Source organism: Kineococcus vitellinus (assembly GCF_009906315.1).
Taxonomy (GTDB): domain Bacteria; phylum Actinomycetota; class Actinomycetes; order Actinomycetales; family Kineococcaceae; genus Kineococcus; species Kineococcus vitellinus.
Genome location: NZ_JAAALL010000004.1, coordinates 1 through 42,953, shown reverse-complemented (window position 1 = coordinate 42,953; position 42,953 = coordinate 1). Strand labels below are relative to the sequence as shown.

Below are 42,953 nucleotides of genomic sequence, written 5' to 3'. Positions count from 1 at the left end.
GCCCCGGCCTGACCGGCCAGCCCGCCCGCCGGAAGACCCCGGTCGTCCCGCGCCGCGAACCGACGCCCGCGCTCGCGGACGTCACCCTCGACGTGGCCGCCGGCTCCACCGTCGCGGTCGTCGGCAGCACCGGCGCGGGCAAGTCGACGCTGGCGGGGATGCTCGTGCGCCTGGTGGACCCGACGAGCGGGGAGGTCCTCCTCGACGGGGTGGACGTGCGCGAGCTCGCGGAGGGGCAGGTCGCCGCGGCGGCCGCGCTGGTGCCGCAGTCGACGTTCGTCTTCGACGACACGATCCGCGGCAACATCGCCCTGGGCCTGGACAACGAGAGCGTGCCGGCGGGGCGCCGGGTCGGTGACGACGACGTGTGGGCCGCGCTGCGGCTGGCTCGCGCGGAGAACTTCGTGAAGGCGCTGCCCGGCGGTCTCGACGAGCTCGTCGGCGAGCGCGGCTCCACCCTCTCCGGCGGGCAGCGCCAGCGCCTCGCGCTGGCCCGGGCGCTGGTGCGCAAGCCCCGGCTGCTCGTCCTCGACGACGCCACGAGCGCGCTGGACCCGGCCGTGGAGCGCGCGGTGCTCGACGGCCTCGCCGACTCCGGCGCCGGTACGACCGTCGTGGTGGTGGCCTACCGGCCGGCGACGATCGCGCTGGCCGACGAGGTGGTGCACCTGGACAAGGGGCGGGTGGTGGACCGCGGCCCGGCCGAGGAGGTCGCCGCCCGCGACGCGGGTTACCGCGAGCTGGTGACGGCGTACGCGCGCGCGGCGCAGGACCGCGCCGACGAGGCAGCGGTCAAGGCCGCGAACGACAAGGCGGGCATGGCGTGAGCACGACCACCACGAACCCGGGCGCGAAGCCCGGCACTGCCCCCACGGGCCCCGGCACCCCGGGCGCCCTGACCCAGCGGGGGGTGCTGGCCCAAGCCCGCGAGCTGACCCCGCAGTTCGCCGAGGGCCTCGGCGTCACCCTGGCCATCGCGGCGGCCACGACGATCGGCAAGCTCGTCGTCCCCGTCGCCGTGCAGCAGACCATCGACACCGGCGTCCTCGGCCCCGACGGCCCCAACCCGGGCCGGGTCGCGCTGCTCTGCTCCATCGCCGCCGTCGTCGTCGCGATCACCACGGTGACGGCGTGGGTGGTGAACTCGCGGCTGTTCCGCTCCACCGAGGCGGGCCTGGCAGCGCTGCGGGTGCGGGCCTTCCGCCACGTGCACGACCTCGCGGTGCTCACCCAGTCCGGCGAGCGCCGCGGTTCCCTCGTCAGCCGCGTCACCAGCGACGTGGACACCATCTCCACGTTCCTGCAGACCGGCATGCTCGTGCTCGTCCTGTCCCTCGGACAGGTGGTGCTGGCGACGGCGGTGATGTTCGTCTACTCCTGGCAGCTCGCGCTCGTGGTGATCGGCTGCTTCGTGCCGCTCGTCATCATCCGCAACAAGTTGCAGCGCCCGGTGGCCGCGGCCTACCGGCAGGTGCGGGTGCGGATGGGCGAGCTGCTCGGCGCGGTCTCCGAGACCGTCGTCGGCGCCGACGTCATCCGCGCCCACGACGCCGCCTCCCGCTCCTGGCGCACCGTGGACGCCGCCGTGGAGGCGCACCGCAAGCAGGCCGTGAAGGCCCAGGTCGCCACGGCCACGACGTTCTCCACCGGCGTCGTCGTCTCCGGCCTCGTCGTCGCCCTCGTCGTCGTGGTCGGCACCCTGCTCGGCGTCGACGGCGACATCACCCTCGGCCGGCTGCTGGCCTTCCTCTTCCTCGCCCAGCTGTGGGTGGGCCCGGTGCAGGCGACCACCGAGGTCCTCAACGAGCTGCAGAACGCCCTCGCCGGCTGGCGCCGCGTCGTCGACCTCATCGACACCCCCGTCACCGTCCCCGAACCCCCCGCCGACCGCGTCCGCGAGCTGCCCGCCGGCCCGGTCGACGTGCGCGTCGAGGACGTCGCCTACACCTACCCCGGCACCGACAAGACCGTCCTGACCGGCGTCACCCTGCACCTGCCCGCCGGCTCCCGCACCGCCGTCGTCGGCGAGACCGGCTCCGGCAAGACCACCCTCGCCCGCCTCGTGACGAGGCTCGTCGACCCCGCCGCCGGCCGGGTGCTCCTCAACGGGATCGACGCCCGCGACCTGCCCAGCCGTGAACTGCACCGCCGCGTCGTCGCCGTCCCCCAGGAGGGCTTCCTCTTCGACGCCACCGTCGGCGACAACGTCCGCCGCGGCAAGCCCGGCGCCACCGACGTCGACGTCCGCGCCGCCTTCGCCGACCTCGGCCTCACCGCCTGGCTCGACGGCCTGCCCGACGGCCTCGACACCCCCGTCGGCCAGCGCGGCGAGCGCCTCTCCGCCGGCGAACGCCAGCTCGTCGCCCTGGCGAGGGCGCACCTCGCCGACCCCGACCTGCTCGTCCTCGACGAGGCGACCTCCTCCGTCGACCCCGCCACCGAGGTGCGGCTGCAGCGGGCCCTCGAAGGGGTGCTCAGCGGCCGGACCTCCGTGGCCATCGCGCACCGCCTGTCGACGGCGGAGGCCGCCGACGTCGTCGTGGTCGTGGACTCCGGGCGGGTCGTCGAGGTAGGGCCGGCCGTGGAGCTGGCACACGCCGGTGGGCCCTACTCGCGGTTGCATGCGGCGTGGACGGCGCAGCACTCCTGACCGTCCTCCGCCTCCCAGCGGCGCAGGGACAGCGCCATCGGTGCCGGTGCGGTAGTCAGTGCCCGTGATCAGCATAAGGTTCGTGGTCGACGTCACGACCGGGCTCCTGACCGGCTGGGTCGGCGTGCAGGCCAGAGCGAAGGCGGAGTTCACCCTCCAGCAGTAGGGCGAGAAGGCGTTGCCGCTCGTCCTGGCTAGAAGGGGCTTCTCGGCGCCGACCTGGCCGGGTACGGCGACCGGATGCTCCCCCTCGGTCATCTACCGGCGCCTGGTTGACCTACGCAGCGGCGATGGCGACACCCTGAAGGGCGACGAGCTCGAGGCCGGAGCCGTGTGGTTCCACCGCGCCATCACCTACGGGTAACCCCGTGGCGTACTCGCTGCTGTCCCGGCGGGTGCCGCCTCTGCGCACGGACTCGGGCGCCCTCGGAGGGGCCGCGCTGTTCGGCGCCTTCCACGGCACGCTCCTGCCCGCGCTGGGCATACAGGCCCCGGTGGGCGAGCTGCCCCGGGCGTGGTGGGTGTGGGAAGGCGGGTCGCACGTGGTCTTCGGCGTCGCCGTTGACCTCGTGGTCGGTGGTGTCCGGCGCGTCACCGGCTAAGCGGCTGTCCCCTAGGCCATGTCTGGTGGATCACGCGCTGATGCGGTTCACTGGCTGACATGGCCAGGACCGAGGTGCTCACCGACGCCACCTGGACGCGCATCGAGCCGCTGCTGCCCTCGACGAAGCCGCAGCGCGGTGGACGCTGGCGAGATCACCGACAGGTGATCGAGGCCATCGCCTGGAAGTACCGCACCGGCTCGCCGTGGCGGGAGCTGCCGGCGGAGTACGGGCCCTGGCAGACGGCCTATGACCGCTTCGCGCGCTGGGCGGCGGATGGGACCTGGCAGCGGCTGCTGGAGGCGGTGCAGGCCGAAGCCGACGCCTCCGGGAAGCTGGACTGGCTGGTCGCAGTGGACTCCACGATGGTGCGGGTGCACCAGCACGGCGCCAACACCAGCCGGAGCACACCCCCGGGGGGCTCGGATGGTGCGGACGAGGCTCGACAGAACCGGCGGACCACGCGATCGGCCGCTCCCGCGGCGGGCTGACCACCAAGACACACCTGGCCGTCGACGGGCTGGGCAGGCCGCTGGCGATCGTGCTGACGGCTGGAAACGTCAACGCTCCCCCGCAAGCGGGAGGTACCCCCACCACCGTGCTCGCGACCGTGCTGGGCGAAATCCGCATCGCCCGCCGCGGTCGGGGTCGACCACGCACCCGACCGCAACACGTCGTGGCGGACAAGGGCTACCGCTCCCGCGCCAACCGCCGCCTGCTCGCCGCCCGCGGCATCGCAGCCACGATCCCCGAACGCGCCGACCAGCTCGCCAACCGCCGCGCCCGCGGCAGCGCCGGCGGGCGCCCATACCGCTTCGAGGCGCGCACCTACCGCCAGCGCAACGTCGTCGAGCGGGCCTTCAACCGCCTCAAGCAGTGGCGCGGGCTCGCCACCCGCTACGACAAGCACGCCCACCACTACCGTGCCGGGCTGTTGCTGGCCTCGCTGCTGCTCTGGCTCAAGTGAAGATCCGTCAGACGTGACCTAGGTGCAGGTCGGCGCGGACCTCGTAGCGGATGCGCAGCCGCTTGAACTGGTGCAGCCTCCCCCGCGAGCGGGTGGTACCCCCAACGAACATGAGCTCGACAACCCAACAGGTGCGCCCGAGGCCGGAGCCGTGGGCGACGCCGCGCCGGGCGATGCGCGGAAGAATGCCGCGCTGACGCAGCGCGCGGCGGTAGACGCCGTAGTCGTAGCCGCGGTCAGCGTAGGGGTAGTCCGGGTACAGGCGGGGCCGGCCGCGGAGGCCGCGCACGATCGGGAAAGCGTCGACCAGCGGCAGCAGTTGGGTCACGTCGTGGCGGTTGCCACCGGTTAGCATCACGACCGCCGGAACGCCGCCGGCATCGGTCAAGAGGTGATGCTTGGAGCCACTGCGGGAGCAGTCTACCGGTGAAGGGCCGCTGTGCCCCCCGCTTTTCAGCGCCCGCACGTGCGAGCCGTCCACCACCGCCGTCTCCAGCTGCAGCTTCCCGGCTGCGCGCAGCTCATCGAGCAGCACCTGGTGCAGCTGCGGCCACACCCCGGCTTCGGTCCAGTCGCGCAACCGGCGCCAGCAGGTGATGCCCGAGCAGCCGAACTGCTCGGCCGGCACCTACGCCCACGTGCAGCCGGTGATCAGGACCTGCACGGTGCCGGCCAATGCGGCGCGGTGCGCGCTGCGGCAGCAAGGGCTGTACCCGCTGCCACAGCGCATTGGGCACCAAGTCCTGCAGCAACTCAGGTACCGCGTCCTCGGCCATGCCTCAAGGCTGCGACGACGTCAACAGGCTCGCAAGTTAGAAGCCGTTGCAGAAGTCTTGCGGAGGCTCTGGCGTGTCGCGCTGAGCCAGGCGCAGCCTGGGCGACATGGCCATCGACGCCAGCACCCGACCGCGTCAGCTGATCGGCGATGAGCTGTGGGAGCTGCTTGAGCCACTGATCCCGCCACCGCCACCGGCGCCTCGTGGGCGCACCGGGCGACCACGCCACGATGACCGGGCAGTCCTCGAAGGCATTGTCTTCGTGCTGAGCACCGGCATCGGCTGGGCCAAGTCCCCCGCACGCGGGAGGTACCCCCACCCCGCCGAGCTGGGCTACGGCTCGGGCTGGACCTGCTGGCGGCGGCTGCGCCAGTGGCAGCAGGCCGGCGTTTGGGACGAGCTGCACGGCGCCGTGTTGGACCGCCTCGGTCAGCAAGGACTGCTGGACTGGTCTCGGGCTTGCATCGACTCCGTCAGCGTCCGAGCGAAAAGGGGGGCGCGCTGACAGGACCGAACCCCACGGACAGAGGCAAGCTGGGCACCAAGTACCACCTGCTGGTCACCGCCGATGGGCTGCCACTCAACGTGGTCCTGTCCGGCGCCAACCGTCACGACTCGATGCTGCTGGCGCCGCTGCTCGATACGCAGCGAGCCGTCAAGGGCGTCGGCCGCGGCAGGCCCCGGCGCCGCCCAGCCAAGCTGCACGCAGACAAGGGCTACGACAACCGCCGGTGCCGCACCTACCTGCGCCGGCGCGGTATCACCGCGCGCATCGCCCGCATAGGCATCGAGTCCAGCCAGCGCCTGGGCCGGTACCGCTGGGTGGTCGAGCGCACCATCGGCTGGCTGCTCAGCTACAAACGCCTGGCGCTGCGCTACGACAGCAGCGGACGCACCATCACCGCTCTCGCCCGCCTCGCCGTCACGCTCATCTGCGCCCGGCGACTACCCACAACGAACTAATGCAACGGCTTCTTATAGTGAAGGGAGCTGTTAGTCGACTGGCTTGTCAAACCCTCCGCCTCTGAGGACGCGGTCGATGGCAGACGGTATCCCCACTCGGTGGAAAAGGCGCTTCGGATGCTCAGGTGGGTACCTTACGAGCGATGCCCGGCAGGATCGGGCTCGGCTGCCGCGTCAGGAGCACCAACTCGTCTCGAGCACGCGTCGCCGCCACGTAGAGCAGCGACCTCTCCCGCAACAACGCGTCCTCACAGTCGGCGTCCGGCAGCCCTTGCACGGCGTACTCCGCGGGAACCGACCCCTCGTCCACACCGAAGATCAGGACCCGTGAGAACTCCATCCCCTTCGCCCGGTGCATCGTCATGACGAGGGGTTGGGCGCTGCTCGACACACCCCCCTCGACGATCCGCACCGGGACGCCCCGCTCGTCGAGGCCGATGGACAGCCTGCGAGCGGTCTGCTGGTCTCGCACCAGGAGTCCGATGGTCTCCTGCGCCTCAGTCTCATCGCTCCACCGCCGCACGACGTCAGCCGCCTGGTCGAACTCCTCGCTCAGGCTGTCCACGTGAATGACTCGAGGCCGAGGGCCGGTCCGCGCCGATCGGTATCCACGCGCGTCCTCGCCCGCGTCCTCGAGGTCGTGGAACTCTCCGCCTTCCAGTACAGCGACGGCGTACCCGAGGTTCTGTGCGGTGGTTCGGTAGTTGAGGGTCAGCCTCTGCGAACGCCCGACGATCTTGATGTTGTAACGGCCGAGGACGACACGCTGTCCGTAGATGCGCTGGTGGGAGTCCTCCGCGATGAACAGGTCGTCCGACCCTTCACCCGCCGACGCCCGCAGGAACTGCCAATGACTCGGGGTGAGGTCCTGGCCCTCGTCCACGAGCACGTGGTCGAACAGCGGGCCGGTGGCTTCCAGCGACGCGGCGGCGATCGACGCCGCCTCGGCGAAGTCGACGCTGCCCTCGATGCTCGCTTGAGCACGGTAGGACGCGACGATGCTCCAGACACTGGCGCGCTTCTTGCGGTCGAGGGAGACACCTCGCCCCGGCCGGCGGACAGTCAAGTACTCGTCGCGGGACGTCGCCCGTGCAGGCAGGACCACCATCGCGTACTCCGACGCCAGGAAGGTCCTCGACAGCAGTTCCGGGGGTAGCTCGACGCCCTGTGCGGCGTCGCTCCACGCCGACTCCTTCGTCCGTCCTGACGTCTGTGGCGATCGAGCGCCGAGAACGGCTTCGATCGCATCCGCTCGATTCTTCGCGGCCTTCAACACGGAGCTGACGGCGGCGTCGACGCCGGAGATGTAGACACCCGACTCGCCGGGCCCTGCGGCGATCTTCAGGGTGGGATCGAGTCGCCGGAGATCGGCACGTAGAGCCTCCGCCAGGGTTCGCGTGTAGGTGGTGAGGAGGATGCGCGCGTGCGGGTTCTGCCTCGCCAGGTGTCGAGCGCGGTGGAGCAGCACCACCGTCTTCCCGGTGCCTGCACCTCCGGAGAGACGGAACGGTCCGTTGTAGCGCGTCGTCGCGTACTTCCGCTGCTCCGGGTGGAGGAAGATGCGCCATGCGGCGAAGGAGTCCTCGATGGCTCGGCGCAGTTCTGCATCATCCTCGATGAAGGCGAACTGCATCTGCGCGGCGGGATGGCGCAGCGCCGAGATGACCTCCTCGTCGGAGATCGCCGGCGCATCCACCGCTTCGGCCGGCGACTCGGCGAGACCGAGAGATGCCCGGGCTGCTTCCAGCGGCGTTCCGCCCGCAAGATCGATGAGCAGGAGTCCTTGCCACTCCACCGCGGATTCGGCGATGCGGATGATCTCGTCCTCCGTGGTGGCAGCCACCGCCAGGTCTGCGATGTCGGGCGCGATGCCGACCTCGTCGACGAGCACTTCGCGGGTGACGCCCCGAGAAGGCAAAAGCGGTTTCACGACCTCAGCGACCCGGGCAGGAGCGATCACCGCGGCATCGCCGGGCTCGGTCGCCATGATCAATTCGGCGATGCCGTTCACCGGATTGACCGTCAACTGCGCACGCTTGGCGAACTTGATCGCGTCGTCGTGAGGAAAGGTGCCCAGGTAGACGTAGTGGGCTGTCTCGCCCTGACCCTGGAGCTTGACGAGGACTGCCCGCCAGAAGTCGTTGACACGTCCCGTGCGGATCCGGTCGTCGACTGTTCCGTTGATGGGCTCGATGTGGAGACCCGGCGTGGTGTCGTCCCGGTTCAGCTTCTCGAGGAAGGTGAGGACGAGCTTCTTGACGGAAGCGTCCACTTCGCCTCGCTGAGGCGGGCCCCACACGATCTGCGGCACGGTCAGTCCTTCCCCACGGTCAGTGCTTCGCGCACCTTATCGATCACCGGTGACACGACGTGCCAGCCCGCGGTCTCGAGCTCGATGCGGTCGTCGGTGCTGAACGAGACGTCTACGACGACCCTCTGAGCCGGCCACGCCAGTGGGAGGGCGATGCCACCCACCGACTCCAGGCCCTGTTCCGGCAGGCTGATGTCAGCGGCTGCGAGCTCTCTGATCAGCGGCCGCTCGAGCTCGGTGCCGAGCTCGTAGAGTTCCTGCCACTCGGCCGGCATCGAGCCGGTGGCGGGCGTGGGTTCGGACGCAGCGGCGGGCGTTGCACCCAGGTCCACTTCAGTGCGACACGAGATGGTCGTCGGGGCAGTCCGCAGGTTGAGGAGGTTGCTCAGTCGCAACCACTCTCGCCAGGCGTCCCGATGGTCCGGACGTTCCACTGCCGCCTCTCGGTCGTCGAGGACGACCGCGACCTCGGTCGTGGCGGTGGCGGGGTCGACGATGGTCGCGGCGAAGGTCATCGGGCCCCGGCTCCAGGTCCACGTCGGGTTGTCCCCGACCTCGACGGCATCCCCGTCGAGCGTGGTGGCGGCGGCGGCGACCGGTGACCCGGAGATGGGGCTCACGACCGAGTCGCCGATGAGGAACCAGGGCAGCCAGTGGGCGAGTCGCTGCAGTCCCTCCGGGTCCGGTGCCTGGATCCAGGACATGAGGAAGTCGACGGGTCCCCCGGACACGAGGTCGAGAAGGCTCGGCGTGAGTTGCCCTCCAGAGCTCGCCATGAGCTCGTCGCGCTGCGCGGTCGCCCACCAATCGGGCGCTTGGACCTTTCCGTTCTCGGCGTCGTCGAGGTCCTGCCACGACACGCCGAGGACGACACGGTTGCTGAGACGCAGGTTCTCCCGCTTGACCGCGTCGTCGGCGATGCGGTTGGTCTGAGGACTCGCGTGCCACCGCCATCCGTCCGTGAAGACGGCCACCTCCGGGATCCCCGCCTGACTGCAGCGCAGTATGAAGTCGGGCTTGGAGCCGGCCACGATCTGCTGCGGCTCCAGCCTCCACTTCCGGCCACCCCGCATCGTGATGAGGAGTCGGTTCCCGGAGACCGTCGGCTGTTCGTCGACGGTCGCACCGACGGCGGCGAGGCGTTCCAGGAAGATCTTGCGGAACCGCTGCTCCAGAGTGGACTCGGGGTCGACCTGGTCGGGCTCCTCCTCGGTCCACGACCAGGTCGGCTCGTCGGCCGGATCGTGATCGCCACCTGCAGCCAGGATGTCGCGCAGGTGGCGTTCCGCCGAGGCCCGCGCGACCCAGCGCACCTGGTGCGGCGCCGCGAAGGGCAGCAGGCACCGGTGACACGACAACCGATCCTCCTCCCGACACGGGCAGTCGCGGACGGTCTCCCAGGCGTCGCGGAGGAGCCGCCACACGGCTCTGGGATCGGCGAGCTCGGCCAGGTACCCGGTTCCCCCTGGAACGATGTCGTGCAGCAGCAGTGCGGACGCGTTGTCCGTACCGTTGCCGAAGGTCGGGTCGACGGTCTCCACGATCTGCAGGTGATCCGGCGACCCGCCCATGCGTCGTCGCAGGCCGAGGAGCAGTGCCGCTGACAGGCTCGGGACCGCGAAGGCGTCCCCCAAGGTCACGCTCGCGGGCAGGCGCAGGACGAGTCCCTCCGTCCGCAGGGTGCGGGACAGGGCGACTCCTCGAGTGTGTTCGGCGGTGGCGGTGCGGTGGATGCACCACGGTCGGTGCTCGTCCGGGCGGGTCACCCGGGGATCCTTGTCGAGCTGCCCGCAGGCCTCGCAGACGCGGAAGAGGGGGACCGGCAGCTCGGCCCCCGCCAGCGGGCGAGTCATCCCGTGAGCGGCGCTGCGCCCCACGTTGATCCACCGGATGGTCTGGTCTCGCAGGTACTTGGCGCCGAAGGTGTACCCCTCGACGAACCACTGGCGCACGACCTTCGCGGGGTCGACGTCGGCCGCAGTGACGACGCTGAACTGCTCACGCATGCGCTCGTCGCGGTCGTCTCCGATCAGCGCGTCGTCGCGGCGCATGGCGGAGTAGACATGCTCGAGTTCGACCACGTCGAGGCGCTGCTTGGTGTCGGCCACGCCGGTGCTTCCGCACCGTGGGCAGGCGGCCACCGGTGCGGGGTCGGGGCCGGCCGCATAGCCGCACGCGGGGCAGAAGAGCCACTGCCGCACGGATTCACCGTCGTGGCCCAGATCCAGGGCGTCGATCGCGATCCGGTGACCGTTCGCGTAGAAGGTCGCGCCGGGGGCGAAGTCCCGCAACGCCTGGGTGCCCCCTCGTCGGTAGCTGAACGGGTCGTTGCGGAAGTCCCCGGTGTCAGGGTCCGTCCAGCTCAGCGTGACGTCCAACGTGACGCCGTCGTCGAGGAGCGTGTAGTTCGGCAGGAGGCCGTGCTCCTCCAGGACACCGATCCAGTAGCCGGCTCGCAGGTCGGACAGCTGTGCCTGGACGAGGCGGAGCGCCGCTTGGGCCGTGCGGTGCGCTCGCCTGTCGGCGTCCGTCGCCGTCGCCTTGTTGGCGACGGCCTGCTGCAAGGCCGGCAGTGAGAGTTGGATCTCCTTGCGGCGGTGGTTGAGGGTCTCGACGGTGTGGTTCCAACTCTGCGAGGCGGAGACCACCCGACGCGCGAGGCCACTGCTGTCCGGCACTCCCGCCTGCGGAGAAGCCCATTCGAGGAGCGATCGACGGGTGAGGTCCGACAGCGAGGGGAAGCCGGCGAGGAAGGCGTCGACGCACTGCTTCGGGTCGACCTCGACGAGGTTCAGCAGCGCACGGAGGAAGGAGCCCTCGTCGACGGACCCGATCGCACCGGATGCGGACTTGGGGTGCGGTGCGTTGACGTCCCGCGCGAGGTGGTCGGCCAAGTGTGCGATGAACTGACGGCGGAGGATCTCTTCGGCGTCCAGGTAGGTCGCCGGCGGCACCACCGCGCCGTTGATGACCGACAGGGGGTCCCCCAGGCGCGGCAGCTGGTCGCCTCGCCCTGTCACGAAGGCGAGGTTCAACGAGTTCCCGGTCAGGCGGCCCGCACGACCGACGCGCTGCAGGTAGGAAGCGACCGAGCGTGGGAGCGAGGAGAGCATGACGGTGGACAGGTCGCCGATGTCGATGCCCATCTCGAGCGTCGGCGTGGCCACGAGGACGTTGGGGGCCTGCGGATCTTCGCCCGCCCCCTTGAAGGCCTCCTCGTAGCCCAGGCGGACGGCGTCGTCGAGCATGCTGGTGTGCTCGCGCGCCACGACGCGGCGGATGTCCGTGGATTCGTAGAGACGACGGTAGAAGTTGTCATCACCCGCATCTGTCCCGAGAGTCCCCCCACAACGGGCCACGAGGCAGGGAGCTCCGCTCAGTTGCTCGGTGACCATCAGGCTCCCGGGGAAGCTGGAACGGCAGACAGAGCACACCAGACGGTGCAGGCCTCCAGTGAGATCGTCGAGCTCCACGGGTGCGACGAGGATCGACGACGTCTTGAGCTCGTAGACCTGGGCCGCACTCTTGCTCGTGACGACGTCGACGAGACCCAAGTGTGCGAGCCGCTCGAAGAGCATCTTGGCGAAGCGCGCGCCGTCCCCGGGCGCGACTCCGAGATTCCGCCCCGCCCATCGTGCGTACCAACTCTGAGGCGAGGTGACCGGGTCGAGGTCGACGTTCTTGTCGAGCTTCGCGCCGCCGACGCGCGGGAAGGCCGGCGCAGCGCGGCCGGCGGGGAACGCCGGCATGCCGTCCGAGCGAGGACGACCGCCCCAGATCGAGTAGCGGTTCCCGTCGTCCTGCTGGTACTTGACGAACCAGAGGTGGTGGACGGCGCCCCGCTCCCGCATCCGCTCCAGGACGCCGCGCACCCAGGCGATCCGCTGCGCGCGAGCGGGGGCGGAGCCCAGCGTCCCGGTCCCACCGGCTGCATCCAGGACGTCGTCGGCAGCGCGGAGCAGGATCCCCTCGGAGGCGTCGACCTCCGCGGTGACGCTGCCCGTGCGCTCGAGTGTCCGCCCGGTGCGCGACTGCAGACCGAACTCCAAGGACACGTCGAGGAGCAGCCGTCGACGAACTCGCTCACGGACCTTGGGCGGGACACGTCGTAGGGACGCCTCCTCCCAGAAGGGCGTGAACTCCTCCAACCCCGTCAAGGACGGCGGCACGAGACGGTAGCGCCGGTGGCGGTCGTCGCCAGCCCGCCGCAGCATCTCCTCGACCAGCTCGTCGAGGGAGGACGGGGCGTCCCCCACGGCTTCTCGGATCACCGAGCGGAACGTGAGGCTGTGGGAGCGTGCCTCGACGAACCCGGCGCGGTGTGCGGCGTCCTGCACGCTGTCGGTGAAGACGAGCGCCTTCTTCTCCTCAGGGTCCAGCGTGGGGTCGCCGAACAACGTCGAGATGGTGACCGACAGCATCGTCGCGATGGCCGAGCCGAGGAACCGGATGCCGTCCTTCTGCAGGCAGGAGGGACAGGTGTCGTCGAGGGACAGTTCCGCGGCGTCGTCACCGACGTGGGTGAGGACGGGGACGACCGCTCCGGTGCGCAGCTGCTCCTCGGTCACCGAGGGTCGGGCGAGCAGTCGGCGCTCGTCCGTCGACAGCCACAGGAGGCCCACGACGTCGTGGCCGTCCGCGAGTTCCGGCATCTCACCCTCGGCCGGCGCGTGGATGGCTGGACGGAACCTGTCGTTCCGCGCCGTGCGTTGTGCTCGGATCGCCGAGTCGTCGCCGTGCAGGTCGCTGCCGGTCGGCGCCAGCACGAGTCCCCACCCGGATCGACCACAGTGCCTGCAGTACAAAGCTGGGAGGTAGGTCGAGGATCGAGTGTCGGTGACGTCGTCGGATTGGACGGCCATCAGAGGCCCGTCGTCAGCCCAGATGTATTCGGGACGGTCGGAGACCGCGCGGTCGATGCGGGTGAGCTCGCGCACCCACAAGTGCAGGTCAACGGACGGCGCGATCCGGCCGTGGATCGCACGGACGTGACTGAACGCGGCGAGCAGCGCGGTGACGAAGGCTTCCGCGGCATCCTGCTCCTCGGTCGAGGCCGCGGCTCCGTGGTCGCCGAGGAGATCGGTGGCCAGGTCCCGCACGCTGATCGCGTCCACCGCACGGCTCAGCAGCCATCGAGTGACCTGATGCCCCCGCAGCAGGGTCAAGAGCCGATCCTCGGCGCCGATCGTCGGCGCATCCTCTGTGGACGGTCTCCACAGCTGGGAAGCGACCGCCTCGGCGACGGCCGACCCTTCAGGGTTGTCCCCGAGGGCCTCCACAGCACGGTTGACGAGCTGAATGGTCGAGCGGTCGACGTCGACCTCCTCCAACTCCCAACTCTCCACGACGTCAGCGGCGTCACCGATCCACTCGTCGATGCTCACGCGGCTCTCGGTGACGACGGCGTCCGCGCCGAAAGGTTCGCCGAAGACCGTCTCGGCGAACTGGAGCATCCGCGCGGGATCACCGCCGTCCCCGAGCGTCGCAGACGTGGCGACGGGCGTGATCTGGCCCAGCGGCCGGCGACGGTCCTCTCCGGAAACATTGAGGTCTCCTGGCTGCCAGTAGCTCTTGAGCGCGGTCCCCAGACGCCGCAACAGCATGGAGACGTCGGTGCCCTGAGCCCCGTCGTAGGTGTGGAACTCGTCGAGGACGAGGTACTGCAGGCTCATCGCGCTCTTTTGCCACAGCGGAGCATCGTCCGCGCGCAGGAGCAGCTGGTCGAGCATCTTGTAGTTGGTCAGGAGGACGTCGGGTGGATCGCTGCGCATGACCTTGCGGTCGGTGATGAGGCCCTTCGCCGAAACTCTTGTTCGCGGCAGCGGATCGTTCTGCCCCGTGTAGATCGCCGCGGTCACGCCCGAGAGGGTGTCGTCCCCGGTGAGGATTGAAGTGAGGCGCTTGGCCTGATCGTTCGCCAACGCGTTCATCGGGTAGAGGATGATCGCCTTCATCCCGGTCACCCCGGCGCGTTTGGCACGCAGGACGTGGTCGAGGATGGGGAAGAGAAACGACTCCGTCTTGCCAGAGCCCGTACCAGTCGTGACGAGCGTCGGTTGCGGACGGCTTGCTCCCAAGGCGGCGCGGGAGGTCGAAAGACGCTCGAAGGCTGCGGCCTGGTGGCCGTAAGGTGGAAGCCCTCCATACCAGTCGAGTGAGCGCTGCCAACCTGTACTCGCTGGCCGAAAGGGAAGACGAAGGCGAACGAAAGCCCCCTTGAAGAGACCCGACACCGGATCATTGAGAAACTCACTCAAGGAGGTACGCGAAGCCTCATCAACGAGGGCGAATGTGGTAGTCAGGTAGCTGAGCAGCGATCTTTGGATCGCCTCCACCTGAAAAGAAGGAGTTAGCTCGGTCATGTTCACGCTTCCCTAGCTTTTACAAACCGCGCATAAGCCGACGCTAACGCAGCTTCGCGGTTCCACGGCGCTAGCCCCGGGATACTGTCAGCCTCATCGAGGCGCTCGACAGAACTGACGCGATCGTAACCGCGCAGGACCGGGAACTGCGTGCGATAAAGAGACAACAACTCCGAGAGGGAGACCCCGAGAATTAAGGCGACGATTGCGTCCAGTTCAACCTGAAGGCGAAGGCGGTCGCGAGTAGTGCGCGCGGGGGCACTCCGTGACCATTCCGGGGCCAAAGGCTCCTGTGTCACGCCGGCGTCGGACAGGCGTTGTTGAGCTACGCACTCGCGCCAGAGGTCGCTGTATGCCGAAGAGACACAGTTCAAGCGAAGCGTACGACTCACCAACTCGGGCATCAGCGGGTCGACTGCCATAAAAGGCAGCCGATTGATGGTGCGCCCTTCAATCGTCGCTTTTGGAGCCACTCGAACGGAAAAGTCCGCGATCAGACTAGACAGGTACCCAGCAATAGCGACCAGTGTGCTCGCATCGATGTCAGGTCCGCCTGCTGCTGCAACTCCGTGAGTATGCGCTGCACCTGGGGGGATGATGGCAGAAATGAGTGTACGAGCGCCAGTATTCGCAGCCATGTATCGCCAGGCGACACGGTAATAGTCGCGCGCGGGCTTAGGGTTCTCCTCATTACCCCAGTCCGTGTAGTCGCAGTCGTACCTGTAACGGTCACCTACTGGTTTGTAGGCCGTGACGGGGACGGTGTCGGCGGGCAGGGTTTCGAAGTCGGTGGCGGTCCAGTCCAGGTTGTGCTTCATGGTCCGGTTCGGTGTCTTGTACAGAGGAGTCGCCACGTGCAAATGCGGCCCCTGAAGGATGACGTCGTCCCAGCACTCCGGGGCGCCCCATCGACTTTCGAAGTAGCCCTTGACCCGGTCGTTCTTCTCGTGCCAGCCCGAGGAGAACCGCAGGCCCAGCTCTGCAAGCCGTGGCGATCGAGACAGCTTGGACAACACCGCCGCAGTAGATTCATTTACGGCGAACAGCGCTCGTGTTTGGTGGACCGGCACGGTTTCCGACTCGAGCACGGAGTGCCAGGTTTTGAGAACGGACTCATCGACACGAGTGATGCGTTTGGCGTGAGGCCTGCGATCCCATCGCCCTTCGTCGTCTTTGAGGCCAGGCTCAGGGCCAGAGCTATCGTGGTCGAGCGAGCGCTCAACTGTGTCTGGATGATAGAGGGAAGACGCCATAAGAAATTGGACTTGGCGCGGCGAACCGTAAGTGTGTACCCCATAGGACACGAGATGGTGAACTTCGAACAGTTGCAGCTCGTTGATGAATTGCCAATGGCGACGTAGCCGAGAGTAGGCGCCACTCCTCAGGAGGCCCGCTTTCTCGTCGGTGAAGTGCGACTCTGGGTGGACAAGGCTGACCACACCCTGGTCAGACGTCGAACGCCACGTCCGCTCCATGAAGCAGCGGTAGAGATCAGGCTGAAGACCCACGAGATGCGGGTAATGCTGGCCGTCGCTTAGGAACGCTGCGGTTGACGCTGGCTCGGCAGTCCCGTCAATGACGAGCTCTCGCACGTCCTCGAGCTGCAACGTCTCAGCGCGCTTCGCGGCCCGCATCGCCTCGGACGGTTTGAGCGCTAACTGCCACCACGGGTCACCCTCCGCCATGAGCGCGTCCACGTCGGACCGCGGCCGTACCCAGGGCGGGTTCCCCACCTGCAGGTCGAATCCGCCCTTCGCGAAGACCGACGCGAAGTCGAGCTCCCAGTGGAAGAAGCCCTGCTGCGCGGCTACCCGCTCACAGACCTCAAGCCAGGGGTGTTCCTCGAGCACCTCGGTGACGGCGCGCGCCCCTGCGAACTGCCGATCGAGCTCCTCACGTACCCCGAGCTCCTCCCAGCCGTCGCCGGCCAGCGAGGATTCGGCGGTCTGCCGCAGCGCCTTGCGGTTCTTCAGCTCGTGCTGTCCCAACAGGCCCCGTAGGGCATCGATCCACTGCGCGAAGGTCGGCGGGGCGACGTCTGTTTCCGTCAACGGCCAGAACCACAACGCCGTCCACGCGTCCATGATCCGTCGCAGTCGTCGGTACGCCCCGTCGGGATCGGACAGCGCCGCCTCGATATCCGCTCGTTGGACGGCACCGCCGGATTGCTGCTCCTCCGTGCCCCAGAGCGGGATGGCGCGGCGGATCTCGGACTCCGCGATCTGCAGGCGGTGGTAGGCGATCTGCCACAGCACCTCGACGCGGTGCGACAGGTCGGTCAGCGTCTTGAGCTGGGTCTTGTTGGGCTTCGCCCGGATGCCACGCTGCCACGCCTTCAGCGCCGCCATCTGATCCGGGGCGAGGGCCTTGGCCTCCTTGGCCTCCACTGCGGAGCCCCAGCCGAGGGCGGGCAGGAGGAAGTGGTGGACGCCGCCGGCGATCCCCGTCGCGAGGCGCCCCGACTCGACGTCCTTGACGAGCTCTGACATCGGGACGTCGGTGGGCGTGCCCTTGAGCCAATCGCCCTTGAGGACCTGGTCGCCGCGGAAGACGGTGCGCCGGGCACCGATGAGGGAGTTCCCGCGGCGGAGGTGCAGGCCGAACCACGGTGCCTCGAGACCGGCAACCATGGTGTCGAGCCAGAGCGAAATCTCGGCGAGTTCCACGGCCGTCGCGTTCAGGTCGACCCCGTAGACCTGGTGCAGGGCGATCGAGGCTTTGACCCGCTGAAGCTCCTGCGGGTAGCGGTCGGGGTCGATGCGTTGGCCGAGCTCGTCCTGGCGCCGCTTGAGGTACTGCTCGGCCAGTTGTCGGACGGCCTCGATGGCGAAGGCGCCCGACCCCAGGGCGGGTTCGCAGACGGACAGTTCGAGGATCTCGGCGGCCGTCGTGGTGTGCCCGTCCTGGTCGAGCAGCTCCTCCAGCGCCTGCCCGACGACGAACCGGGTCAGCACCTCGGGCGTGTAGTACGAGGCGGACTGCTGTCGTTCGCGGCCTGCGAGCCGGAAGACGAAAGTGCCCTGGCGGTGCAGGACGTACTCCTCCTCACCGCTGACAGGGTCGATCGTCTTGAGGAAGTCGTCTCGCGACAACCCCTCGGACCGCTCGACCGGCACCACCCAGGACCCCTTGGAGGCGTCTCCGCCCTTCGCCACCTCGTAGAGGTCGGTCTCGGCAAAGAACCCCGTGTAGCTCATGAGACCCTCGTACACGGCGCCCAGCTGGTTGATCCCGAGTTCCGCGTAGGAGATGAACCCCCGGTCTCTCCCGCGGGCCTCCTTGCTGAGCAGCAGGTGGCGCAACACCTGCTGCATGGCGCCGTTCCCGATGCCGACCTCGTCGATCAGTGCCGTCGCCTCTCGTGTGAAGAGATCGGCCTTCAGCGGGCGGAAGGTCAGACCCTCCAGGCCCGCCTCCTCGTCCTCCTGGACAGCGGGCTCGTGCCCGGAGTCGACCAGCCGGAAGAGGACACCCAACGACTGGTAGAGATGGGTTCCGTGCTCGGAGGCGGCTCCGTTGAGCTCGACGAGCACCAGTTCGCGGAGGCGGTCGAGGCTGTACCCCTGTTCGTACTCCCGAGCTCCCGTGGGAAGGACGCCGAGCTCCGGAGAGGCCTCGGCGTAGAGCAGAAAGAGGATGCGGTACAGGAACCGCAGGGACTGCTTCGCGAGGTCCTGCGCCGACGCGGCCGGCAACGGGTCGAGACCGGCTGCCTTGCGGCGGGCGACGACCTCGTTGGCCAGGATCTCGATCGAGAGGCGAACCCCCTCGCGCAGGTCCTTGGACACACCGACCGTGTGGTTGATGGACTCCTCGAGAACGGCGGTCCACCACACGCTGCCGGCTGCGTTGGGAGCGAGCGACTCGACCGACAGGCACGTCAGCGCACGGTCCACCTCACCGCCCCGCTTGGTGTCGTTGCGTTCGCACACCAGCTGCAGGTCGACGACGAGGTACCGGCCTTCCGCCCACCGCTCGCGTTCGGCGACGAGCGCGTAGCGGCCTGCGAGGACGAGGGCGAACTGCGGGGCGATGTCGGCGACGAAGAGGGTCGAGAGGGTCCGGGCCACCGAGGTGAGCGTCGTCGTCTCGTCGACGACGAAGGGCCTCCGCAGCGTCGGTCCGTCCTTGCCGAGCAACACCTCGACCGAGGTCACCGCCGCGCCGTCGACGATCACCAAGGGCGCGTCGTGCGTCATGTCCGCTCCCCGCAGACGCCGCACGGGACCGTCCACCTCGCTGACCAGTCCAGGGCGGTCGAAGCCGAGAATCTCGAGGACTCGCTTGCTCAGGTCATCGAGGGTGTCGGTCTCGACCGGGAGGACGTCGACATCGTCCTCCGCCGCGCCGAGCCCGACCAACGCGTCGAGAACGTCACCGCGGGCCTCGGTGAACCGACTGCGCACGGTCGCGATGCCGTCGTCGACGTCGTCCCACGCTCTGCGCCGCTCCGTGACCTTGGCTTGGAACGACTGGTTGCGGGCATCCGAGCCGAAGTAGTGCTCGGAGATCCAATCGCCGCCGACCAGGATCGCGTCACTCGCCGCCATCAGACCTGCCCCTTCCCGAACTCCTGCGGAACGACGACCAGTAGCGGGCGGACCAAGGACCGGTCGGGCGCCATGAGCCGGGCGGCTTCGCGGACCTCCCGGACACGGTGGCGACGGTCGCTCAGGGCCGACCGTTGGATGAGGACGTCGTCCGCATCAGCGCGGTCCGTCCACCGGTCGCTCCGATCGAACCACGCCTGCACTCGTTCCTCGGCCTTGTCGCGGCTGGCCTGGTGCGTGTGGGCGAGCTGTCCGGTCGCCACGTCGACGGCGGGAGGGAGGAACCGGGTCAAGTCCCCTGCGTCCGCGAGCGCCCCCTCGTTCACCGGACTCCCGGTGAAACCGAGAGCGGCGAGGGCGGTCGCCGCGTCAGGATGGACCGCCGCGAAGGAGAACTGCGGATCCTCGACGTTCGGGAACTCCACGACGAGGAAGGACGACGCCACCACCTGACCGCGGGCGTTGGTCAGCGTTCCCTGCAGGAGGACGTTGACCGATTCCACGGAGCCCCTGACGGCGAAGACCTCCCGCCGCCCCAGCGCGGCCAGGGCGCGGTCCCCCGCCCAGTCGAGGACGGGGTGCAACGGGGCGAGGAAGTGCCCCTCGGGCCAGAGCGACCCAGTGGTGTCCGCGAGGGCCTCGGTGAGCTCCGCCCGCCCCTTGGCGACGGTCGTGGCCAGCACGAAGCGTTCCGTCACTCGCCGGGTCGCGAGGTACGGCTGAGGCAGGACCTCCAGCCGGCGCCGCAGGTCGGCCGGCGGCGCGAACTCCACGAGGGAGTACCCGGTGTGCTCCTTCCACGCGACCCCGCGTGGCGGCGCCTCGCCCGGCGTCTCGATGAACTCCTCCAGGGCGTCCCGCAGGAAGGCGACGTCGGACTCGTACACTCCGACCAGTCCCGCCGTCTGCGCCTTGGCCGGTGGCGCTGCCGGCGCAGTCTTCGCCGTGAGGCGGGCGAAGAGCCCCTCGAGGCCCGGTGAGCTCGCCACTTGCTCGACCGACTGCACGACGTCGTCCAGCGCGACACCCTCGGCGAGCACCCGGCGGATCGCGTCCTCTTCCGCAGCGACGTCGTACTTGCCCATGAGCGAGGCCGAGTCGCCGAGCGCCCGGTGAGCTTCGTGCTCCTTCTCCAGCAGCCGCTGGAGCACACGGATGTCACCGGCGAAGTCGCCGCTGCTGGGGTTCAAGAGCAGGGTCGTGATCTGGGGACGGTGCTTCTGCCCGTAGCGGTCGATGCGGCCGTTGCGCTGCTCGATCCGGATGAGGCTCCACGGTATGTCGAAGTGGACGAGGTCGTGGCACTGCGAATGCAGGTTCACGCCCTCGGACGCCACGTCGCCCGTGACGAGGATGCGGATGGGCGACGAGGCCTGCTTGAAGGACTCGACGATGTCCTGCTGCTCGCGGTCGGTCAGCCCCCCGTGCAGGAGGGCCACCTGCTCGGGCTTGAGTCCGAGGTCCTTCTGCAGGCTCGTCCGCAACCACTTCAGGGTGGCGACGCGTTCGGCGAACACGACGGAACGTTCCGACCCCGCAGGGCCCACACCGTTGTCCCGCAGCTGCTTCAGGAGCCGGGTGTACTTGGCCGATTCGCCGTCGGCCGCAGCCTTCGCCAGCTCGTCGAGACGGCGCAGGGCGTCGATCTCCCGACGCTCCGCCTCGCCGAGCGACGCCCCGAGGCGCCGGATCCGTTCCCGGATCGACTCGCGGAGGGCGACCGGGGAGGACAGGAACGCCTTGGCCAACGTCCACGGGAATAGGCCGGCGTTCTTCCCCGAGTACGGCGACCGGCCGCCCTCCGGGTGCAACCACGTCTCGTCGAGCTCGCGCGCCACGGCGTCTTCGGCGGACGAGGCGTCGACGAGGAGGTTCCGCGGTTCCAGCCGCTCGGCCCAGTCCCCGCCGACGGTCTTCGCGACGTCGGGGCTGTGCCGGTGCCGGCGGACGACGAGCCGTTCGACGGCCTCCTCGACGATCTCGCCGTCGGGCAGCACCGCGCTCGGGTCGAGCATGCGGACGAGCTCGGCGAAGGACTCGGCGCGGCCGTTGTGGGGGGTGGCCGACGCGAGGATGAGAGCGTCGCTGTGGGCGGCGAGAGTACGGGCGAGGCGGTTGTTCTGCGACGTCGAGTTCGTGACGTTGTGCGACTCGTCGATGACGACGGCGTCCCAGTTCTGCTTCTGCAGGTGAGCGACGTACCGGTCCGACTTCAGCGTGTCGATGGAGACGATGACGCGCTTGAAGTGGGCGAACGGATTGCGGTTCGCCGGGAGCTTCTGCCGGATGCGCTGGATGCCGACCGAGTCGAGCCGCACGAACGGCAGAGCGAACCGCGTCCACATCTCGAACTGCATCTGCTCGAGGACGTGACGCGGGGTGACGATGAGGATCCGCTCACCGCGGCCGCGGCGGACGAGCTCGGCAAGGATCATGCCGATCTCGAGCGTCTTGCCCAGGCCGACGGCGTCCGCCAGGAGGATGCGCGGGCGCAGGTTGTCCGGATCGAGAGCCTTGCGGACGGCGGCCTGCTGGTAGCCGAGCGGGTCGGCCAGCCCACGGGTGGCCACCGACAGCTCGGGGTCGCCGAGGGGCACGGGCGACTTGCGCAGCACGGACTCGAGCCAGAGCCGCGTGCGGCGATAGCCCGGGGAGTCGTCGGCCACGACCGTCGCGGCCTTGGGGTCGACGACCACCACGTCGTCGAGGGCGGTCGAGAAGACGGCGCTGGTGTCGCGGACGAGCTCCGTCAGCCCTTGGACCTGGACGAACCAGCCGTCGGTGGCCCGTTCGACGCCCGTGACGAGCCACTCCTCGTCCCGGACCTCGACGACGGAGCCGGGAGACCCGGTGAAGGAGTCGGTGCCCGCGGAGGACAGGGTCATCCCTGCCACCGCCCGGCCGGGTCGCGAGGAGTCAGCGTGCACATCAGATGCATCGTAGGCACCCATCAGCGGTGAGTGACCACTTTTGGCCCTATCAGCGGCGGGCCGCGACTCGAGTGACGGTGACCGGGTGGACCGGCGCGTAGGGGCTCGTCGGGTGCGCAGCGTTGTACTGCTCGACCACTGCCGGTCCAGGGAGGCCCGTGCGGGCGACGAAGAAGCCTTGCTGCCGGGCCCACTTCCGCACGTCCGCGGCCGACGCGCTGCGCGTCTTCGTGCTGGTCGGACAGGATTTCAAGGGCTTCGTGATGACACCTGGGAACCACTCCTCGGCCGCGAGCGTGTCGACGTAGACCGTCGTGTCACCGAGGCAGGTGGTGACCACTCCGCGCTCGTCGACCCACACCCGCCCGCTGGGTCGGACCCTGCGCAGTCGTCGGAGGACGTCGACGTTGATCGATCGGCCCCGAGCGTCTTCGAGGGATCGCTCGGTGCGAAGTTGAACGATCTCCCCCATCACGGTCACGCGGGCTCGGTCACCGACCGGCACCCCGTCGATGGCATCGCCGGGCTTGGGCCCCTCGACGGCCACCTTCGGCCGGCTTCGATCCTTCACCGGCGCCACCGGCGCCGCCCGAGGGGCGAGGCGCTCGAGCTCTGCAAGCTTGTCCAGCTGCCCACGCGTCCAGGACCCTGACCGACGCTCGAGGGCGGTGAGGAGCTTCCAGGCTCGCTCGATGGCGGTCGATGCCCGGCCTAGGCTTCCCAGCAGGCTCACACAGGTCGCGATCACTTCGCCGGCTCGTGCGGTGTCCGCATCGTCGAACTGCTCATAGCGACTACACTCGTACCGGAGCCAGGCGACGGTGTCCTTCAGAAGCCCCGCGTCCGCCAGCTGCTCCTGCTCGAGGAGCAGCTCACCGAGCAGCACGGCCGCTCGAGCCAGGTCGGACCCGGGACGACGCCGGAGGGGACCACGACGGGAGCGCTTCCACCACGCGTCCTGATCGGCGTCGTGCGGGGCGACGAACGCGGAGTGCAGGCTCTGTCCGAAGTGAGCCACCACCAGCCGCATCAATCGGCTGACGGGCTCACCGTCGGTGCGTGGCGGCACTGCAGGCGTGATGCGGGTGGGCACGGGGTCTCCTCTCAGACCCCTAGGGGAACGGCCACAGTGGTCGACTACTCGATCGGCTCCTCGGGCGACACCCGTGCAGCCGCCCCCCGCACGGGGGGCAAGGTCGATCGGTTCGCTCGCACGGCGACCAAGACTCGGGTGGCCGCCAGGGCCGGGTCCTCGTGCTCCCAGAAGCGCAGCACGAGCCAACCGGCGTCGGTCAAGCGCCGCGTCGTGTCCTGGTCACGGGCGCGGTTGGCGCGGACCTTCTCCGCCCAGAACGAGCGGTTCGTCTTGGCCACCGTGTGGTGGATCGGGCACCCGTGCCAGAAGCAGCCGTCCAGGAAGACGGCCACCTTGGCCCGTGGGAAGACCAGGTCGGCCGTACGGCGCAGATCGCGGACAGGCCGTCGCGACACGTAGTAGCGGAGGCCCAGCGCGTGGACGGCACGGCGCAGGGCCAGCTCGGGCGATGTATCACGGCCTTTGTTGCTGCGCATGCTCGCAGCCACGCCGGGAGACGAGGCCCACGACGACTTGCTCACAGCGACACGGTACGACGGCGCCTCAAGGAGGCTGGCATCGTTTACCATGCCGGCATGACCGACCGCATCCCCATGATCGACCTCTTCGCAGGTTGCGGCGGGATGTCCCTCGGGTTCCGCGACCACGGCTTCGCGTCGATCATGGCCGTCGAGCACGACATCAGCGCGGCCTCCACCTACGCGACGAACTTCAGCGGCTCCCACGTCCATGCGGTGGACATCGCAACGATCGACGACGAGGACATCCCGCGGGAGGCGCGAGTCATCATCGGGGGTCCGCCGTGCCAAGGCTTCTCCAACCTCGGCAGCAAGGACGTCGACGACCCCCGCAACAAGCTGTGGAAGCAATACCTCCGCTTCGTGCAGGTGGCTCAGCCCGATGTGTTCGTGCTCGAAAACGTCCAGCGGTTCCAGAAGAGCAGCGAATTCGCCCTCCTTCAAGCCGAGGCTCACCACGGCATGCTCAGGGATTACCGCCTCAACAGCGCGCTCCTCCTGGCGGCCGACTTCGGGGTTCCGCAACGACGCCCACGAACCGTCGTCATCGGCTCCCGTAAGGAGATCTCCAAGCGCCCCCTCCCCATGCCGACTCCTACCCACGGCCGCGATGAGGGCTTCGGGATCCAGCCCTGGGTCACTGTCAAGGAGCGTTGGGCAGAGGTCACGCCAGAGGTCTCACGCACCACTCTGCCGGAGGGCAGGACCACCGACATCCTCGGCACCCGACTGCCGGGCGCCTACTCGGCCGCGGACATCCACGTGGGCCGTGTTCCCACCCACCTCTCGCTCGCGCGGTACATGGACATTCCCGAGGGTGGGAACCGCTTCGACATCGATCGCTCACGGCTGTCGGACTGCTGGCTGACCTCACCCACGGGTCACACCGATGTCATGGGTCGCATGCGGTGGAACGAGCCCTCCCTGACGATCCGGACGGAGTTCTTCAAACCTGAGAAGGGCCGATACCTGCATCCTGATCAGCACCGACCGATCACCCACCTCGAAGCCGCGCTCCTTCAAGACTTCCCGATGTCGTTCCAGTGGGTGGGATCGAAGGTGAGCATCGCCCGCCAGATCGGTAACGCCGTGCCGCGGGGCCTTGCCGCCGCCTTGGCCCGACATGTCAAGCACTACCTCGACTGAGTCATGACAGGTGTGACCCGACGTGGCGCGCCAACGCCTCTGCGAGGAGTGGCGGCACCGCGTTGCCGATCTGCCGCGCAATCGACGCCTTCGATCCGCACCACATGAAGGAGTCGGGGAAGCCCTGGAGGCGGGCCGCCTCCAGGTGTGTCAGGGCGCGGTGCTGATCAGGGTGGAGGTATCGGCCCTTCTCCGGCTTGAAGAACTCCGTCCGAATGGTGACCGAAGGCTTGTGCCAGGACAGCCGACCCATGACGTCCGCGGCACCGCGGTAGTTCTTCCAACAATCGAGTTGCAACTCGACCGGTAGATCGAGTCGGTTCCCGCCTGGGGGGATCGCCTCGACGCGTCTACGCCAGACATCGCTCACCTCACGCGTAACGTGCAGCTCCGCCGAGCTGAACGGTCCGGCGACGTCCCAGTCGTTGACCACCATGCGTCGTGAGGGCAGATCGATGTCGGTGACCACCGGCGGTAGATCACTCAACGCATCGGCCAGTGTCGCCGTAGCCCCCGTCGGGACAGGCGAACCCAACTCGCCCATCCCCTGCGGCCGCCCGATGACGACCGCCCGCTTGCGCCGCTGAGGTACACCGAAGTCGGTGGCGTTCACCAGATGTGATTCGAGTCGGTAGCCCGAGAGGAGACCGCCTTCGGCGGTCTCGGCACGGAGCATGGCGAACTGGTCGGACCGGAGGAACGGTGGAACGTTCTCGATGACGAAGAAGGCAGGCCTCACTCGCGCGACGATACGCAAGTATTCCCGCCACAGAGCGTTGCGGGGATCGTCAGGATCCTTGCGCCCGAGAGCGGAAAAACCTTGGCACGGGGGACCACCGACGACCACCTCCGCGAAGGGGACGCGACCGGTGCCCCAGTCACGGATGTCGCCCACGTGGACGTGCTCACCGAAGTTGACCGCGTAGGTCGCCGCCGCGTCGACGTCGTGCTCGACAGCGGCGACGGGACGGAAGAGTCCGGACGCGGCGAACCCCGTCGTCAAGCCTCCACAGCCGGCGAAGAGGTCGATCACTCGGAATGGCGCCGCGGCCGAGGTCACGGAGGCCCCGGCCGAGTCCTCGGCGGCGGGGGACTCGGCCAGGACGGAACTCACAACACCAGTCTACTGGCGAAGAACCCTTCGCTCGGCGACGTCGGCAACCCGACGAGGGTCGCACGATCGAGATGGACGTTCTGGTTCTCGCAGCTGGTCTCAGGCAGCAGGACGCACGCGTGACAGGCGGCCAGGTTCAGGCCGTCGACACCCGTGGACGTCGCCTCGACGCAGACCGGGTCGGAGGAGCACCACGCCGCCCGTCGCACCGCGGCGGTGAGAACCTCCTCCATGCGATACGGGTCACTCTGCGCCGCCAGCCCCCCCAAGCTTCCGGCTGAGTCGCTGGAGGCTGTGTAGAGCAGGACCCCACACTCGTCGTCCTCGGAGTAGACACGCTCTCTGAGCGAGGCGACGGGATACCCCGCATCGAGGCTGAGTTCATTCAACAAGGCGTGCGCGAAGGTGTGCAGGAGCAGCTCTCTCGGTTTGACGTCCGTCACCACAGTGAGGTTCAAGGCCGCCGAGCGCAGCTCTTCGGCCTTCTTGACGAGCTCCGCCCGGCTGCGGGCGAAGGCCGTACTCTCCCATGCTTGGAGGCGTCCCTCGTCGAATCGCAGGAAGACCCCTTCCCCGAGCACCTCCATCGCCGGCAGCCAGTCCAGTTTGGACTTGCTCAGTCGTGCCCGACGGTCCACCTGTTCACCTGCTGCGACTGGGCGGACCCGTACGAACCCATCCACGGCCCGAACCTCCCGAAGTCGGGAGGCCTCACTCAGCAGGGAGAACTCCCCCAGCACCTCACTCGGCACCTGTCGTGGTTTGACGACGAAGTGCTTGCTCTTGTCGGGGTCGGGCTGACCCACGGACAACGCCTTGTACTCGTCGCGACGCAGGTCTGCTTGATCCTGGGCGGGAGCTGCGGAGTCCGAACGCTGGGCGATGACCGCGTCGACCAGCTCCTTGACTGTCACCTCTCCCAGGTTCATGGTCGCAGCGACCGTCGACAGGACGGTGTCGGGCAGGTTCTTGAGAACGCTCCAGTTGCGCTCAACCAAGCGCTGCACGTTGTCCGACCACGGCGGGATCGACAACGCTGACTTCACGGACGAGAACCAGACGTTGGATGAACCTCGCTGGAGAGTCCTCAGCGTCTCCCCGCAGTCCTCCTCGCCCGCCCCCTGGAGCCAGGGACGCTGCCCTCGGCACTTCGCGACTTGTTCCAGCGCGTGAGGGGCGAACGAGTTCGCCATGGTGGTGTCCTGGACGCCGCAGGAGCACGAGAGCACCACGGCATCCAGCGACGAGCTGGAGCCACTGGTGCGCAACCGCATCTTGTGGGTGACCCCGACCCCACCCCCTTGACCACCGTGCAACCAACTGAAGTAGGGGAAGTCTTCGATGTGCCCCCGAGGGCAACACGCCACGAAACGCGAGGGCACGAGCTCACGTTCGCAGTCGTGGCAGACGTGCTCGTCCCAGGAGCAGAACTTGTTCAGTGCGTCGAGTCGGTGGCATTCCGGGCAGTAGTGCCAGCGCGGGAAGCGAACGACGGGAACCCGGTACCCCTTCACGCCTCCAGCGGGGGGAGACTTGAAGTACTGAACGCCGAGCGCCCTCGCGAGGCGCTTCTCCTCGATTCTGGTGCCGGCCTCCGAACGCCACTCGTCGATCCCGAGGATCATGAAGCTTTGATCCATGACGGGGAACAACGCGCCGACCCCGTAGGTCGAGACCAACTGCGTCGTGCGCGCCATCGCCACCGGCTTATTCGCCACTCTTCTTCACCCTCTCTTCGCGCACCAACTTCAAAGCCGTCTCCGTGTCGACGTCGCGCAGGCTGGTCAACGTGGGCCAGGGCGCGTCATGCACAGGGAACTCTGGACCGTCGTCGGCGGTCCCGCCTCCAGGTGGGACGAGAAGGACGTTGGAGCGCTCGAACCACCCCGCGTACTTCCGCAGTCCCACCTCGCCACGCCAGGCGGTGATCAGCTCGTCGATCTGATCGCGGAGCCCCGGCACCTGTGCCTCGTCGACTCGAGCTGCCCGGTCGAGGAGGCGCTTCGACGTCTGCTCGAGCTGGTCGCCCCATTCCTCGATCGTCCCGGCGCGGGTGTCACCCGTCGCGCCGTCGACGAGCAACCGCGCGAAGGCGACGAGCACGCCGTGGAGGCCACGGTCTCGCGCGCGCTCAGCGAAGGGTGTCGCCCCGGTGGCCTCGACCTGCCGGTAGAGGCTGCGGTGGTAGGTCGCGAAGCTCTCGTAATGCGAAAGGTCTCGTGTGCGTGCGCTGTTGTAGAGCACCACCACCAGCCCGGGATGCCGGCGACCGACGCGACTCGTGGCCTGGATGTACTCCGCTGTCGTCTGCGGCTGGCCGGCGACGGCCATCAGGCCCAACCTGTCCACGTCGACACCCACCGAGATCATGTTCGTCGCGAGAACGACGGAAGGAGCCTTCGGGTAGGGCGTCCCCAGCAACGCGAGCTCGACGGGGATCTCTGTCGACTTCTTGCGAGACGTCATCTCCCGAGGGCCACCAGGGAGAGGACGAGGCTGCTCTCCTTCTCGCTTGGCGATGACTTCGAGCCGCCCAGGGACGTCATCGATCACCTGCATGTAGGCCCCACCGAGGACCCGAAGGGAATTGAAGTAGCCCAGGAGCGTCCAGTAGGCGTCTCGCACCTCGTCCGGGACCTGCAGTCGCTGCCCGGCCTGCAACAACGCGGCGTAGCTGCGAACGATCAACGTCGCTTGACTCACACCTGGAGCGAGGACGCCGACGTACTGACGCGTCCCCTTCTCGGCAGGCGACGCCTCCACCGCGAAGAACGAGTCCTTGGCGTCGAGCCCCGATGGGGGGAACTGTTCCGCCTCACGGTCGAAGACCGCCCGCACCTGCCGCCGAGCCCGGCGGATCGTCGCGGTGGACGCCACCACCTTGGGGATCACGCCCGTGCGGGAGCACGCTGCATCGATGGCGGCCTCGTAGAGACCGACGAGCGTTCCGAGGGGGCCGCTGATGAGGTGGAGCTCGTCCTGGACGATGAGGTCGGGAGGCGAGTGCTTCCCGTCGGTCGAGAAGAGCTTGCCTGCCTCGGCGTTCCAGGCGAGCATCGCGAACTTGTCGACCGTACCGATCACCAGCGAGGGACGCTCACGGTAGACGTCTTCGTCGACGACGTGCACGGGGAGCCCGTCGGCGAACGTGCACGAGCTGCTCGAGCAGTGGATCGTCAGCCGCGTCTTGGCCCGGTCGATCTTGTAGTCGGCTGCGGTGAGATCAGCTCCGCACCAGGGACACCTCAGAAGCTGCAGAGGGCTTCCGTCGTCGTCTCCATCGTCGGACTTCTTCTTGCCACGGAGGGCGGTGTACGCCTGCTCGACCTTGTTGGGAGTCGCACCCTGCCCCACCCACAGACCCAGACTGATCGGCTCCGACGCCGGAACGAGTTCCCGTCGCTCCACCTCTAGTGCGCAGATGAGGCCGGCGGCGCGCTCGAACTGCTGAATGGTGAGTAGCCGCAGCGTGTAACGCATGAGGACGGAGACGCCGGCGTCCCTCGGGTCCCGAAGTCGCCGCAGGAGGATGGTGTACGCGATGAGGCCGAGGTAAGCCTCCGTCTTGCCGCCACCGGTGGGGAACCACAGGAGGTCCGCCGTGCCGCGGTCAGCAGACTGCGGATCGGTGAGTCCTTCGAGGTTCAGCAGGATGAAGGCGATCTGAAAGGCGCGCCAGGAATGTTCCTTCTCATCGGGTGCCGAACGCCCTGCCCGGATCATCTCCTGCCGTGCACGCTGCGCCTGCATGGCGGCGTTCATGGCGCGGAACGCGCTTCGCGCCAAGTCGTCATGTTCTAGTCGCGCGATTCCGGCGTCCATGCGATCGGCGGCGTGACGAGCCGCACCCAGGTGCTTGTCTGCCTGCGCCCTCAGCTCAGGGAGTTCGAGCTCCACCGCAGAGCGCGCCTTGAGTTCGATCCAGCGTCGGTACTCGGCGACGAGCTCTCGAAGCGGGGCGACGTCGCCGGTCTCGGCCAGTCGCGTCATGCGGAGGTCCGCGGTGGAGGCACCTCCCGGTTCGGACAGCGGGAGTTCGTGGCGAGGAAGGAACGTAGTGTTGACTGCCTTCACTTCTGGCCCGTCGTTCCACTCGACGGCGCAACCGTGCCCGACCGCGACGTTGCGAACGTCGCGGAACAAGAGCTGATAAGAGTCCAAGTCCTCGTCGTCGATGCCGGCGGGGCGAGGACTCGGGCGGTCGACCAACCCCCCAGATCGCAGACTCACCGAGATGCTGGGCTGGAACCAGCACTTGCCGTCATCACGTCCCTTGTCCGAGAACTGGGTGTTCACGAGGACCAGGGTGATGGTGACGACTCCACGCACCGCTGGTCGCGTCACGACGTGCAGTTGCAACCCCGGAGCCACCTCCTCAGGGGCGCTCCGCGCGGGCGCTACGGAGACCGTGATGGGTGGAGGGGCCACCTCGGAACGGGTCCAGACTTCGTCTCGGCGACCAGATCCGCCGCGGACACGGGGCCCGTCGGCAGCCGCCTCTCGTGCCCCCTCGTAGGCCTCGAAACGGGCGGCCCGCACGGCGACCTCGACATGCGGAGTCACCGCAGCATCGACGGCGAACGTCAACCCCATGGATGACGGATAGCGGACCCGTGTCAGGGCGACCGCCGGGTCGAAGGCGGCGTCAGCTCCTGAAACGCCGTCTTCCGCGCGTTCGTCCTCGTCCTCGGGCACCGTCTCGGACGCGCCGGCGACCGGTTGCGGCCGGAGGATTCCCATCAGATAGCGATCGAGGGGTGCCTCGTTCAGGGTCGTCTGGGACGCGTCCCCGAGGAGGTCGGCTTCGAGCGCAGCGACCATCTGGGCTCGCGCTTCGTACCACGGGTCGAGCTCGGTCATTTCGGCTCCCTTCATGTCCACGACAGATCCACCAGTCCGCCCGCCTGCAGGCCGAGCCACAAGCCCCATCGTCCGACCGAGCCGTTCCCGCCCGTGTAGGGATCGCCGGCGATGGTGACCACATTCTCGACGGTGATCTCTCCCAATTCCGGCCAGTCGCGTGTCGCGGCCTTACCGACGCAACGGGAAAATGCTTCCGCGAACGCGTCGTTGGTGGTACCGACCACGAGGTCGCCGTGGAGGATTTCGAACACCGGCCACTCCAGAGTGCTGACTCTGCGGTCGAGCCTCATGGAGAGACGACTGCCGGGTGCGAGCCCTTTCGACAAGAGCTCGTGGACAGCCCCGGTGTCCCTGCCTCCGGGAACCGCGCTCGCGATGTCCGACGGGACCACCTCGAAGCCCCGCCTTCGCCCGCCATGGCCGAGGTACCACCGGCGAACTCCGTATCGCTTGTCGAGCTTGAGCCCCCATTCACGGGGCATCGTCAGCAGAGCCAAGCGCTCGCGGCCGCGGCTCACGGCGACGAACGCCGTACGGGCCGCTTCGCCGGTACCCACACCCTCCTCGGCGCTCCACGACTGCGGGTTGACGAGAACGGCGTTCTCGAACTCGAGCCCCTTGGCCCGGTGGACCGTCGAGACGACGACCCGCGCGGTCGACGTCGCCTGCAGGTCGATCGGGGCGACTCCCATGGCCAAGCGGCGGGCGACGGCCATGACGTCGACCTCGCGTCCACGCCCCCCTACCGCGGCGCGCAGGGCTCGCCACGCCGAATCCGGATAGACGGTTCCTCCTTCGAGGGCTTCGACCAGGTCCGACTTAGCGATCGAGGGGAGAGGTCGTCGCCCCAGTGCATCGGCGACCCACCGGTCCACCGACTGCTCCTGGGCGGACCGTTGCTGCACGACGGCGACTCCCTCGGCACGAAGGGCCCTGGAGACCATGAGGGCCTCGCCGTTGGTCGCGCACAGTACAACGGTGCGTCCCTCCCAGCGCGGGAGGAGCAGCGCCAACTCTTCCGGCGAGTCGATGCCGGGCAAACGATCAACGAAGTCGTTGACGATCAGACTTCTCTCGGCGTCCTCGGCAGCTCGCATCCGATGTCCGAGGCCCGTGGCCTCGAGCGTTTCGGAGGTGCGGGCACGATATTGGCCGCGCAGCTCCACGCGGCGCGCTCCAAGGCCCTCGGCTCGACGGACGAACTCCTCGGAGGTGGTCCCATCCACCAGGTCACGGAGCTGGAAGTCGTAGATCGCCTGCTGGGGGTCCCCCAAGAGCGTGAACCCGCACCCCTCAGGAAGCCCCCGGAGCAACTCGGTGAGGAAGTCGGCACGGACGCCGACGACGTCCTGCACCTCATCGACGACGACATGCCTGAGTCCTTCGAGGCCCTCCCAGTCACCGTGAACCAGCGCGCCCGTGGCCTGACGGACCCGCTCGTCGAAGCTCGCCCGTCGAAGATCGCCTGAATCGCCCGCAGTCAAGATGGCCGACGCCAAGGAGTCCAGCGTCCGAACCGTCGTCAGTCGGGCACGGCTTCCATCTCGTCGAGTCCGCTGGCGCACGGCGTTGACCGCAGCACGCGAGAAGCTGATCACCAGGAGCTCGTCAGTCGGCTCGACGTCCTCCTCGTCCACGAGGTGCTGCAGGAGGCCGGCGACGACCTCAGTCTTGCCTGCGCCGGGGCCGGCGATGACGATCTGCCGCACGACGGGCTCGATCTCGACTGCTTCCGCCTGTTCGGCGTCGAAGGTGACGTCACTCACTTGCGGCTCCAGAGGTACTCGAAGTCGTAGAAGGCCAGCTTTTGGCCGTACTGCTGCAGGTTGTCCCGGACATTGACGATGAGAACCTCGTCCGAGCCCCCGTTCTTCGGGCCGCGGAGCCCTCGGCCGATCATCTGCTGGTAGAGATTGGTGCTGAAGGTCGGCCGCGTCACGTAGACCGCCCGCACCGCGGGGGCGTCGAATCCCTGAGCGAGGACGTTGTAATTGGTGATGACTCGGATGTCACCACTCTGAAACCCAGCGACGCTCCGCCGCCGCACGGCGGTATCCGTCTCTGCGGAGATGGCCACCGAGCGCACCCCCTCGAGTGTCAACAGCGCGGCCAGTGCACGAGCGTTCTCGATGGATGACGCGAAGAGCAAGACCGGCCAATCCTTCGGCAACGCGACGATGTCGTCGACGATCCGACGGTTGCGCTCCAGGTCCTCGCCGAGCCGTTCCTCCACCTCAGCAGGAAGTCGGAGGAACTGGTCGATGCTGGCCATCTCGCTCTGCGACATGGCCACATCGACGCCGGCGAGCTCACGCTGCTTGACCGAGGCCAGCATGCCGCGCCGCTGCAGTTCAGAATACGCCTGCTCAGGAGACTGAAAGGCCCCCTCGTCCAGCCTGTTGCCGTCGTAGCGATTGATGAGCCGCTGCGTCTCGAGTTCGTTGACGTTGCGGAAGGGTGTCGCGGTCAGACCGATGAGCGGTCGACGCATCGCGCGCGAGCGGCCGCGCCCAGCCCATTCGAGGATCTGCGTGTAGGTAGGGCTGATGGATGTGTGCGCCTCATCGACGACCACGACTTGCGCCTCGGCCAGCCACTCGTGCTCATTCTTCTTGACCGCTTGGAGGACTTTCGCGTCGGTGGCGACTACGACCTGGAACGCCGACGGGTCCTCTACAACGTCGTTGTCCGACCAGAATCGGTTCAGCGTGAGCCTTGAACTGGGGCCGACAGCGCGCCAGACGTAAGCCCACGTCTGGACCGCCTGTTCGCACAGCTCATCGCTCTGCGCAATCCACAGGAGCGGCCCCTGAAGTCGTCCTTCGGCCACCTCTTCGATGAAGGCTTGGACAGCCACACGCGTCTTGCCGGCTCCGGTCGGGAGGGAGACCATCCCGCGTGCGGGACCCTCACCTCCGAGAAGCCGCTTGATCCCGGCCGCCACGATGCGCTGGTAGTCGTGCAGCTCACCGATGACCGACGGCCCCTCGACCTCGAAGACGGCGGGCCGCCGATCAGCGGGGGTTCCGGCGTACTCGGCCGGGAAACCGAGGTCCGAGACGAAGCGCCGAGCAGGCGAGAGTCCAGCCCACTTGCCGGGTGGATTCAAGTCCTTGGCGTCGAGCGTCGCCTTGAAGTACTGGAGGACATCCGCACCATGGACTGCTCTGGCCATCGCGGCGAGCTCCGCCGGGGTCGCCTCTCGGCCTTTCGACTCCTCGACACTTCGCAGAGCACTTCCAGGGATGGAGCGCCGTAGCGCATCCTCTCCCACGGCCAGCGCGAGCCGCTCGTCGTCGCTCTTCGCCGCTCGGATCTCTCTCCGGAGCTGCTGCTGTCGCTGGGCCTCCTGCTTGGCGAGGATCGTGCGGATGTGCACGGCATCGAGACCGAGAGAGAGGGCGTTCGAGATCTGGGTCAGCGCCTCGACGTCGTCGGTCGCCGTGATGGCTACACGTCCCTCGTGCATGACACCCGGCACTCGTTGACTCTTTTGACCGCGGGGGGTCGGAGTGATCAGGTTGATGGCGGTACACCGCTGAAGATCCACATTGGCGAGCTCCGGAGCGAGATACAGGCGAAGCCCCGGGTACACGTCTGCCAGTCTGTTGGGCTCTCCGCTGGCTTCGACCACGAGCTCGCGCTGTAGGAGGCGCCGCCCCTCGGCCAGTCCCCACCGTTCACGAAGCTGCTCCTCGTCGGCTTCCTCATCAGCGAGGATCACGGGAATGTGTTGCTCTTGCAGAGCTCTGTAGGTCTCCTCGTCAAGTGCCACGGCGACGTCTCCAGGGGGGAGCAGCGCCCCTTGACCGCCGGCTGCAGCGACGATGAGCTGCGGGGCGTCTAGGAAGTGGACGGCCCAGGAGTACAGGGAGGAACGCCTTCGATCGTCCGACCACTTCTCAGCCGTCGCGACCAACGCTGCCCATGTTGCAGAGGTCAGGTTTGCGGGCCGTTTGGCCAGACGAAGCCGTTTCGCCATGGCTTCACTGACATCCGGCACCGGGAGAACGTCGGGATTCACGTCGTCGGCCGGGCAGAGGCACCCACTCACTGCCCATGGACCGACCTTGGTCTGGAGTCGCCCGTGCTTGCGCAACCACCACGACGCGGGGCTCATGACCTTCAGCTGTCCGTAGCTGTTGTTGGTGGCGTGCTTGGCGACCCATGATGCGCCGCTGTCCGCCATGAGCACCAGCTCCGTCATTCGAACACGTCCCTCGTCGCTGAGGGCGGGAAGGACTTCGAGCGGCCACGGTGGCATGGATCCGCGGACCTGGATCTTCTCGCGTGAAGGTTTAGAACCCTTCGCCTCCGCGACGAACTGATCGGCGACGGTGTCCTGATAGAGAGTCACCCAACTCTCAATAGGCGAACTACTGCGGACGACCGGCTGACTGACGGCGCCCAGGCGAGTCAGCAACTCGATGTCCTGCGCATGGTAAGCAGGGTCCACGAGCAGGGCGCGATCGCGCTTTCCGGTGGTGGGGATGACCTCCCCGCCCAAGAGGGACGTCGCGACCGTCCGCCACGACTCCGCCGCCGAGCGAACCCGGACAGCCGCCTCAATGGGGTGCGGCAGGACCTCACGGAAGATCTGCGCGGCCAAGTCGAGCTCGACGGCGCGCGCCAAGGGCCAGATGTGCCCCCATTCGACACGGGGGTTGGCAACCGCGTGCAGCAGCGCGTTCCGCAGGGAACCCGCCGGGTCGAGGACCTCGATTCCCAGTTGTTTGAGCGCGGCGGTGACTGATTCGTCAGCCGCCAGCCGGGGGTCGATGAACGCGTAACCGGAATCGCTCGGAGAGTTCCTGACGAAGACACGACCGGGAACGGGCGGCACCATGCGTCCGTCTTCCAGCATGAGGATCTTGGCCAGTCGTCCATCGGGAGTGAACTTGGGTTCTTCGCGTACGATCCGCGCTAGGAGGCGGACGGCGTGTGCGGAGGCGTCGACGCTCGGCACAGCGACGAGTGCCTCGAGCCAGTCCGAGAACTTGGCGATGGAGGCTTCGCCCGTTAGACGCTCTGCCTTGTGGCGTCGTTCCCCCGTCCGGTTCACACCCTCGTGAACCCACTCGTGAGCGTGAGGAGCCGCCGCTCGCCACTCCGCCAACCACTCCGCCTTGACGTCTCGTGGACTGAGCCGAAGCTCGCTGGGGCGGCGCAGCTGCCCGTTCAGGTCAGGCAGAGAAGGGACGGCGCGAAGGTGGGTGAAGACCGGCTCGTTGACGATGTCGTCGGCCCAGCTGCGCGACTCCCGCCCCCTGGACGGAAGAACGTCCAAGTAGGCCGCAGGGTCGTGCGCCTTCTGCAGTCGTCCCAAGGACGCAGCGAGCAGTCCTGGGACGACTTCGGTGAGTACCTCCTCATTGAACCGACCGCGAATGAGGCTCAGCCGGTCTTCGCTCAACTTCCACGGCGCATTGAGCAATCCCGACAGCGTCGTCTGCGCTCCTGTGGGGAAGTAGGCCCACAGCTCCCCCAATGCTCCTCGGTCGGTGGTGGGGATCGCCCAATGCACGGTGATCCGGTCCCGCTTCGCGAGCTCGCCGGCGTCATCAAGGGCAGCAGGGCTCGGGCGGTGATCGACGGAGACTACCTCCCAAGACGTCTGGGTACCGCCGTCGTCCAAGTCGAGCGTTTTACCGTGTCGCTGCGCAACATTGATCATGCGCTCGAGGCCGCGGGTCGAATCACGCATGAACAGTTGTGACACGTGTGGCGCGAACAGCACGAACCTACTCGGGAACCGGTCGAAGTCCTCACGGAGATGAACTTCGGCGCCCACCTTCAACGGCAGGCGGACGATCGTGGTCGCCCAACCCATCAAGTCGGCCAACACAGGATCTTCGCTCGCGGCGAGGTCGGGATCGATGGGTTCAGCCAGACGAAGAACCGGGTACTTCGGGGCCGCTGGAACCACTTCCCTGATGCGTGCCGCCGCCCGCTGACGGTCGAACCCGAAGCACACCGTCCGGCTAAAGATCTCCGGTCGGTCCGTGACCGCAGTTACCGATTTGAAACCCAAGCCGAACCGACCGATCTCCTGGCCGCGCTTCCGTGAGAGGTGTGAGGCCATCAAAGCATCGACACCTTCAGCGTTGAAGGGGCGTCCAGCATTGGCGACGTAGAGACAGCGGTCAGCGAGATGAACCTCGATTTCGCCGCCGAGGCCCATCAGCGCGTCTGCTGCGTTTTGAATGAGCTCGTGGATCTGCTTGCGGCCGTATCCGCCTTCGGCGGCCTGGACCTCGATGGCGGCATCCTCTTCGACGCGATGGGCGTCCTCCCGGTATGCCGACAAGCACCGCCTGGACTGCTCTCTGACATGATCAGCCAAGTCTGCCGTCGGTGTTGCCCAGTCCACGTGCCTCGTCCTCTCAAGCATCGTTGCAGCCAGGCATGAGCCGATCGCCGCTCCGGCGAGCTCAGTGCCCCGTCGGCGACGGAAGCTTCGCTCACAACACTGACAACCCTACGTCACGCAGCGCTGACTTGCTGCAACGAACCGAGCATAGCTGTACGCGGTGCCGAATGCGCTCCAATTGAGCTAGTGGCTGACTGGTCAGCAGCTGCGAAGTTTATTGGATTTGAGCTGCGCAATGCCCGAGAAGGGGCTACTGCACGGATCAGCGACAGCCGACCCAAACTTCTCTAGGAAAGTTGGGAGACGCAGCGGGGCCTCACCCGACCCCTGTTCTATGACGATGCCGTACAAGTTGCCGCGGGAGCACAACCTGGCGTGGCGTCGAGGTCGGTCGCCGCAAGCTATGGCATGCCTGCCATGAGGCCTGCAAATGAGATGTGCAGCCCTCCACTGAGCTTTTTGCACCCGCCGTGCCAAGCAGTGATCAACGTCCACCCCGGGATCGCCGCCGTTCGTCCTCGACGCTCTGCCCTGCCCTGTGGATACGCTGGAACCGCCACGGTCGCACAATCGCATTACCTATAACCTGCGGAGTCGGCGGAATGGAAAAGCTCACTGACGGAGTCAGCGCTTCTAAGAGGGAGCCAATGCGTATCTGCTGGCTCAGGGCAGCTAGCATCTAACAATTGCTGACGGCATGAAACTCTCGAGGTAGGTGACGGCCAGCTTGTTGTCGCGGTCTCGATACCTAGCCATTCCTTCACCCTATTGGGGGCTCACTCGACGACGTTGCGGCCGCAGTAGACATCGGCGCCGAGCTTCAAGTGGCCGCCGACCCAATCGTTCGGTCAATAACACGCATTTTAGTCGTTGCGTTCGAGGACATTAGGCTTAATCTCTCTGCGGCATAGTGTCTTACGGGCGGAGGGGTGAAAGTAGACCCTGTCGGTCTCGACTGTGTCGCGCTGAGGCTGGTCGCTAGACGCGGCGCCGTCGTGGACCAGGTGCCGGAGCGGAGCAGGCGGAGCACTCGGACGGCTCCTTCGGCATCCCGGTGGAGCTGCCGCTCCTCACCTCTAGCTCATCAGCCGATTCGTGCGGTGGAGTGCTTGTATGTGCGCTAAAGTGCACATACAAGCACTCCACCGCATGAGGGAGGGGACGGCGTGAACTGGGTCCACCCTCTCGCTACGCTCTTCCCCGCCGTTCAAGGCGCTGTGCTGTACGCCCTCTGGCGGCGGACCACCCCGATGACCGGGCGCGAGGTGCACCGCGTCAGCGCGACCGGCTCCTACCGCGGCACCCTGCTGGCGCTCGACCGCCTGGTCGAGCAGGGGATCGTCGAAGCCCGCCGCGTCGGCCAGGCCCGTGAGTACCGCCTCAACGAGGAGCACCTCGCCTACCCGGCCCTGGCGGCGGCGCTCGCCGCCTTCACCCCCCGAACCGACCTGGACGACCGGCTGCGCGCCCTGGTGCACGAGCACCTCCCCGACGAGTCAGACGTCTCGCTGGCCTACTTCGGCTCATTCGCCCGCGGAGAGGCGGGAGTCGACAGCGACATCGACCTCCTGCTCGTCGTTCCCGACGGCACCGCTCACGAGCTCCTCGAGCGGATCGTCGACGACCTGGAGACGCGCGGGCGGCGGTGGACGGGCAACGAGATCCAGGTCTACGCGACCCGTCACGCCGACCTCGAACGCGCGGTCGCCGCGGACGACCCCATCGTCGCCGAGTGGCAGCGGGACGCCGTGACGATCCTCGGCCCGACGACCCAGCGACTCCTGGAGGCGATCCGATGACTCCTCGCTCCGGACCCCGGATGCAGCCGATGACGGCAGCGGAGGTGCAGGTGCGCGCCGAGGCCGCGCGCAAGTTCCTCGAGGTCGCCCGCATGGTCGAGGACGACACCTCCGACCCCGCGCTCCCCCGCGTCGCGAGCGCCCTCGCCGTCCTGGCCGGCATCGCCGCCAGCGACGCCGTCTGCGGTCACGTCCTCCACGAACGCCCGCAGGGCCAGGACCACCAGGAAGCCGTGCGCGTGCTCAGCAGCATCCGCGGCGCCGACGAGCTCGCCACCTCGTTGCGCCGCCTGCTGGCCGACAAGACGACGTCCCAGTACGGCACCACGTACATGACCGCGCAGAAAGCGGCCTCGATGGTCCGGTACGCCGAGAAGCTCGTCGAAGGCATGGAGCAGCAACTGCGGAGCCGGTGACGCACCGCCGACCGCGCTGACGGGCACCCTCGACCTGTGGCCCGTCTGCACCTGCAGGACGCCGAACAGCAGCACACCAGCAGGAGGATCCACGTGGACCGGCAGCACCGGGTGATGGGCGCCCTCGTGGGCTCCGCCGTCGGCGACGCCCTCGGCGCGCCGTTCGAGTTCGGCCCGCCGGGCGCGTTCAGCGCCCGCTTCCCCACCGCCGCGCGCGGGGTGGCCACCGAGATGTGCGGCGGCGGGACGCTGGGCTGGGAGCCGGGCGAGTTCACCGACGACACGCAGATGGCGCTGCTGGTCGCCCAGTCGCTGCTGGAGCGCGACGGCCTCGACGAGGCCGACGTGTTCGAGCGGTTCCGCCGGTGGGCGCAGGCCGAGCCGCCGGACATCGGGGTGCAGACGTCCGCGGTGCTGGGCTCCGGGCTGCCGTGGGACACCGCCGCGGCCGAGCACGTGCGCGCCGGGCACCGCGCCGCCGGCAACGGCTCGCTCATGCGCACCACCCCGGCGGCCATCCTCTTCGCCCGCGCCGGGCAGCAGGCGAGCATGGACGCCGCCCGGCGGATCAGCGCCCTCACCCACGGCGACCCGGCGGCTGGGGAGGGGTGCGCGCTCTTCCACGAGGCGCTGCGGGTGCTGCTGGAGGGCGGGAACGCCGACGAGGCGATCGCCGCGGCGCTGCCGCTGGTAGCGCAGGAGCACCGGGACAAGTGGGCGCAGGTGTGCGACCCGGCCTGGCGGCCGCAGGACGCCACCGAGGCCAACGGCGCGGTGTGGCCGACGCTGGGATCGGCGCTGTGGGCGCTGCGCGGCTCGACGACGTTCGAGGAGGCGCTGCGGCTGGTCGTCGACCTCGGCGGGGACACCGACACCGTCGCCTGCGTCACCGGTGCCCTCGCCGGGGCCCGCGCGGGCATCACCGGCATTCCGATCCGCTGGACCTCCGTCGTGCACGGGCGCATCCCCGGCTTCGGGGAGCGGGTGTGGGAGCTGCGCGACCTGCAGCTGCTGACCGCGCAGCTGGACGGGGAGCGCCACCTGCGCCTGCACGAGCCCGCCGCCACCCGCGGGCTGCCCGCCACGGAGGTCACCGACGGCGTGTGGGCGGCCGACCTCGACGGCGCCCGCCGCAGCGACCGCGACTTCGCCGTCGTCTCGCTGTGCCGCACCGGCGGCCGCTTCGGCCACGACGTGCAGCGCTTCGCCTACCTCACCGACGACGACAGCAACACCGAGCTCGTCACCGTCCTCGGCGACGTCCTCGGCGACATCGCCGCGCTGCGCGCCGACGGGCGGCGGGTCCTCGTGCACTGCCACGCCGGCGCCTCCCGCACCGGGCTGGTGCTGCGGGCGTGGCTGGTGCGCGAGGAGGGACTGTCGGCGCGGGAGGCGACGCAGCGGGTGGCGGCGGTGTGGCCGCACCTGAGCACCTGGAACACCGGCTTCTCGAGGGCGCTGGAGGAGCTGGCCGGCTGAGGGCCGTTGCCCCGCGGACGGCGGCGGAGGATGGTGGAGGTGTCGCGCGCGGCGCGGTGGTCGTGGGCTCCGAGCGAGCAGGAGGCGTCGTGGACGCGAACCGTGGTCCGGACCACTACCGGGTGCTGCCGGAGCGGGTCCCGGTGAGCGAGATGACGACGGAGCACGACGTCTCCGCCGTGGGTCGGGCCGCGATGCTCGCCGCCGCCGCGGCCCTGGCAGTCCCCGGCGTGCCGCTGGGCCCCGAGGGCGAGTAGCGACTCCCGGGTCGGGGGTCACCGCTCAGGGCGGCACCAGCAGTTCCCGGGCCTCGTTGGTCAGCAGGTCCTCGGCCTCGCGCCACGGCACGACGTAGTTGCGGGTGCCGTGGCCGCCGAGCTGGAAGTCCTGGTAGGAGAACGCGAGCCCGTCCGGGACGGACTGCCAGGTCGCCCAGTTCGCCTGCTCGGGGGCGAGGCCCTCGGGCACGGTGACGGGGTCGCCCTGCGCGGCGGCGAGGTCCTCGACGACGGGGCCGAGGTGGGCGAGCGCCGCCGGCGGGTCGGCGAAGAGGCGGTCGAGGGTGACGGGGCGCTCGCGCTGCACGTCGACGACGGTGGAGGCGAGCGTGGTCGTCGGGTGGGCGGTGCCCGCGGTGGAGTCGACGACCTCCAAGAGCACCTGCACCGTGCGGCCGTCGTCGGTGGTGACGGCGCCCTCGCCGGTGATCGTGCGGGGCGGGTCGCCGGTCTGCACGGAGGCGCGGGCCCGCTCGAGGACGTCCTCGGCGGAGGCGAGGACGCGGCGGTTCACCTCGGCCGCCACCGGCGCGCCGGAGAAGCGCGGCAGCACCACGTCCCACGTGAGGGAACCGGCGGTGCCGGTGAGGCGGGTCTGCGTCCACGGCAGGGCGCCGGGGTCGGTCTGCGCGTCGGGGAGCGCGGTCTCCGGGGGACCCGGCGAGCCGGATGCCGGACTCGACGGCGGCAGGCTCACCGGGGCGGGTGGCGCGGCGGTGGCCACGGCCCCGGGAGTGGCGGGGGCCGTGGCCGGTGCGGCGGTACTCGGGGCCTCGGCGGGGGCGGGCCGGTCGCTCCCGCAGGCGGTGAGGCAGGCGGTCAGGCCGGCGGCGGCCAGGAGCGCGGCGGCACGGTGGGGCACCACGGGAGCGGGCACGGCGCGTTCCTCCATCGGCGGCGGGAGCGGCAGCCTACGGACCCGCCCCCGTCCGCGCGGGGGTTTTCCGGCGGGGCGTCACCCCCGCCGGGTCACGGCCTCCCGGTGCGCCGCCGCGAGCGCCACGACGGCGAACACGGCGGCGCCGGCGAGAACCCACACCACGTGCACGGCGAGCGGCTGCACGCTCAGCCCGGTCAGCCCCGCGATGTCGGCGTCGTCGGCGACGGCGTGCAGCACGACCTGCCCGAAGTGGTAGCTGGGCAGCCACCGCGCGAGCTGCCCGACGACCTCGGGCAGCTCCGACAGCGGGACGAAGAACCCGGAGACGAAGGACAGCGGCAGGAACAGGACGTTGGTGACGACGACGGCCGTGCGGGGGCGGGTCAGGTAGGCGATCGCGAAACCCAGCGGGCCGAAGGCGAGGACCCCCGCGACGAGCAGGGCGCCGAGGAGGACCCACCGCCCGGCCGTCAGGTCGGCGGCGCCGATCAGACCGGCGAACAGGCACAGCGCGGTGACCATGAGCAGACCGTGCACGAACCCGGCACCGAGCTTGCCGAGCTGGTAGGCGCCGCTGGGGACGGGGGTGGCGGCCAGGGTCCGCAGCCAGCCGCGGCCGCGGTCCTTGGCGACGTCCTCGCCGAACACGACGATCCCCAGGGTGAGGGCGCCGTAGCAGCCGATCCCGGCGAGCACCACCACACCGGTGGGGGTGCCGCCGGCCAGGACGTCCCCGGCGGCGGGCAACCCGAAGACGGCGTAGAGGACCACCGGCATCGTCATGCCGAGCACCGCGAACTCGGGGCGGCGCAGGCCGGCCCGGGCCTCGGTGAGGACGGCGAGGCGGGCGAACGCGAGCCGGGAACCGGTGGAGCGGACGGGC

23 protein-coding genes and 1 pseudogene are annotated in these 42,953 nt (G+C 68.6%); 10 read left to right on the top strand and 14 right to left on the bottom strand.

Annotated elements, in window-relative coordinates; genetic code table 11:
* The 4 genes from GTQ99_RS01150 to GTQ99_RS01135 all read left to right on the top strand — a co-directional run.
* The coding region (locus GTQ99_RS01150; protein WP_166613906.1) for an ABC transporter ATP-binding protein at positions 1-827 on the top strand (827 nt) is incomplete at its 5' end.
* The gene (locus GTQ99_RS01145; RefSeq protein WP_338074635.1) at positions 824-2,650 is read left to right on the top strand and encodes an ABC transporter ATP-binding protein; all 1,827 of its coding nucleotides are present in this window, start codon (positions 824-826) and stop codon (positions 2,648-2,650) included. The genes GTQ99_RS01150 and GTQ99_RS01145, both read left to right, overlap by 4 nt.
* A 368-nt stretch (positions 2,651-3,018) precedes the next feature.
* Positions 3,019-3,252 (top strand): DUF1440 domain-containing protein, encoded by a 234-nt coding sequence (locus GTQ99_RS01140; RefSeq protein WP_166613905.1) that lies wholly within the window; start codon positions 3,019-3,021, stop codon positions 3,250-3,252.
* Between the two features lie 59 nt (positions 3,253-3,311).
* Positions 3,312-4,219, top strand: a protein-coding gene (locus tag GTQ99_RS01135) for an IS5 family transposase (protein WP_420814497.1) whose coding sequence is annotated in 2 segments (ribosomal slippage) — positions 3,312-3,704 and positions 3,707-4,219 — 906 coding nt in all. Because the reading frame shifts where the segments join, the coding sequence is not laid out codon by codon here.
* A 7-nt stretch (positions 4,220-4,226) separates the two neighbouring features.
* Here GTQ99_RS01135 and GTQ99_RS01130 read toward each other — a convergent pair.
* A pseudogene (locus GTQ99_RS01130) lies at positions 4,227-4,971 on the bottom strand (IS5 family transposase).
* 130 nt (positions 4,972-5,101) lie between these two features.
* Here GTQ99_RS01130 and GTQ99_RS01125 point away from each other — a divergent pair.
* A protein-coding gene (locus GTQ99_RS01125) for an IS5 family transposase (protein WP_205706573.1) occupies positions 5,102-5,958 on the top strand; the annotation gives its coding sequence in 2 pieces (ribosomal slippage) (positions 5,102-5,483 and positions 5,483-5,958; 858 coding nt in all).
* A gap of 121 nt (positions 5,959-6,079) precedes the next feature.
* Here the strand turns inward: GTQ99_RS01125 and GTQ99_RS01120 are convergent.
* The 6 genes from GTQ99_RS01120 to GTQ99_RS01095 form a co-directional block, all read right to left on the bottom strand.
* Positions 6,080-8,269 (bottom strand): 3'-5' exonuclease, encoded by a 2,190-nt coding sequence (locus GTQ99_RS01120; protein WP_166613903.1) that lies wholly within the window; start codon positions 8,267-8,269, stop codon positions 6,080-6,082.
* A 2-nt stretch (positions 8,270-8,271) separates the two neighbouring features.
* Positions 8,272-14,631 (bottom strand): DEAD/DEAH box helicase, encoded by a 6,360-nt coding sequence (locus GTQ99_RS01115; RefSeq protein WP_166613911.1) that lies wholly within the window; start codon positions 14,629-14,631, stop codon positions 8,272-8,274.
* Between the two features lie 2 nt (positions 14,632-14,633).
* Entirely contained in the window at positions 14,634-19,181 is a 4,548-nt protein-coding gene (locus GTQ99_RS01110) for an Eco57I restriction-modification methylase domain-containing protein (protein WP_166613902.1), read from the bottom strand.
* Positions 19,181-22,066 carry an SNF2-related protein gene (locus GTQ99_RS01105; protein WP_166613901.1) on the bottom strand — a complete coding sequence of 962 codons (2,886 nt, stop codon included), beginning with the start codon at positions 22,064-22,066 and terminating at the stop codon, positions 19,181-19,183. Before GTQ99_RS01105 ends, GTQ99_RS01110 begins: the two co-directional genes overlap by 1 nt.
* Before the next feature lie 94 nt (positions 22,067-22,160).
* Entirely contained in the window at positions 22,161-23,204 is a 1,044-nt protein-coding gene (locus GTQ99_RS01100) for a hypothetical protein (protein WP_166613900.1), read from the bottom strand.
* A gap of 44 nt (positions 23,205-23,248) precedes the next feature.
* Positions 23,249-23,683: a very short patch repair endonuclease gene (locus GTQ99_RS01095; RefSeq protein WP_166613910.1), complete on the bottom strand. Its 435-nt coding sequence runs from the start codon at positions 23,681-23,683 to the stop codon at positions 23,249-23,251.
* Between the two features lie 99 nt (positions 23,684-23,782).
* Here GTQ99_RS01095 and GTQ99_RS01090 point away from each other — a divergent pair, with 99 nt between their 5' ends.
* On the top strand, positions 23,783-24,871 hold the full coding sequence (locus GTQ99_RS01090; RefSeq protein ID WP_166613899.1) for a DNA cytosine methyltransferase: 1,089 nt from the start codon (positions 23,783-23,785) through the stop codon (positions 24,869-24,871).
* 1 nt (position 24,872) lies between these two features.
* Here GTQ99_RS01090 and GTQ99_RS01085 read toward each other — a convergent pair whose 3' ends face one another.
* Genes GTQ99_RS01085 through GTQ99_RS26510 form a run of 5 tightly spaced genes read right to left on the bottom strand, consistent with a single transcriptional unit; the run spans position 24,873 to position 37,218 of the window.
* Positions 24,873-25,985: a DNA (cytosine-5-)-methyltransferase gene (locus tag GTQ99_RS01085; RefSeq protein WP_205706569.1), complete on the bottom strand. Its 1,113-nt coding sequence runs from the start codon at positions 25,983-25,985 to the stop codon at positions 24,873-24,875.
* A complete protein-coding gene (gene drmB, locus GTQ99_RS01080) occupies positions 25,982-27,703 on the bottom strand; it encodes a DrmB family protein (RefSeq protein ID WP_166613898.1) in 1,722 nt (573 codons plus the stop codon). Before drmB ends, GTQ99_RS01085 begins: the two co-directional genes overlap by 4 nt.
* Positions 27,693-30,860: a helicase gene (locus GTQ99_RS01075; RefSeq protein ID WP_420814498.1), complete on the bottom strand. Its 3,168-nt coding sequence runs from the start codon at positions 30,858-30,860 to the stop codon at positions 27,693-27,695. The genes drmB and GTQ99_RS01075 overlap by 11 nt, the downstream gene beginning before the upstream one ends.
* A complete protein-coding gene (locus tag GTQ99_RS01070; RefSeq protein ID WP_166613897.1) occupies positions 30,857-32,614 on the bottom strand; it encodes a UvrD-helicase domain-containing protein in 1,758 nt (585 codons plus the stop codon). The genes GTQ99_RS01075 and GTQ99_RS01070 overlap by 4 nt, the downstream gene beginning before the upstream one ends.
* Positions 32,611-37,218: a sacsin N-terminal ATP-binding-like domain-containing protein gene (locus tag GTQ99_RS26510; RefSeq protein WP_166613896.1), complete on the bottom strand. Its 4,608-nt coding sequence runs from the start codon at positions 37,216-37,218 to the stop codon at positions 32,611-32,613. Before GTQ99_RS26510 ends, GTQ99_RS01070 begins: the two co-directional genes overlap by 4 nt.
* 1,250 nt (positions 37,219-38,468) lie before the next feature.
* Here GTQ99_RS26510 and GTQ99_RS01060 point away from each other — a divergent pair.
* The 4 genes from GTQ99_RS01060 to GTQ99_RS01045 all read left to right on the top strand — a co-directional run bounded on the left by GTQ99_RS01060 (position 38,469) and on the right by GTQ99_RS01045 (position 41,169).
* Entirely contained in the window at positions 38,469-39,017 is a 549-nt protein-coding gene (locus tag GTQ99_RS01060; protein WP_166613895.1) for a nucleotidyltransferase family protein, read from the top strand.
* Positions 39,018-39,046: 29 nt separating this feature from the next.
* Positions 39,047-39,433 (top strand): hypothetical protein, encoded by a 387-nt coding sequence (locus tag GTQ99_RS01055; RefSeq protein ID WP_166613894.1) that lies wholly within the window; start codon positions 39,047-39,049, stop codon positions 39,431-39,433.
* 36 nt (positions 39,434-39,469) lie between these two features.
* Positions 39,470-40,912 (top strand): ADP-ribosylglycohydrolase family protein, encoded by a 1,443-nt coding sequence (locus GTQ99_RS01050; protein ID WP_338074633.1) that lies wholly within the window; start codon positions 39,470-39,472, stop codon positions 40,910-40,912.
* An 89-nt stretch (positions 40,913-41,001) separates the two neighbouring features.
* Positions 41,002-41,169 (top strand): hypothetical protein, encoded by a 168-nt coding sequence (locus tag GTQ99_RS01045; RefSeq protein ID WP_166613893.1) that lies wholly within the window; start codon positions 41,002-41,004, stop codon positions 41,167-41,169.
* 25 nt (positions 41,170-41,194) lie between these two features.
* Here the strand turns inward: GTQ99_RS01045 and GTQ99_RS01040 are convergent, their stop codons facing one another.
* Together GTQ99_RS01040 and GTQ99_RS01035 are read right to left on the bottom strand one after the other, a co-directional pair.
* A complete protein-coding gene (locus tag GTQ99_RS01040; RefSeq protein ID WP_166613891.1) occupies positions 41,195-42,067 on the bottom strand; it encodes a hypothetical protein in 873 nt (290 codons plus the stop codon).
* 78 nt (positions 42,068-42,145) lie between these two features.
* The coding region (locus GTQ99_RS01035) for an ABC transporter permease (protein ID WP_166613892.1) at positions 42,146-42,953 on the bottom strand (808 nt) is incomplete at its 5' end.

Coding starts and splice junctions, on each gene's coding strand:
- GTQ99_RS01115 (WP_166613911.1), bottom strand. CDS start 14,631: ATGACCGAGCTAACTCCTTCTTTTCAGGTGGAGGCGATCCAAAGATCG.
- GTQ99_RS01075 (WP_420814498.1), bottom strand. CDS start 30,860: ATGAAGGGAGCCGAAATGACCGAGCTCGACCCGTGGTACGAAGCGCGA.
- GTQ99_RS01110 (WP_166613902.1), bottom strand. CDS start 19,181: ATGGCGGCGAGTGACGCGATCCTGGTCGGCGGCGATTGGATCTCCGAG.
- GTQ99_RS01055 (WP_166613894.1), top strand. CDS start 39,047: ATGACGGCAGCGGAGGTGCAGGTGCGCGCCGAGGCCGCGCGCAAGTTC.
- GTQ99_RS01105 (WP_166613901.1), bottom strand. CDS start 22,066: ATGACCCTGTCCTCCGCGGGCACCGACTCCTTCACCGGGTCTCCCGGC.
- GTQ99_RS01095 (WP_166613910.1), bottom strand. CDS start 23,683: ATGCGCAGCAACAAAGGCCGTGATACATCGCCCGAGCTGGCCCTGCGC.
- GTQ99_RS01090 (WP_166613899.1), top strand. CDS start 23,783: ATGACCGACCGCATCCCCATGATCGACCTCTTCGCAGGTTGCGGCGGG.
- GTQ99_RS01060 (WP_166613895.1), top strand. CDS start 38,469: ATGACCGGGCGCGAGGTGCACCGCGTCAGCGCGACCGGCTCCTACCGC.